The 57671-nt window shown below is 57.1% G+C and carries 50 protein-coding genes and 1 tRNA gene (1 of these 51 running past the window's edge); 29 read left to right on the top strand and 22 right to left on the bottom strand.

The window, feature by feature from the left end; translation table 11 throughout:
- Positions 1-123: 123 nt before the first annotated feature.
- A complete protein-coding gene (locus D5269_RS05270; protein WP_016317362.1) occupies positions 124-2445 on the bottom strand; it encodes an anaerobic ribonucleoside triphosphate reductase in 2322 nt (773 codons plus the stop codon).
- Positions 2446-2714: 269 nt separating this feature from the next.
- Between D5269_RS05270 and D5269_RS05275 the strand changes: the two genes are divergently transcribed.
- On the top strand, positions 2715-3206 hold the full coding sequence (locus D5269_RS05275; protein ID WP_147407921.1) for a hypothetical protein: 492 nt from the start codon (positions 2715-2717) through the stop codon (positions 3204-3206).
- On the opposite strand, the gene D5269_RS05280 is transcribed toward D5269_RS05275, so the two are convergent.
- Positions 3176-4840 (bottom strand): alpha-glucosidase, encoded by a 1665-nt coding sequence (locus D5269_RS05280; RefSeq protein WP_120483986.1) that lies wholly within the window; start codon positions 4838-4840, stop codon positions 3176-3178. The two genes, D5269_RS05275 and D5269_RS05280, sit on opposite strands and share 31 nt — an antisense overlap.
- Before the next feature lie 365 nt (positions 4841-5205).
- Here D5269_RS05280 and D5269_RS05285 point away from each other — a divergent pair, with 365 nt between their 5' ends.
- From D5269_RS05285 to abc-f, 3 genes are all read left to right on the top strand, one after another.
- Entirely contained in the window at positions 5206-6831 is a 1626-nt protein-coding gene (locus D5269_RS05285) for a peptide ABC transporter substrate-binding protein (RefSeq protein ID WP_120483988.1), read from the top strand.
- 982 nt (positions 6832-7813) lie between these two features.
- Positions 7814-8341, top strand: a complete 528-nt coding sequence (locus D5269_RS05290; RefSeq protein ID WP_147407922.1) for a hypothetical protein — start codon at positions 7814-7816, stop codon at positions 8339-8341.
- A gap of 200 nt (positions 8342-8541) precedes the next feature.
- Entirely contained in the window at positions 8542-10095 is a 1554-nt protein-coding gene (gene abc-f, locus D5269_RS05295) for a ribosomal protection-like ABC-F family protein (protein WP_120483990.1), read from the top strand.
- Positions 10096-10174: 79 nt separating this feature from the next.
- Here the strand turns inward: abc-f and D5269_RS05300 are convergent, their stop codons facing one another.
- The 5 genes from D5269_RS05300 to D5269_RS05320 form a co-directional block, all read right to left on the bottom strand.
- A complete protein-coding gene (locus D5269_RS05300; RefSeq protein ID WP_120483991.1) occupies positions 10175-10618 on the bottom strand; it encodes a hypothetical protein in 444 nt (147 codons plus the stop codon).
- 113 nt (positions 10619-10731) lie between these two features.
- Positions 10732-11892, bottom strand: a complete 1161-nt coding sequence (locus D5269_RS05305; protein ID WP_016317355.1) for a hypothetical protein — start codon at positions 11890-11892, stop codon at positions 10732-10734.
- Positions 11893-12083: 191 nt separating this feature from the next.
- Positions 12084-13520: a proline--tRNA ligase gene (proS, locus tag D5269_RS05310; RefSeq protein WP_120484033.1), complete on the bottom strand. Its 1437-nt coding sequence runs from the start codon at positions 13518-13520 to the stop codon at positions 12084-12086.
- A gap of 250 nt (positions 13521-13770) precedes the next feature.
- Positions 13771-14745, bottom strand: coding sequence for a hypothetical protein (locus D5269_RS05315; protein WP_016317353.1), 975 nt, complete (start codon positions 14743-14745; stop codon positions 13771-13773).
- 114 nt (positions 14746-14859) lie between these two features.
- The gene (locus D5269_RS05320) at positions 14860-15408 is read right to left on the bottom strand and encodes a sigma-70 family RNA polymerase sigma factor (RefSeq protein WP_016317352.1); all 549 of its coding nucleotides are present in this window, start codon (positions 15406-15408) and stop codon (positions 14860-14862) included.
- Between the two features lie 456 nt (positions 15409-15864).
- Between D5269_RS05320 and D5269_RS05325 the strand changes: the two genes are divergently transcribed.
- From D5269_RS05325 to D5269_RS05355, 7 genes are all read left to right on the top strand, one after another.
- Positions 15865-16362, top strand: coding sequence for an NAD(P)H-dependent oxidoreductase subunit E (locus D5269_RS05325; RefSeq protein WP_016317351.1), 498 nt, complete (start codon positions 15865-15867; stop codon positions 16360-16362).
- 3 nt (positions 16363-16365) lie between these two features.
- Entirely contained in the window at positions 16366-16938 is a 573-nt protein-coding gene (locus tag D5269_RS05330; protein ID WP_016317350.1) for an ATP-binding protein, read from the top strand.
- Entirely contained in the window at positions 16935-17303 is a 369-nt protein-coding gene (locus tag D5269_RS05335; protein ID WP_016317349.1) for a (2Fe-2S) ferredoxin domain-containing protein, read from the top strand. The genes D5269_RS05330 and D5269_RS05335 overlap by 4 nt, the downstream gene beginning before the upstream one ends.
- An 18-nt stretch (positions 17304-17321) precedes the next feature.
- Positions 17322-19109 (top strand): NADH-quinone oxidoreductase subunit NuoF, encoded by a 1788-nt coding sequence (gene nuoF / locus D5269_RS05340; protein WP_016317348.1) that lies wholly within the window; start codon positions 17322-17324, stop codon positions 19107-19109.
- A gap of 18 nt (positions 19110-19127) precedes the next feature.
- Positions 19128-20870 (top strand): NADH-dependent [FeFe] hydrogenase, group A6, encoded by a 1743-nt coding sequence (locus D5269_RS05345; RefSeq protein ID WP_120483992.1) that lies wholly within the window; start codon positions 19128-19130, stop codon positions 20868-20870.
- A gap of 89 nt (positions 20871-20959) precedes the next feature.
- The gene (locus D5269_RS05350; RefSeq protein ID WP_016317346.1) at positions 20960-21229 is read left to right on the top strand and encodes a late competence development ComFB family protein; all 270 of its coding nucleotides are present in this window, start codon (positions 20960-20962) and stop codon (positions 21227-21229) included.
- A 173-nt stretch (positions 21230-21402) separates the two neighbouring features.
- Positions 21403-21479: transfer RNA gene (locus D5269_RS05355), tRNA-Arg, on the top strand.
- A 92-nt stretch (positions 21480-21571) separates the two neighbouring features.
- Here D5269_RS05355 and D5269_RS05360 read toward each other — a convergent pair.
- The 3 genes from D5269_RS05360 to D5269_RS05370 form a co-directional block, all read right to left on the bottom strand.
- The gene (locus tag D5269_RS05360) at positions 21572-22900 is read right to left on the bottom strand and encodes an MATE family efflux transporter (RefSeq protein ID WP_120483993.1); all 1329 of its coding nucleotides are present in this window, start codon (positions 22898-22900) and stop codon (positions 21572-21574) included.
- Positions 22893-23744 (bottom strand): GNAT family N-acetyltransferase, encoded by an 852-nt coding sequence (locus D5269_RS05365; protein ID WP_166545144.1) that lies wholly within the window; start codon positions 23742-23744, stop codon positions 22893-22895. Before D5269_RS05365 ends, D5269_RS05360 begins: the two co-directional genes overlap by 8 nt.
- Positions 23745-23995: 251 nt before the next feature.
- Positions 23996-24469, bottom strand: coding sequence for a helix-turn-helix domain-containing protein (locus D5269_RS05370; protein WP_016316985.1), 474 nt, complete (start codon positions 24467-24469; stop codon positions 23996-23998).
- Positions 24470-24765: 296 nt separating this feature from the next.
- On the opposite strand from D5269_RS05370, the gene D5269_RS05375 reads away from it, so the two are divergent.
- From D5269_RS05375 to D5269_RS05390, 4 genes are all read left to right on the top strand, one after another.
- Positions 24766-25953: a MalY/PatB family protein gene (locus D5269_RS05375; RefSeq protein WP_016316984.1), complete on the top strand. Its 1188-nt coding sequence runs from the start codon at positions 24766-24768 to the stop codon at positions 25951-25953.
- A gap of 44 nt (positions 25954-25997) precedes the next feature.
- Positions 25998-27695 (top strand): FAD-dependent oxidoreductase, encoded by a 1698-nt coding sequence (locus D5269_RS05380; protein ID WP_120483994.1) that lies wholly within the window; start codon positions 25998-26000, stop codon positions 27693-27695.
- A gap of 229 nt (positions 27696-27924) precedes the next feature.
- A complete protein-coding gene (locus tag D5269_RS05385; protein WP_016316982.1) occupies positions 27925-29331 on the top strand; it encodes a cation:dicarboxylase symporter family transporter in 1407 nt (468 codons plus the stop codon).
- Positions 29332-29742: 411 nt separating this feature from the next.
- Positions 29743-30636 (top strand): LCP family protein, encoded by an 894-nt coding sequence (locus D5269_RS05390; RefSeq protein ID WP_016316981.1) that lies wholly within the window; start codon positions 29743-29745, stop codon positions 30634-30636.
- A gap of 111 nt (positions 30637-30747) precedes the next feature.
- Here the strand turns inward: D5269_RS05390 and D5269_RS05395 are convergent, their stop codons facing one another.
- Entirely contained in the window at positions 30748-31608 is an 861-nt protein-coding gene (locus tag D5269_RS05395) for a MerR family transcriptional regulator (RefSeq protein WP_016316980.1), read from the bottom strand.
- 89 nt (positions 31609-31697) lie between these two features.
- On the opposite strand from D5269_RS05395, the gene D5269_RS05400 reads away from it, so the two are divergent.
- Positions 31698-33047, top strand: a complete 1350-nt coding sequence (locus tag D5269_RS05400) for an MATE family efflux transporter (protein ID WP_120483996.1) — start codon at positions 31698-31700, stop codon at positions 33045-33047.
- 61 nt (positions 33048-33108) lie between these two features.
- Here the strand turns inward: D5269_RS05400 and D5269_RS05405 are convergent, their stop codons facing one another.
- Both D5269_RS05405 and D5269_RS05410 read right to left on the bottom strand, forming a co-directional pair.
- The gene (locus tag D5269_RS05405) at positions 33109-34122 is read right to left on the bottom strand and encodes a C45 family peptidase (RefSeq protein WP_120484034.1); all 1014 of its coding nucleotides are present in this window, start codon (positions 34120-34122) and stop codon (positions 33109-33111) included.
- 79 nt (positions 34123-34201) lie between these two features.
- The gene (locus D5269_RS05410; RefSeq protein WP_120483997.1) at positions 34202-34864 is read right to left on the bottom strand and encodes a hypothetical protein; all 663 of its coding nucleotides are present in this window, start codon (positions 34862-34864) and stop codon (positions 34202-34204) included.
- A gap of 172 nt (positions 34865-35036) precedes the next feature.
- Here D5269_RS05410 and D5269_RS05415 point away from each other — a divergent pair, with 172 nt between their 5' ends.
- Positions 35037-35339 (top strand): hypothetical protein, encoded by a 303-nt coding sequence (locus D5269_RS05415; RefSeq protein WP_016316976.1) that lies wholly within the window; start codon positions 35037-35039, stop codon positions 35337-35339.
- Between the two features lie 128 nt (positions 35340-35467).
- Here the strand turns inward: D5269_RS05415 and D5269_RS05420 are convergent, their stop codons facing one another.
- Complete coding sequence (locus tag D5269_RS05420; RefSeq protein ID WP_016316975.1) at positions 35468-36031, bottom strand: DUF3793 family protein; 564 nt, start codon at positions 36029-36031, stop codon at positions 35468-35470.
- A 339-nt stretch (positions 36032-36370) separates the two neighbouring features.
- Here D5269_RS05420 and D5269_RS05425 point away from each other — a divergent pair, with 339 nt between their 5' ends.
- The 7 genes from D5269_RS05425 (at position 36371) to D5269_RS05455 (ending at position 42020) form a co-directional block, all read left to right on the top strand.
- Positions 36371-36601 carry a FeoA family protein gene (locus D5269_RS05425; protein ID WP_016316974.1) on the top strand — a complete coding sequence of 77 codons (231 nt, stop codon included), beginning with the start codon at positions 36371-36373 and terminating at the stop codon, positions 36599-36601.
- Positions 36602-36605: 4 nt separating this feature from the next.
- The gene (locus tag D5269_RS05430) at positions 36606-36839 is read left to right on the top strand and encodes a ferrous iron transport protein A (RefSeq protein ID WP_016316973.1); all 234 of its coding nucleotides are present in this window, start codon (positions 36606-36608) and stop codon (positions 36837-36839) included.
- A gap of 103 nt (positions 36840-36942) precedes the next feature.
- On the top strand, positions 36943-39114 hold the full coding sequence (gene feoB / locus D5269_RS05435; protein ID WP_120483998.1) for a ferrous iron transport protein B: 2172 nt from the start codon (positions 36943-36945) through the stop codon (positions 39112-39114).
- 34 nt (positions 39115-39148) lie between these two features.
- Positions 39149-39310: a FeoB-associated Cys-rich membrane protein gene (locus tag D5269_RS18870; protein ID WP_022788539.1), complete on the top strand. Its 162-nt coding sequence runs from the start codon at positions 39149-39151 to the stop codon at positions 39308-39310.
- Between the two features lie 148 nt (positions 39311-39458).
- Positions 39459-39620 carry a hypothetical protein gene (locus D5269_RS05445; RefSeq protein WP_158604864.1) on the top strand — a complete coding sequence of 54 codons (162 nt, stop codon included), beginning with the start codon at positions 39459-39461 and terminating at the stop codon, positions 39618-39620.
- The gene (locus D5269_RS05450; protein ID WP_016316970.1) at positions 39584-41083 is read left to right on the top strand and encodes a recombinase family protein; all 1500 of its coding nucleotides are present in this window, start codon (positions 39584-39586) and stop codon (positions 41081-41083) included. The genes D5269_RS05445 and D5269_RS05450 overlap by 37 nt, the downstream gene beginning before the upstream one ends.
- A gap of 214 nt (positions 41084-41297) precedes the next feature.
- Entirely contained in the window at positions 41298-42020 is a 723-nt protein-coding gene (locus D5269_RS05455; RefSeq protein WP_120484000.1) for a hypothetical protein, read from the top strand.
- Between the two features lie 47 nt (positions 42021-42067).
- On the opposite strand, the gene D5269_RS05460 is transcribed toward D5269_RS05455, so the two are convergent.
- The 8 genes from D5269_RS05460 to D5269_RS05495 form a co-directional block, all read right to left on the bottom strand.
- Positions 42068-43408 carry a Na+/H+ antiporter NhaC family protein gene (locus D5269_RS05460; protein ID WP_016316968.1) on the bottom strand — a complete coding sequence of 447 codons (1341 nt, stop codon included), beginning with the start codon at positions 43406-43408 and terminating at the stop codon, positions 42068-42070.
- A 97-nt stretch (positions 43409-43505) separates the two neighbouring features.
- Positions 43506-45452: an NAD(+) synthase gene (locus D5269_RS05465; RefSeq protein WP_120484001.1), complete on the bottom strand. Its 1947-nt coding sequence runs from the start codon at positions 45450-45452 to the stop codon at positions 43506-43508.
- A gap of 36 nt (positions 45453-45488) precedes the next feature.
- On the bottom strand, positions 45489-46082 hold the full coding sequence (locus tag D5269_RS05470) for a flavin reductase family protein (protein ID WP_120484002.1): 594 nt from the start codon (positions 46080-46082) through the stop codon (positions 45489-45491).
- 212 nt (positions 46083-46294) lie between these two features.
- Positions 46295-47254 carry a phosphoglycerate dehydrogenase gene (locus D5269_RS05475; RefSeq protein ID WP_120484003.1) on the bottom strand — a complete coding sequence of 320 codons (960 nt, stop codon included), beginning with the start codon at positions 47252-47254 and terminating at the stop codon, positions 46295-46297.
- The gene (locus tag D5269_RS05480; protein ID WP_016316964.1) at positions 47251-48501 is read right to left on the bottom strand and encodes a glycerate kinase; all 1251 of its coding nucleotides are present in this window, start codon (positions 48499-48501) and stop codon (positions 47251-47253) included. The genes D5269_RS05475 and D5269_RS05480 overlap by 4 nt, the downstream gene beginning before the upstream one ends.
- A 68-nt stretch (positions 48502-48569) precedes the next feature.
- The gene (locus D5269_RS05485; RefSeq protein WP_120484004.1) at positions 48570-49898 is read right to left on the bottom strand and encodes an enolase C-terminal domain-like protein; all 1329 of its coding nucleotides are present in this window, start codon (positions 49896-49898) and stop codon (positions 48570-48572) included.
- 36 nt (positions 49899-49934) lie between these two features.
- Positions 49935-50852 carry a dihydrodipicolinate synthase family protein gene (locus D5269_RS05490; protein WP_120484005.1) on the bottom strand — a complete coding sequence of 306 codons (918 nt, stop codon included), beginning with the start codon at positions 50850-50852 and terminating at the stop codon, positions 49935-49937.
- A gap of 227 nt (positions 50853-51079) precedes the next feature.
- Positions 51080-51934 (bottom strand): hypothetical protein, encoded by an 855-nt coding sequence (locus D5269_RS05495; RefSeq protein ID WP_120484006.1) that lies wholly within the window; start codon positions 51932-51934, stop codon positions 51080-51082.
- A 537-nt stretch (positions 51935-52471) separates the two neighbouring features.
- Here D5269_RS05495 and D5269_RS05500 point away from each other — a divergent pair.
- From D5269_RS05500 to D5269_RS05520, 5 genes are all read left to right on the top strand, one after another.
- Positions 52472-53584 (top strand): tripartite tricarboxylate transporter substrate-binding protein, encoded by a 1113-nt coding sequence (locus tag D5269_RS05500; protein WP_120484007.1) that lies wholly within the window; start codon positions 52472-52474, stop codon positions 53582-53584.
- 168 nt (positions 53585-53752) lie between these two features.
- The gene (locus D5269_RS05505) at positions 53753-54190 is read left to right on the top strand and encodes a tripartite tricarboxylate transporter TctB family protein (RefSeq protein ID WP_016316959.1); all 438 of its coding nucleotides are present in this window, start codon (positions 53753-53755) and stop codon (positions 54188-54190) included.
- An 18-nt stretch (positions 54191-54208) separates the two neighbouring features.
- Complete coding sequence (locus tag D5269_RS05510; RefSeq protein ID WP_120484008.1) at positions 54209-55705, top strand: tripartite tricarboxylate transporter permease; 1497 nt, start codon at positions 54209-54211, stop codon at positions 55703-55705.
- 15 nt (positions 55706-55720) lie between these two features.
- A complete protein-coding gene (gene garD / locus D5269_RS05515; RefSeq protein ID WP_016316957.1) occupies positions 55721-57241 on the top strand; it encodes a galactarate dehydratase in 1521 nt (506 codons plus the stop codon).
- Positions 57242-57307: 66 nt separating this feature from the next.
- On the top strand, positions 57308-57671 hold the beginning of the coding sequence (locus tag D5269_RS05520) for an AEC family transporter (protein ID WP_016316956.1). The gene runs 545 nt beyond the window's last position; 364 of the gene's 909 nt are visible here — the first part of the coding sequence; its start codon is at positions 57308-57310; its stop codon lies off the right edge, out of view.

Below are 57671 nucleotides of genomic sequence, written 5' to 3' on the forward strand. Positions count from 1 at the left end.
AAGGGCGCTTGCGCCCCGGAAGTTTGGTCTGGAATCCAAACTTCCGTTGCCTCACTGCCCCTCGACCCCGCGATTTTTTGAAAAAATCGAGTAAAACTTTAGATTATGAAGCAAATTTTGATTCTATTCAACCACCGAATTCGGCATACGGGCGGCTTCCTCGTTCGGGTCCCCACAGTAGCCGCAGTCCACATTGTCATTCCAGCACCCGAGCGACCGCAGCTTTTCCACACTGATTGCCTCTCCTTCGTGCCGCCCGCACCGCGGGCAGGTTTCGTCGATGATGCCGGTGTATCCGCAGACCGGGTCGCGGTCAACCGGGTGGTTGATCGAGCCATAGCCGATGCCGCACTCCTTCATGTACCGTACAACCTGTTCAAACGCATCGAGGTTTTTCAGCGGGTCGCCGTCCAGCTCGATATACGAGATGTGGCCCGCATTGGTCAGCGCGTGATAGGGCGCCTCCAGACGGATCTTCTCGCTCGCCGAGATGTTGTAATAGACCGGGACATGGAACGAGTTGGTATAGAACTCGTGGTCGGTGACCCCTTCGATCTCTCCATAAAGTTTCCGGTCGATCCGTACGAACCGGCCTGCAAGCCCTTCGGCAGGGGTTGCGAGCAGGGTGTAATTGAAGCCGGTTTCCCGGGTCGCATCGTCCATCCGTTTACGCATATGTCCGATGATATCCAGGCCGAGGTTCTGCGCATATTCGCTCTCTCCGTGGTGCTGGCCGATCAATGCCTTGAGCGTCTCCGCCAGACCAATGAACCCGACCGAGAGGGTGCCATGTTTGAGGACCTCGCCCACTTCGTCATCCGGGCCGAGCTTGTCGGAGTCGATCCAGATGCCCTGCCCCATCAGGAACGGAAAGTTGCGGACCTTCTTTTTGGCCTGGATCTGATACCGTTCCATCAGCTGGTCGATCACAAGGTCGATCTTGCGGTCGAGCTCCTCGAAGAAAAAGTCAATATCCCCCTTGGCACGAATCGCGATCCGCGGCAGGTTGATCGAGGTGAAGCTGAGGTTCCCGCGGCCGTTGACGATCTCGCGCGAACGGTCGTGACAGTTGCCGATTACGCGTGTGCGGCAGCCCATATAGGCGATTTCGGTTTCCGGATGCCCGGGCTTGTAGTACTGGAGGTTATACGGCGCATCCAGGAAGCTGAAGTTCGGGAACAGCCGCTTGGCCGATACCCGGCAGGCGAGCTTAAACAGGTCATAGTTGGGATCGCCCGGGTTGAAGCTGACCCCTTCCTTCACCTTAAAGATGTGGATCGGGAAGATGGCGGTTTCCCCATGCCCCAGGCCGGCGTCGGTCGCCAGGAGGATTGCCTCGGTTGCCATCCGGCCTTCGGGCGAGGTATCGGTCCCATAGTTGAGCGACGAGAACGGCACCTGCGCGCCCGCGCGGGAGTGCATGGTGTTCAGGTTGTGAACCAACGCCTCCATCGCCTGATAGGTTGCCCGTTTGGTTTCTTTATATGCTTCCTCCACCGCGAACGCCTGCGCCCTGATCAGGGTCGATTCCTCTGCCAGCCCGGCCAGTTCCGGCAGCTCGAAGTCGCGGTAGCCGTTGTCGTCTGCCAACACCGGGTAGAGTCCATGCGCCGCGTGGACCTTTTCCCGGATCTCTTTTGTAGTTTCATCCGCATTTTCCAGCCCGACGAACAGCTCGAGCGCTTTGGCCAGATTGCGGGAATAAAGCTTACGGTAGGTTTTTCTGACCCCGTGAGCCATCCCATAGTCGAAATTCGGGATGCTCTGCCCGCCATGCTGGTCGTTCTGGTTCGACTGGATTGCGATGCAGGCGAGCGCGGTATAACTCTGGATGTCATTCGGCTCCCGCAGGAACCCATGTCCTGGACAGAAGCCGCCCCGAAACAACTTTTCAATATCGATCTGGCAGCAGGTGGTTGTGAGGGTGAGGAAATCAAGGTCGTGGATATGGATGTCCCCGTCCAGATGGGCCTTCGAATGGACCGGATTGAGCACAAACATGTGATAGAACTGTTTTGCGCCTTCCGAGCCGTATTTCAGCATGGTGCCCATTGCAGTATCGCCGTCAATGTTGGCGTTCTCCCGTTTAACATCGTTTTCCCCTGCGGACTGATAGGTCAGTTCCTCATAGGTTTTCATCAGGCGGGTGTTCATATCGCGGATGCGGGTGCGCTGCGCCCGGTAGAGGATATATTCCTTCGCGGTGCGGGCATGGCCGGACTCGACCAGCTGGTATTCAACCGCATCCTGCACCTCTTCGACCGTAGGCGGGTTACCGTCCGCGTGCGCCTGTTCCACATGCATTGCCACCAGCTCCGCAAGCTCCCGGGCGGTTTGCCGGTCGTTGCCGCCGAGCGCCTGCGCCGCCTTGAAGATCGCGTCGGTGATTTTATCAATGTCAAACAGCACGCACCGTCCGTCGCGCTTGACAATGGTGTTGATCATCATTCCACTCCTTGTTCAAACTACTACATATATGTATTGAAAAAATACACACTACTAAATATTGTAATTTCGAAATGCTGCCGTAATTTATTTTAGTAGATTCAGATGGTTCTGTCAATGGGTTCAAAACACATTTTTTAGTACAATTTGGCCCAGGAAGACACAATATCTTGTATAAAATCCAAATATCTGACAAAAATATACTAAATAAGTGCAATTTAAGCGAAATTTATTGACGGTTTGTCCAAAATTTTTATGATAATTTTGTAATGATTGAATTGAAAAGGCAACGATCCTCCGTTTTTCACCAGATCAAAGGAACTATTTTCCTGCTCGAAATTCTGCTTGTAAGGGCACAAAAGTGCCAGTGCTGTCCGGGCCGCATATCTAGCCAACCGAAAGAACAAGGCAGCTTTTCTGTGAGAAAAGCTGCCTTATCTGCAAAAGGGTTTCTCAAAAAATTCTTAGAGCCTGTTCTTTATCCAAAAGTTTCGTCCACCTTTTCAAAGGTGGCGGGGTCGAGGGGCGGAGCCCCCGACGCGCTCCGCACTGCGAGCCGCAGCGAAGCGTTTCGAGCGCAACCCGCCGAAGGCGGGCTCTTAGCGCGAGATGAGCGCGGAACGCTTTATCCTGTGAAGCGCTTTTTTCGGGTGAATTGCCGCAAAGCGGCAAGAGGGGGCTTTTTGCAAGTGAAAAAGCCCCCTTGCAGAAAGAAACACCAAACAGGCTTTTACCGTTCACGCAGAATGACCGACTGGTAAGGCGCTAGAATCAGCATTCCATTTTCCATCCGGACCGCATTCTGGGTATGCCAGACAGGTTCCATCTCGGCCTGGGGCAGAGGCTCGGATACCGGCCCACTGCCCAGGTTGAACCAGCAGTACAGACGATCCTCTTCGTTGAGCCGCCGGTAAGCGATGACGGTTTCCCCCGCGTACAGCGGCTCGATGTTCCCATAGATCAGGCAGTCCCGATGCGGGCCGCTCTGCCGGAAAGCGATCATCTTTTTGAAGAAATGCCAGACGCTATTTGGATCATGCTGCTGTGCCTGCACGTTGACCGCCGGATATTCCTCGGTCATGCCGAGCCAGGGTTTGGCCTGGGAGAATCCGCCATACTGCTCCCCGTTCCACGGGAAGGGGGTGCGGGCATTGTCCCGGCTGCGGCGGTTGGCCATCTCGAGTGCCTCGGCCTCCGAAAACCCTTCCTGTATCGAGCGGTTGTACTGGTCGATGGTGCTGAGGTCATCAAACTCACCGATCCCCTGCCGTTCGCAGTTGACCATGCCCAATTCCTGCCCCTGGTAGATGAACGGTGTGCCGCGCAGGAAAAAGTACATTGCAGCCAGCGTTTTGACCGCGTCCGGATTGTGTTGGGCGTCCTTCAGGTATTTGGTGGTCGAACGGGGCTGGTCGTGGTTTTCGAGAAAATTGGCCGCCCAGCCGCATTTTTGCACCGCCATCTGGCAGGTCATGATCTGCCGGTTCAGCTTCGGGATGGTCCAGGGCACCGGGCGGAACCATTCCCCGCCGGAGCCGATGTCCAGGTCCGCATAGCTGAAATCAAAGATCATCGAGAAATGCCCGTCCGGCCCGATGAACGCATCCAGATGGTCGTAGGGGACGCCCGGCGCTTCAGCAACGGTGAAGCACTGGTGGCGGTCAAAGGTGTTTTCCCGCAGCTCGTGCAGAAATGTGTCGATGCCCGGCTGGTTGAGCGCCCCGCAGGAACAGATGGACAGGCCGTCTGCGCCATCCGGCTCTCCGTCATGCCAGGTCAAATCCTTTTTGATATAGGTGATCGCATCGAGGCGGAACCCTGCAATCCCTTTGTCCAGCCACCAGTTGACCATCTCATACAGCTTTTGGCGCAGGGCCGGATTTTCCCAGTTCAAATCCGGCTGCTTTTTTGCGAACACGTGGAAATAATATTCCTCCCGCCCGGGGACTGGCTCCCAGCAGCTGCCGCCAAAACAGGAACGCCAGTTGTTGGGAGGGGTTTTCCCGGGCCGGAAGATATAGTAATCGCGGTAGGGGCTGTCCGGATCGGCCAGGGCTTTTTGGAACCACTCATGTTCATCCGAGGTGTGGTTGATGACCAGATCAATCACGATCCGGATGCCGCGCTGCCTGGCCTGGGCGATCAGCTCATCCAGATCCTCCATACTGCCGAATTCGGGCGCGATCGACTGATAATCCGAAATATCGTAACCATTGTCGTTCATTGGAGAGCGGTAAAACGGGCAGATCCACAGCATGGTCACGCCCAGCTCCTGCAAATAGGGGAGCTTTTGGGTGATGCCCTTGAGGTCGCCGATTCCATCGTTGTTGCTGTCATAGAAGCTTTTGGGGTAGATCTGATAAACGATCTCCTCCTGCCACCATCTTTTTTCCATTTTGATTGCCCCTTTCCAAGAATCTGCTGTGGGGACAGGGTGGTTCATCCTCACAGGCTTCATAAAGAAGGGTTGGATTCTTTGAAGCATTTTGATTATAGCAGAGAATTGCAGAAAGTCCAGCGGGTAACGGGACAAAAATTGGGAAGGTTTGTTTCGCCGGCAGAGAGAACCGGTTCCAAAAGCGGCTGTTCCGCGCCGGTTGGGGTTTTCACAGGGAAACAAGCGGAATTTCCGCCCAGATACAGGGTGGTTACTCCTATTTTTGGACAAGATTTCTTGATAAATTCACATTTATCAGATTGAATCCTCACGCTGATTCTGCTACACTTTAGCTGATTACCTGTTTCAGAAAGAGGCTGCTTATGAAACGCCTGATCCCGCTTCTGCTGGTTTTTTGCCTGCTGGTTTCAGCCTGTGGCGCAAAAGGCAGCATTTTGAAATACGATATTCCGGCCCCGGTCGCCAGCCTGGACCCGCAGTTTGTGACCGACACGACCGCCAGCATGATTGTGTCCAACGTATTTGAAGGGCTGTTCCGGCAGCTCCCGTCGGGCGAGGTGGAGCCGTGTATTGCAGAGGAGTGGACCGTCTCCCCCGATGGGCTGGTCTATACCTTCCGGCTGCGGCAGGGCATCCGCTGGAACCGCTCCCTGTCCGAAACGGGTACGTGGACGACCAACAGCGCCCGCTGGAGCGATCCGGAGGGCACCCCGGTCACAGCGCACGATTTTGTGTTTGCCCTGCGGCGCCTGTTCGACGAAAACCATATGAGTGAACTTGCTGCGCACTTTCTCTGCATCCGCAACGCCCCGCAGATTCTCGCTGGGGAGATGAACAGCCGGATGCTGGGAGTGCGCGCAGACAGCGACTATACCCTTGAAATCACCCTTTCCCAGCCGAACCGGCAGCTCCCGGAACTGCTCGCGTCGAGCGCGGCAATGCCCTGCAACCAGGCGTTCTACGAGAGCACCCGCGGACGGTATGGACTGGATGTGGATACCCTCATGAGCAATGGGCCGTTTTATGTTTCGATCTGGAACAACGATACCGCGATCGCCCTGCGCCGCAGCGAGGTTTACCGGGAGGATCTGCCGGTACGGGCGCTCGGGGTCAACTTTTACTTCCCGAACAGCGAATCGTTCGACCCGCTTGCACGATTTCTGAATGGTGATACCGATGCCTGTGAGATCGACTATGCGCATCTTGCCGAGATGGAAAAAGCGGGCTGTTCGGTGACCTCGTTTGAGGATACCGTCTGGGTGCTGGCGCTCAACCAGGATGAGGTGGGAACCGAAGGATACAGCTTCAGCCGGGCGGTGGCGCACACCGTTGACCGGGACAGGTTCTCTGGCTACCTTACAGAAAATCTCCGGACCACCAGTGTCCTTGTCCCACCGGCGGTTTCGTCGTCCGGGGAGTCATTCCGCGCGTTTGCCGGGGAGCTTTCCCCAACCGTTTACAGTCCGTTTCTGGCCCGGCAGTATTATGCCGAAACGCTCGAGCAGGGGGATGCCCCCAATCTGCGGGAGATATTGGTCTGTGACGAGGGAAATCTTCCGCTTTTGGCGGGGTATGTCCAGCAGGGGCTGCAAAATAACCTTTCGATCTATACCACCCTTGTGCGCCTTCCCCGGAAAGAACTGCTGGAACGGGTTGCCGCGGGGGACTATCAGGCGGCTATCCTGCCGCTCACCGTCTCCTACTCCTCCCCCGAAGCGATATTCTCCTGCTTTCACGCAGAGTCATCACAGAACTTTACTGGTTATGACAGCCAGCCGTTTGAGGCGCTGCTGTCCAGTGCAGCGCTGATCCCAGTGGACCAGCTTTATTCTGTCTATAAGGAGGCGGAGCAGCGCCTGCTTTACGACTGCCCGGTGGTTCCGCTTTTTTTCGAGACCTCCTATTATGCGGTTGCCCCGGGCGTTTCCGGGATTGCGTTCTCCCCGTTTCTTGCGGGGATGCGGTTCCAGGATGCCGTCAAAAAATAACCCGCGGGAAGGTGAGCCTGCTCCGCATTTATTTATGCAAGGGGGCTTTTTCACTTGCAAAAAGCCCCCTCTTGCCGCTTCGCGGCAATTCATCCGAAAAAAGTGCTTCACAGGATAAAGTATTCCGCTCGCTGCGGCGAGCGTCGGGGGCCCTGCCCCTCGACCCCGCGATTTTTTGAAAAAAATCGAGTAAAACTTTCGTTTGGGGGAAAAAGCGGCACCCAGCCTGGAAGGGAGGGGCCTACGGGGAGGGGGCACCGACCCCTCGCCCGTAAGGCAAACTGAGGGGGCGTCGCGGCGTATGCCGCGCTTCGGACCGTAGGTCCGAGAAGTCCCCCGAAGAAGGGCGCTTGCGCCCCGGAAGTTTGGGCTGGAACCCAAACTTCCGTTGCCTCACTGCCCCTTCGACCCCGCGATTTTTTGAAAAAAATCGAGTAAAACTTTCGTTTGGGGGAAAAAGCGGCACCCAGCCTGGAAGGGAGGGGCCTACGGGGAGGGGGCACCGACCCCTCGCCCGTAAGGCAAACTGAGGGGGCGTCGCGGCGTATGCCGCGCTTCGGACCGTAGGTCCGAGAAGTCCCCCGAAGAAGGGCGCTTGCGCCCCGGAAGTTTGGGCTGGAACCCAAACTTTCGTTGCCTCACTGCCCCTCGACCCCGCGATTTTTTGAAAAAAATCGAGTAAAACTTTAGATGCTGAACAGGCGCTAACGCGGCGGGGTGCCGCCGCTCCCGTAAAACCTGAACTGTTTTACAGAATTTTTTCCTTGACAAACCGATTCCCCTGTGCTATAGTCGAAGCGTTTCCGGATCATTGGAATCAAATCAGCAAGGGAACCCGGTGTGGATTGGAATGTTGTCTCTAAAGAGGAATTGGAAAAACAGGATTTGTGCAGCGGCTTTTGCGCTGTCTGCCTGCCTGTGCTTCGGAGGGTGTGCCGGGCGGAGAAGCGCGGATTCCCCTTCGATGCAGTCGGAGGTTTCTGTGGAAGAAAGCAGCCGTGTCGAAAACAGTGTTTCCTCAGGAGAAAACGAAGAAAACCCCAATGGCTGGGAGCAGTATGAAACGTATGTCGCGCAGCTGGGCTGGCTGATGTCCTCCAACGGGTGGGAAACAGCAGAGGACCTTTCTCCCACCGATTATGTGATGTGGTATGGTTACCGCGTGTATGATCTGCCCTCGTCCGCAGAATATCAGATAGAGGGAAGGGATGGCCTCTTTTTTCCGGCGGAAGAACTGGAATCCCAGGTGGCCAGTTATTTTGATGTACCGGCCGCACATCTGCGGTCCGACCCGGTGATTTATCTGGAAGCCGAACAGCTGTATCAGACGCCGGCCGCACTGATGCCGCTGGCTGAATCCAATTTTGAAATCACTGATGTGACAGAGGCGGATTCCATCATACAGATCACGTTCACCCTTGACTTTGTGGAGTTTGACCTCTCCAGAGAGATGACGCTGACCTTGGAAAAGACAGCAGATAGTGTTCACTATTTGTCATATCAATCTTAAGAAAGCACGAGGTATTGCAGTAAGATGCGCAATGAATAACAACCGAAAGCAAAACAGATTTTTAACCGGTAGGCGAATGTTTGCCTGCCAAAGTTTGTTCTGTCCGGTTGGCGCATCCTGCAAACAGACCTGTCTATGTGTTTTCGCATCATACAGGCTTTTTTGCGTGCCCTCCCGGACAGCTCTGGGAGGGATTTTTTATGTATCTTTTACAGGCACAGAATCTGACGAAAACATTTGGTACACGCACACTCTTTCGGGCTGACCAGCTCGAACTGCATGACGGCGACCGGGTCGGCCTGGTGGGGGAGAACGGCGCGGGCAAGTCCACCCTGCTCGACATCCTGCGCGGCGGCCTTCCCTGCGACGAAGGGAACATTGACCGGCGCTGCCCGATCGCGATGATCCGGCAGTCGGGGGATGCGGAGGGCGAACCGGATGGAAGGCTGCTCCGCACCCTGTCTCTGGCGGGCAGCGCCTGCAAGAGCGGCGGCGAACGCACCCGTCGCGCCATTGCCGCGGCATGTTCGCAGGGTGCGCCGCTCCTGTTTGCGGACGAACCAACCACCAATCTTGACCTGGACGGGATTGAGGCGGTCGAGCGGATGCTTCAGGATTATTCGGGCGCGGTGCTGCTGATTTCACATGACCGTCAGCTTTTGGAAACGGTCTGCACCTCGATCTGGGCGATTCAGGATGGGGAAATCCGGGTATTCCCGGGCGGATATGCCGAGTGGATCGCCCAGCGTGACCGGGAGCGGACATTTGCACAGTTTGAGTATGACCGGTATCGGAGTGAAAAACGTCGTTTGGAGGCCGAGACAGCCAATCTGCGCGAACAGGCCCGCGGGATGCGCAAGACTCCAAAACGGATGGGGAACAGCGAAGCGAGGCTGCATAAGTGCCACATCTCGCCTGCACAGATTCAGGTGCAGGCGCGCGCCAAGGCGATTGAGAGCCGGGTCCGGCAGCTGGAGGTGAAAGAGCGCCCGTCCGATCTGCCGCAGATCCGGATGGCGCTCGGAGCAGCTTCCCCGATCACCTCCAGGACGGCCGCCCGGATCGATCATCTGACCGTCCGGTATGGCGCCCGCGCGGTGTTGGAGGATGTGTCGTTTACCCTGCCCACCGGGAAGCGCACCTTCCTGCTGGGCGGGAATGGGGCGGGCAAAACCACGCTCGCCGAACATCTGGTACAGGGTGGGGACTGCGCCAGGCTCGCCAACGGAGTCCAGATCGGTTACTTCTCCCAGAACCACGAGTTACTCGACCCGGTGCGGACGGTATTGGAAAACGTCCGCGCGGTTTCCCGCCTGCCGGAACACGAGGTACGTTCGATCCTCGCCAATCTGTGGATCAATGGGGATGCGGTACAGAAACCTGTGCGGGTACTTTCAGGCGGCGAACGCGCGAAAGTTGCGCTTGCCCGCCTGCTTGCCTCCGACTGTAATCTGCTGGTTCTCGACGAACCGACTAACCATATCGACCTCTATACCGCACAGGCGTTGGAGCCGCTTCTGCTGCGGTGGCAGGGGACGCTGCTGGTCATCTCGCATGACCGACACCTGATTGAACAGGCAGCCGAGCGGCTGCTGTTTGTGGAGAACGGCCGGGTGCGTGCCTTTGAGGGGACTATGGCGGAGTACCGGGAGGAGCAGTCCCGCAGGAATGCACCTTCGGATGACCTTTCCGGCCTGATCGAGCAGATGCGCCGGGCGGAGGAGGCGTTCCGGGCCGGCACAGCGGGGCGTTGAGGACCCTGGTTGCGCGGTTCCCCACCGACCGTTTCCCTGCAAAAACCCGCCGGCGATGGAATCGCCGGCGGGTCCTGTTTCATTCGGAGGGCGGCCCGTCCCGGAGCCGTTCGACTTCATATACCTGTTTTTGCGCGTCAACCGACAGGATGACAATCTCCTGCTCCGTTTCGGAACGCTGGACCGTAAACAGATAAACCGGCTCTTCTAGGGACTGGTACACCATCGGCTCGTATGCTTTGGGTTCCCGGTTCAGCTTTGTCATGCAGTAGAACCCGATGTCCTCCGGCAGTTCCGGGGAGGTTAAGAACCAGGCGGTAAACGCTCCGGGGTCGTATCCATAGTGGGAAAGGATGCCGTTGTTCCTCTGGATCACCTGGTACCGGGATACGATATGCTGCGGCAGACTGTCGCCCGAAACCACATATGCGGCAGAGGCTTCTTTGAAAAACAACAGGTACAGGTTCAAACAGACCGAAACAACAAGGAAAACCGGCAGCCATAGGCGTTTTACATGTTTCATTGGACAGCCCCTCTCTTTTTTCAAAAAATTTTTATCATCGCGTGCGCAAAGAAAAGCCCTCCGGCGATATAATTGCCGGAGGGCCTGTTTTTGCAGATGGTCCTTACAGCGGATCAGTCGTTGAGCACGAATTTCACGCTGCCCTCAACCGTTTCATAACGGGAGCTGGAGGGTTTGAATTTGAAGGTATAGGAACGGCCGCTCCGGATCTCGGTCTTGGAACCGTTGCTCCAGGAAACCGAACCGCGGATCTCGTCGCCCTCGTCGTTGCGGGCGGTGATGCTGTCTTTCAGCTCTCTGGTGTAATCGCTGAGGCGGTCGCCGTCTTCAAAGTACATGGTGCTGTTATAGCTCAGGGTGACATCCTCCGAGTTGCCGTCCACATAGATTTTGATATTGCCGGTAACGGTCGGGAGGTTGCGGTCATCCGGGGTAAAGACGAACGAGTGGGTGCCGCTCTTGTCGAGCGAGTAGCTGGTACGGCTGCTCTTCCAGTCGCAATCGCCCGAGAGATACTCTTTGTTGACCGTGTCGTAAGCCTCTACGTTGTCGTTCAGCTCGTCGATCAGGTCATCCAGCGTATCGTCGTAATCCGCGTTGATCGCTTTGGTGGTCAGGCGGATCCGGCTGTCGGACGAGGTGGAGGTGTTGCTGTTTTTGATATTGATGGTGTTGCCCTTATTGGAAGAGGTGTTGATGGTATTTTTGTTGGTCGATGTGGACGGGGAGGAGACAGTGTTGGTCTTGACCGACTGGCCAGCCGAATTTTTCACAGTCGCCTTGCTGTTGCTGACATTGACCGTTTTGATCGAGGCTTTATCCCCAACCACCACATTGGCGGCTGCGTTGACAGCCAGTGTGGTAACGCTGCCGTTGACATTGACCTTGTTCGGGGCATTGACGGTCATTTTGGTGGCAGTGCCGTTCATTGTGACCGAGATTGCGCTGTCGAGGCTCTTGTCGATGGTCAGCGAATTCATGGAACCGCTGATCGAAAGGGAGGTCTGCTTAGACAGGTTGACCGCCTTGCCGTTGCCGTTTGCGTCAACAAAGCAGACGACAAAATCCTTGTCCGCATCGGTTTTGAGAGAGAAATCTGCTGATTTCAGGTTGAAGCTGCCGACTGCCGCGCCGTTCTGCACGAACTGGACTTTCCCGTTGGCGACATGCATGCTGTAAACGGAAGAGGATGCCGCGCTCGCCATAACGCCGAGGCTCAACACCAGCATCGCCGCAAGCAGCAGGCTCAGGAGTTTTTTGCTGACTGTTTTCATAATTCACCCTTCTTTTTAGAAATTAGCGGCCGTTTTTGGGAGCCGCCGGGAGTGTCGCCCCCATTGCTCCCATCATACAACAGACTCGCTATCCTGTAAACAGGTTTTACTGGGAAAAAGGGACAGTTTCTGTAAAATTTTCTGTTTGGACACAATCTGCACATAATTCAATCAAAATTTGCACACCAGCATCAGTATGCCTTGCCCCAGATGATACTGGTGGCGGCGGGCTTCCCGCAGACCGGGCAGACCGCTCCAAGGTTCTCCTGCTCGAACGGCATACACCGGGAGGTCAGCCCCGCTTCCTCCTTGACTTTCAGCTCGCACGCCTCATCCCCGCACCACATGGTCTTGAAAAAGCCGGTTTTCTCCTGCGCAGCCTGTTTCAGCTCGTCGAACGAGGAGATTGTCCAGGTGCGGGCTTCGCGGTTGGCAAGCGCTTTGGCGTAAAGGCCGTCATGCACCGCCTTGAGCAGCTCGGGGATTTTGGTTTCCAGCTCGTCGAGGGAGACGACCGTCTTTTCGCGGTTGTCCCGGCGGACCAGGACACACTGGCCTGCTTCGATGTCGCGCGGGCCCATCTCGAGCCGGAGCGGGACCCCCTTCATCTCGTACTCGGCGAACTTCCAGCCCGCTGAATTGTCGCTGTCATCGACCTTGACACGGCAGAACTGCCCGATCCGGGCGGCAATTTCACGCGTCTTATCGAGCACGCCCGGCTTATGCTGTGCAATCGGCAGGACTACCACCTGCACCGGTGCGATGGCGGGCGGCAGGACGAGGCCGTTGTCGTCCCCGTGGGTCATGATGATTGCACCGATGATCCGGGTGGACATTCCCCACGAGGTTTGATGCGGATACTGCGGTTTGTTGTCCCGCCCCTGGAAGGTGATGTCGAACGCCCGGGAGAACCCATCGCCGAAATAGTGGGAGGTCCCCGACTGGAGGGCCTTGCCATCGTGCATCATCGCTTCGATGGTATAGGTCGCTTCCGCACCCGCGAACTGTTCCTTTTTGGTTTTGCGCCCCTTGATAACAGGGATCGCCAGTGACTGTTCGCAGAAATCCGCATAGACGTTCAGCATCTGTTCGGTTTCCTGGTACGCCTCCTGTGCGGTTTCGTGCATCGTGTGGCCTTCCTGCCACCAGAATTCACAGGTGCGCAGGAACGGGCGGGTGGTCTTTTCCCACCGCACCACCGAGCACCACTGGTTGTAGAGCTTGGGCAGGTCGCGGTAGGATTTGATGATTTTGGCGTAGTGCTCGCAGAAGAGGGTTTCGGAGGTCGGGCGAACACAGAGGCGCTCGGTGAGCTTCTCCTCGCCGCCATGGGTCACCCATGCGACCTCGGGTGCGAACCCTTCCACGTGGTCTTTTTCCTTTTGCAGCAATCCTTCGGGGATAAAGAGCGGCATCTGGATATTTTCATGCCCCAGGGCCTTGAACCGGCTGTCGAGGTCGTGCTGGATGTTCTCCCAGATCGCGGTGCCATACGGCCGCACGATCATACAGCCCCGGATCGAGGAATAGTCAGCAAGATCGGCCTTGCGTACGATGTCGGTATACCATTTTGCGAAGTCCTCATCCATCGAGGTGATCGCTTCCACCATTTTTTTCTGATCTGCCATAATTTGGTTTCGCTCCTTCATAAAATCGGTGGTGCCAAGCCACTTTCGTTTGATTCCTATATCATACCGAAAATTGCCTGAAAAAGCAAGTGTATGGTATACAGGCAGCGGGGTGAAATGCTTTTCTTTTCCAGCACCCCAATTCGGGGCAGCAGGCTGCCAATCATAATAGATCCGAAGGACAGCGAATCCCCGCCGCATACGGCGGCGGGGATCTGCCTGCTGTGATCGCCCGGGCATCGGGTAGGCGTCAGCCGTAGATCGAAAGGTCTATGGTGTCGAGCGCCTGCCGGATTTCCTGCTCCGAGAACCCGAAGAATCCGATTGTATAGGTGTAGTAGCCGCGCGGGCAGACCGCAAACCGCATAGTATTGCCGCCCTCGCTCTCGGAAGCGGTGGTGAATGTGAAGCCCCTGGCGGACTGGTAGGAGCCTGTGCTGCCCGGATCGACATCCTGGGTCTGGATTTTGGTTTCCCCCTGGGTGGGCACCGAACGTTCAAGCGTAATTTGAACCGCTTTTCCGTTTTCCAAACTGCCGTAAGCGGCCCTCAGATATTTGTCATTGCCGTTGAAGTCGATCCCGGCTGCGGAGCCGGGGCCCATCTTCGAGACGATGTCCGGCTTTGCCAGCCTGAGATTCATTGTCCGTTCCCCGTCCTCCACCGAGCGGAAACTGGTTTCCTCCAATGTCGCGGTCCTCCCGGTAGAGGTGGCTACTTCAACTTCGAAGGAGTATTTTTCCCCATCGGTTCCGCTGCCCTCAGTCTCTTTCACGATAATCGCTCCATCTTTGAAACTAGCTTTATCCGAATCAAAGCTGATTTCGAGCTGGGGGACAGCCTTCTTTCCTTTGAGGGCGTCCGCCACCGAGTCGGCAGCTTCCTTTGCGTCCTGTTCGGTGAGGCCGTCACCCTGAATATGGACAAGCCTCCCGCCGCGTTCAAAGGTAAAGCTGCTCATATTGTTGGCGGCGTAGACGCCGACCGAAAGGCTCGCGGCGACTGCCGCAGCGATCAATGTCATTCTTGTGGTACGGTTCATTTTCATCGGTTCCCGCTCCTTTTCCAGTTGTTTGACCCGGGCGGCGAACAGCCGGCTGTCCTCCGCCGCGGGGATGGTTGGTTCGATCCCGGCGAGCTGGCCGAGCAGTTCCCCGACCGCGTCCATGTCCATCGTGTCGATCGCCTGGTCAAGTTCCCGCTGCAAATCCCGTCTGGTTTCCATGGCGTATCCCTCCTTCTGGCCGCTCAAAAGCGAAGCCGTTTTGCCGGGGTGCAGGGCGGCCGCGCGCATCCGCCCTGCACCCTGATTATCCGCCCAGACCGGGCGATGTAACCTTCAAAACAGAAAATTTTCTTCGGCCACCTGCGCGGCGATCGTCCGGATTTCCCTGCGCAGGCGGACATACCGCATCCGGACAGCGGGTTCTTCCAGCCCGTAGGCGGACGCGATCTCGGCCATCGGCTTGTTTTGCAGGTAGTAGAGCTCGTAAAGGGTGCGCTTGTCCGCACTGAGCCGGGAGAGCACCGCTTCGATATAGGCATTTTCGTCGATGGCCCGGTCGAGCGCCTGCTCGATCGCATCTGTCCCATCTGCCTGTTCGGGCAGTTCCCCATCGGCGGTGAGCGGTTCGTGATCGAGCCGCCGGAACCCTTCCCGCCGGGCTTTGCAGACAAAATGCTTCGCGGTTTGGAAGAGGAATCCCCCTGGGTTCGGATGGGAAAGCAGTTCCAGCCGTTTTTTCCAGGCGATCAGGAACACTTCCTGCACCGCGTCGCGGGCGGACTGCTCGTCCCGCAGGCTGAAATACAGATAGTGCAGTACCTTTTCATACCAGGTTTCACAAAGCTGGTCAAAGAGCCGTTCGGCCCTTCTGTTGTTCCACAAGACAAAACCACCTCCTACCCGGATATTCCCCGGAAACTGCCGGATGTAACAGCGGCCGCAAAAAATTTCCCGGATAAGACGTCGGGCAGGTTCCATATAGGGCTTCGTTCCTGTTCAGCATAACAAAACAAAGGCCGTACCGCAATCTATTTCGCTACAGAACAGCGCCCCCGGAAATGCAGTCCCCAATGGTATGGCGAAGAGGTGTTTTCCTTTGTTGAGAATCTCCCTTAGATTGCAGGGAAAGCTGCTGGCAGATTGCATTTATTTTCCAAACGGAGGAAAATGAAGGGCCATAAACCGCTAAAATCGACAGTCTGGGTAGATTTTTTGCAATTCCCAACAGAAAAACATGGACTTTAAAAGCCGGTTCTGGTATAATTGTTATAATTTAAACGGGGAATGACGAGCGGGCTGTTCCCGCACCGCAGCTCCCTGAAGGAGGTTATCATTGGCATGGCAACTACCAAGGCGGCGATCCCCTTTTCCGGAACTCCTGCGCAGCAGGCACAGTTGGAAAAGGTGATCGAAGCGCATAAGGATCAGAAAGGCGCGCTGATGCCGGTTTTGCAGGGGGCGCAGGAAATTTACGGCTATCTGCCCGTCGAGGTGCAGAAGATGGTTTCCGACGGGCTTGGCATCCCGCTTGAGGAGATCTACGGCGTGGCTACCTTCTATTCTCAGTTCACCCTTGTCCCGAAAGGACAGTATAAGATTTCGGTCTGCCTGGGTACTGCCTGTTACGTCAAAGGCTCGGGCGACATCTTCAACAAGCTTTCCGAAAAGCTCGGCATCGCCAGCGGCGGCTGCACCCCGGATGGGCGGTTCAGCCTCGATGCCTGCCGGTGTATCGGTGCGTGCGGGCTGGCCCCGGTGCTGACCGTCAACGACGAGGTGTATGGGCGGCTGACCGTGGACGACGTGGACGACATCCTCGCAAAATACGGGGCGTAAGGGATGCAGGAGCTGTCGCTGAACATACTGGATGTTGCGCAGAATTCGGTGCGCGCGGGCGCGACGCTGACCGAGATCACAGTTGATGAACAGCCCGCAGACGATCGGCTGACCATCTCGATCCGGGACAATGGCTGCGGGATGGCCCCTGAGCAGGTCAGGCAGGTGACCGACCCGTTTTTTACCACCCGCACCACCCGCAGGGTTGGCCTTGGGGTGCCGCTGCTCAAGATGGCGGCCGAGCTGACCGGCGGCAGCTTGGAGATCACCTCCGAGCCGGGGCGCGGCACCAGCCTGCGCGCGGTGTTCGGGCTGAACCATATCGACCGGATGCCGCTCGGCGACATTGCGGCAACCATCTGTTCACTTGTCCAGTGCAACCCGGACATCGATTTTCTATACACCTTCCGCCATGGGGACGCCTCGTTCTGTGCGGATACCCGGGAGTTCCGCGCGGTGCTCGAGGGCATCCCGCTCTCCACCCCCGAGGTGGTTGCCTATATCGGCGGCTATATCCGGGAAAACACGGCGGAAATCCAAAACCAATCTAGTTCGGATGGAGGAATCGAACCATGAAAAGTCTGGCAGAGCTTCAGGCTCTCAGGGATAAAATGAAAAACAACATGGGCGTGCGCGGGGATGACACCGGGAATATCCGGGTGGTCGTCGGGATGGCGACCTGCGGGATCGCCGCGGGCGCGCGCCCGGTGCTTCAGGCATTTACCGAAGAGGCCGCCGCGCGCGGGCTCACCAATGTGACCATCTCCCAGACCGGCTGTATCGGCATCTGCCAGTATGAGCCGGTTGTCGAGGTAATGGAACCCGGCAGGGAGAAGGTCACCTATATCAGAATGGACCCCGACAAGGCGGAACGTGTGGTTGCGGAGCACCTTGTCGGCGGGAAGGTTGTCGCTGAATACACCATCGGCGCTGCCAAATAAGAAAGGAGGAGAACCGTCATGTATCGTTCCCATGTTCTGGTCTGCGGCGGTACCGGCTGTACCTCTTCCGGGTCTGCCAAGATCATCGAAGCGTTCGAGGACGAGATCCGTCAGGTCGGGCTGGAAAATGAGGTCAAAGTCGTGCGTACCGGCTGCTTCGGGCTTTGTGCGCTCGGCCCGGTCGTCATCATCTACCCCGAAGGCTCGTTCTATTCCCGCGTCAATCCCGACGACGTGAAGGAGATCGTAGACGAGCATCTGCTCAAGGGCCGTATCGTCAAGCGCCTGCTCTACACCGAGACGGTCGAAGAGGACACGGTGAAATCCCTCAACGAAACCGACTTTTACAAAAAACAGATGCGGGTCGCGCTGCGCAACTGCGGCGTCATCAACCCCGAGGACATCAATGAATATATTGCCTATGACGGGTATCAGGCGCTCGGCAAGGTGCTGACCGAGATGACCCCCGACGATGTGATCGACGTCATGAAGCGGTCCGGGCTGCGGGGGCGCGGCGGCGCAGGCTTCCCGACCGGCCTGAAATGGAGCTTTGCAAAGGCGTCGGTTGACGATCAGAAGTATGTCTGCTGTAACGCCGACGAGGGCGACCCGGGCGCGTTCATGGACCGTTCGGTCCTCGAGGGCGACCCTCACGCGGTGCTTGAGGCAATGGCGATTGCCGGTTATGCGATCGGCGCGAACCAGGGCTACATATATGTCCGCGCGGAATACCCGATCGCGGTCAAGCGCCTTGAAATCGCGATCGGGCAGGCGCGTGAGATGGGCCTGCTTGGAAAGGACATCTTCGGCTCCGGCTTCGATTTCGACATCGAGCTGCGGCTCGGCGCGGGCGCGTTTGTCTGCGGCGAGGAGACCGCGCTCATGACCTCGATCGAGGGGCACCGCGGCGAACCCCGCCCGCGCCCGCCGTTCCCGGCGGTCAAAGGGCTGTTCGGCAAACCGTCGGTCCTCAACAATGTCGAAACCTATGCCAATATCCCACAGATTATCCTGAAAGGCCCCGAGTGGTTCTCTTCGATGGGTACCGAAAAATCCAAGGGTACCAAGGTGTTCGCGCTCGGCGGCAAGATCCACAATACCGGCCTGGTCGAGGTCCCGATGGGCACCACCCTGCGGGAGATCGTCGAGGAGATCGGCGGCGGCGTCCCGAACGGCAAAAAGTTCAAAGCCGCGCAGACCGGCGGCCCCTCGGGCGGATGCATCCCCGCTTCTCTGATCGACACCGAGATCGACTATGACAACCTGATCGCGATCGGCTCGATGATGGGCTCGGGCGGGCTGATTGTCATGGACGAGGACAACTGCATGGTGGACATCGCCAAGTTTTTCCTCGAGTTTACCGTTGACGAGAGCTGCGGCAAGTGTACCCCCTGCCGGGTGGGCACCAAGCGGCTTTATGAGATGCTTGACAAGATCACCCAGGGCCGCGGTACCCTCGCGGACCTCGACAAGATGGAGGAGCTCTGCCACTACATCAAGGAAAACGCCCTCTGCGGGCTGGGACAGACCGCCCCGAACCCGGTGCTCTCGACCCTGCGGTATTTCCGCGACGAGTACGAAGCGCATGTCGTGCAGAAGACCTGCCCGGCAGGGGTCTGCAAGAAGCTGGTGAGCTACTCGATCCTCGCGGACAAATGCCGGGGCTGCACCCTCTGCGCCCGCCAGTGCCCGGTCAACGCGATCTCGGGTACGGTCAAGAATCCGCATGTTATTGACAAGGAAAAATGCATCAAGTGCGGCGCCTGCATCGAAAAATGTAAATTCGGCGCGATCATCAAGAAATAAGAAAGGAGCGTGCCAGAAATGGAACTTGTGAATATCAAACTCAACGGTATGCCCTTGTCCGTGCCGAAAAATTACACCATCCTTGAGGCTGCGCGGTCGGCCGGCATCGAGATCCCCACCCTCTGCTATCTCAAGGAGATCAACGAAATCGGCGCCTGCCGGATCTGTGTGGTCGAGGTGAAAGGGGCGAAATCCCTGGTAGCCGCCTGTGTCTACCCGGTCTCCGAGGGGATGGAGGTTGTTACCAACTCCCAGCGGGTGATCGACGCCCGCCGGACGACCCTCGAGCTGATCCTCTCCACCCACAATAAACGCTGCCTCTCCTGCGTGCGTTCCGGCTCGTGCGAGCTTCAGAAGCTCTGCTCCGATTACGGGGTCGAGAACGAGAACCGGTTCCTTGGGGAGAATCCGGTCTATCCGATCGACCATTCGGCAGTGCATATGTACCGTGACAACAGCAAATGCGTGCTCTGCCGCCGCTGTGTCGCCGCCTGTGCCAAATGGCAGGGGATCGGCGTGATCGGCCCCAACGAGCGCGGGTTCTCTACCCATATCGGCTCGGCGTTTGGTGTGGGGCTGGGGGACACCGCCTGCGTTTCCTGCGGGCAGTGCATCGTCGTCTGCCCGACCGGTGCTCTCTCCGAGCACGACCATACCCAGAAGGTTTGGGACGCGATCGCGGACCCGTCCAAATATGTCATCGTACAGCCCGCGCCTTCGATCCGCGCGACCCTCGGCGAGGCGTTCGGGATGCCGGTCGGCACCGATGTGACCGGTAAGCTGGCTGCGGCGCTGCGGCGGCTCGGGTTCGATAAGGTGTTCGACACCGACCTCGCCGCCGATATGACGATTGTGGAGGAAGCGCACGAGTTTGTCGAGCGGGTCACCAAGGGCGGCGTCCTGCCGATGGTCACCTCCTGTTCGCCCGGCTGGGTCAAATTCTGCGAGCATTATTTCCCGGACCAGCTCCCGCACCTCTCGACCTGTAAATCCCCGATGCAGATGTTCGGCGCAACCGCCAAAACCTGGTATGCGCAGAAGCTGGGCCTCGACCCGAAAGACGTCGTGGTGGTCGCTGTTATGCCCTGTACCGCCAAAAAATTCGAGGTTGGGCGGGACGATCAGGATGCAGCGGGCGTCCCGGATGTGGACATCGCCATCACCACCCGCGAGCTTGCGCGGATGATTCACCGCGCGGGTATCAAATTTGAGATGCTGCCCGATGAGGATTTCGACGATCCGATGGGTGAATCCACCGGTGCGGGCGTCATCTTCGGCGCAACCGGCGGCGTAATGGAAGCGGCCCTGCGCACCGCTGCGGAATGGGTAGGCGGAAAACCGCTCGAGGCGGTCGAATTCAAAGAGGTCCGCGGCACACAGGGGATCAAAGAGGCATCCTATCAGGTGGGTGAACTGACTGTCAAGGTTGCGGTCGTGTCGGGGCTTGCCAATGCGCGCGAGGTCATGAATCAGGTGCGTGCGGGTACTGCCGACTACCAGTTCATTGAAATCATGGCCTGCCCGGGCGGGTGCGTCAACGGCGGCGGACAACCGGTCCAGCCTGCCAGCGTGCGCAACTTCGAGGATCTCAAGGGCAAACGTGCGGCGGTCCTTTACAACGCCGATGCCGGCAAGCCGCTGCGCAAGAGCCATGAAAACCCCTCGCTGCTGAAAATCTATGAGGAGTTCTTCGGGGGGTTCGGCTCGCACAAGGCGCATGAGGTCCTGCACACCTCCTATGTGGAAAGGGATCATTTTTAATATCATCGTTGAGGGTCCGCGGCCATGACCCTCTGTTGCAGAGTCGTGACCGCAAGGCTCTACAGTATAGAGAAAGGTGGTCAGTCATCATGAAGAACAGGCTTTACAAAAATGTGATGGAAGATCTGGTGGAATTCCGGTTCGATGAGATTCAATCCACGCTTGACTGCTGTACTTGTGAGCACTGCCGCAATGACATCATCGCTTATGCGCTCAACCTGCTTCCACAGAAGTATGTGGTGAGCGATAAGGGGGCGGTTTATTCCAAGATCACGATGGTGGGTGCGCAGCACAGTTCGGACATTATGGCGGCTCTCACCAAAGGCGCGGAGATCGTGAAAAAATCTCCCAGACATTGACCTCCTGGCCACAGAAGGGAAAAGGCGGCATAGCCAAAGCTATGCCGCCTTAGTCTTTCTAAAACGCTGAGGAACCCATATGGACAGGGGGCCTGCCGGGCTCGTTGTCAGAATGCGGTTGACAAATCCTTTTTGTACCTTTATAATGGTAACAATCTCTTATTTTTGCAAATGTCGCTATAGCTCAGTTGGATAGAGCGACCGCCTCCTAAGCGGTAGGCCGGAGGTTCGAATCCTCTTAGCGACGCCAGAAAACCGTCGAAAGCCCTGTGGAATGAAGGCTTTCGGCGGTTCTTGTTTTCCTGGAAATATCCGCGTGTCTGCACTGTCTGGATGAATGGTTCAGTAGGCATACCGTTTCCGATAATGGGCAAGGAAAATCGCAGAGACAGCCGCCATGATCCCCTCTGCAACGGGGACAGCCAGCCATACCCCCGTTATTCCCCAAATGCGGGGCAGCAGCAGGATGCCGCTTGTCAGCAGGCCAAACGTCCGCAGGAATGAAAGGACAGCAGATAGTTTTCCGTTTGACAGGGCTGTGAACATCGCAGATGTAAAGCTGTTCAAACCGCAGAACAGGAAGCTGTATGAAAAAATAGCAAATCCGTCTGCGGCAATGCGGTAGACTTCCGATGTTTCCTCCGCAAACAGGCGCACGATACGGGAGCCGCCAAATATAGACCCTAAAAATAGTACCACTGATGCCGCCGCGATAAACCGCATACTGATGGAGAACACCTTTTTCTGCTGCACGTCATTTTTATTTCCATAGTGAAACCCGATGATGGGCGCCACCCCGATCGAAAAGCCGATATACAGCGTGTTCAGCAGAAATTGGGAGTAGATGATAATGGTGATCGCAGCAACACCATCTTCCCCCAACAGGTGCATCATTGTGCGGTTGAACAGAAACGTTGTGACGGCTGCTGCAAGCTGGCTTACCATTTCGGAGGAGCCGTTAAAACAGCTCTCCCATATTACGGCCCCTTTCCATTTTGTCTTTGTAAAAGACAGGGTCCCTTTGCTCCGGGCAAAATAGACCAGCCCGACAGCTGTGGGGATCAGATAGCCGAAGCCCGTCCCCAAAGCGGCGCCCCGGATGCCCAGGCCGCAGGGGACAATGAAAATGTAATCCAAAATGAGGTTCGCTGTGCCTGCCAGAACGGACAGACCGAAGCCGAGGCCCGGTTTTCCGGCTGTTGCAAACAGGTTTGAGAAGAGCGTTTGCAGTACATTTGCCGGAATGAATAGAAGCAGTGTCATAAGGTAGCCTTTGCAATAGGGAAAGAGCAGGCCGCTGGCTCCGAGCGCGTAAATGATTTTGTCGATCCAGATGATCCCACCCAGAAGAATCAGAAATCCGGCCACAGCCCCTGTGATCACCAACAGGGTAAAATCCTCCTTTGCTTCCCGCTGTCTGCCAGCTCCCATTTTTCGGGAAATGATGGCATTTCCGCCTGTTGCAATCATCGTTCCCAGACCAACTGTGCTATTGATGATAGGGCACACAATGTTGATGGCGGAAAGCGCATCGGTATTCACAAACTGCGCTACAAAAATTGTGTCCACGATGGTATACAGTCCCATGAAAATCATCATGGTGATGGTGGGAAACGCAAAGCGCAGGAGTGAACCTGCGCTCCATTCCTGGTCTAAAATATTATCATCCATTGCTGTTTTCCTCCTGTTTTGGCGGCAGAATCAACCGCTGGGTGGGGTAGCCAAACTCAGTGAGAAGCTCCGATTCGGCAAATCCAAGCCGCTTGTATTCCTCGCGCTGTCCGGTGTCGGCCTTATCCCCCTCTCGAAAGGTTGTGATGCTGATTTCACGGCCTGCAAACGGATGGCAGACCATAAAGTAGAGGAGCGATTTTGCCACTCCGTAATGCCGGTATTGCGGATGCACAGCCAGAAAATCGATACTCCCGGCCTGGCAGGAAAATGCGGCGGCCCCAATGATGGTAGGGCCGTCCCGCATCACAAGGGCCTGGGACCGCTGAATATACCGTTTGGCCTGCTCCAGATGGGAGGCTGCATCAAGATGGGGAAAACCGCCAATCACAAGCGGGACAAAGTTCATCCAGGCGGGAATGTCCGCCGGTGCAGCATAAGAGATTTTTTGCGGCATCCCACCGGGTACAGATGGATTTTTGTTTAATAGAAATTCCAGCTGAAGAGGGTAAAAGGCCCCGTTTTGCCTATACTCCAACGGCGTCTGTTTATACATGGCTTTGAAGATGGAAGTAAACGCCTGTTGGCTTTCGTAGCCAGCAGCCAGTGCAATTTCGATGATTTGCTTTTTCGAAAATACCAGCAGTTTTGCCGCCTCGGTTAGTTGTCTGCGCTGGATGTAGTCGTGAGGTGTTATCCCAACTGTGCCTGTAAACATCCGGTGCAGATGGTACTTGGAATAGCAAACCGCATTTGCAACCGTATCTAAATCCAGTTTTTCATAGAGATGCGCTTCAATATAGGAAATGGCCGCTGCGATGTTCTCAACCTGATGGTTGCCCATGGGTTCCCTCCTTTCCCACTGATTGTACCAAAACAGTCAAATCCGTTTTTCATCATTCTTGCGGTTTTTCCGCACATAACAGTTCGCCTCGGGCAGTTCATGCTTTCCGGGCTCAAGGCAGTTTAAACGCCCCTGAAAAGCGTTGTGTAAGCCTTAACCCACATAAAAAAGCGCACCCCTCCAAACGTTGGGTACGCTTTTTCCCACTGGCTACATTCCCATGCCCTGTGCCGGCACAGGATACCGCGCCATCACTCAGCTTTCAGAAGTTTGATGTATTGCTCGATGATCCGGTAAAAAGCCTCCAGATCCGCCTCGCTGCACTGTTCCACCAGAAGTGCGGTTGTCTGGGTGATGTCTGCAACATCGTAGGCCTTATGGATGCTGGAAAGCCGCTTTCCCTTTTCGGTCACATACAGGCAGGCGGTTTTCTTGTCATACTCTGTATAGCGCTTTTCCACATATCCAGCTTCCATCAGCTTTTTCACCGTCTGGGAGATAGCGCTTTTGCTTTTATGCCAGATTTTGGATAGCTGGGTCACCGTGATACCCGGGCTGTCGTCAATATAGGTAAGGGTGTGTATCTCCATCATATTGCAGTTTTCAGCCTCGTAGGTATGCTGGGCATAGATGTAATTGTGATACAGAATGACAAATTCATACAGCATATTCGCTTTGCGGGTCTCTTTTTGGTAAACTTGGTCTATATCTGAAAACTGGCCCATATAGGCATTTCCTCCCTGAGCTTTTGTATGGTTCCATCATATCATATCTGATTTTCCATTGCAAGATGAGCGGGGAAGCCCGTTTCATATTTGGGAATAGTTAAATCGCAAAACAATTTCACCAAAAAGAAATATTTATTCTTGTGAAAATCACCTAATTATTAAGAAAATGAGAATACATTATTACGGAAATTACAAATTTCATTGACAAGAAACGTAACGCGTGCTACAATATTGTTTACGAGATAAACTATACCAGAGGTTCTGGTAAATACAAATGAAAGGGGTTACTCAAAATGGATTTCGAGAAGTTCTGTAAGGAAAACTGCGTGGAACGGAGAGGAACCGGTACCCTGAAATGGGATTCGCTTCAGGATATCTTCGGGGATGCTGACCTGCTTGCATTGTGGGTTGCAGATATGGAGATTCAGTCCCCTCCGTCGGTGCGCGAGGCCCTTGCAAAACGCGTAGAGCATGGCGTTTTTGGCTACGGCAGGGTAGAGGACCATTATTATGAGGCGTTTTTTGCATGGCAGAAAAAGCGCCATGGGATTGAGCTGGCCAAAAATAACGTTCGGTTCGCCACCGGCGTGGTAGGCTCCCTGTACACAGCGGTAAGGGCCTACACCCAGGAAAAAGCCTCGGTTGTCATCTGCCCGCCCGTATACTATCCGTTCTATGACGCGATCCTGAATACTGGCAGAAACCTCGTCACATGTGAACTGGACAACCAGGACGGTCACTATGTCCTGGATCTGGAAAAATTCGAAAAAGCGGTCACCGAGAACCAGGTGGAAATGTTCATCCTCTGCTCGCCCCATAACCCGGTATGCCGCGTATGGACCGAGGAAGAGCTGGACGGCGTGCTGGATATCTGCAAGCGGCACAATGTGCTGGTATTGGCCGATGAGATCCATCAGGATTTCGCTTATGATACCAACCCGTTCGTCTCCACCGCGCTGGTGAAGGGCGGCAAGTATAAGGACATCCTGATCATCCTCAATGCTGCATCCAAGACCTTTAACCTGGCTGGCCTGATCCATTCTCATGTCATCATTTACGATGAGAAGCTGATGGAGAAGTACGACGCTTACATAAAGAGCATAGGCTCGGCAGAGGCAAATCTTATGGGTCTCACCGCAGTGGAAGCCGCATACCGTGGCGGCGAGGAGTGGTTTGACAATGTGAAAGCCCTGATCCGCCATAACTACGACTATATGAAACAGGAGTTTGCGAAAGAGCTCCCGAAGATCGTGGTGACCCCTCTTGAGGGAACCTACCTTTCGTGGATCGACCTGCGCGGCTACATCCCCGGCAAAGAGGTCGAGGAGTTCATCCAGAAAAAATGCCGCCTTGCCTGCGATGTAGGAGAGTGGTTCAGCTTCACCGGTCACGGATTCATCCGGATCAATCTGGCTACGGATACCAAGAATATCCGCACAGCAGTGGAGCGCATTATCACCAACATCAAAGAGCGGCAGTAAACAGGCCCCTGTGATACAGCTGTAGTTGTAAAGGAAGTGAATATATGGGAAAACGAGTGCTTGTGGTAGGAGGCGTTGCCGGCGGAGCTTCCGCAGCGGCCCGGATCAGACGTTTGGACGCGGATGCCTCCATCAGCATTTTCGAGCGAGGGGAGCATGTATCTTTTTCCAACTGCTCTCTTCCATATTATCTGAGCCGGACCGTTGAAAACAGCGATTCCCTCGTGATGATGACCCCGGAGAGCTTTAAAGCCTCCTATGATATTGATGTACGGGTCAACCATGAGGTGTGCGGCATTGACCGAGCCCGCAAAACGATTCAGGTAAAGGACAGTGCCGCTGGTCAGGAATACGAGGAGGCTTATGATGAACTGGTGCTCTCACCCGGCTCCAGCCCTATCCGCCCCAAAGCGATTGAGGGGGTTTCCCTTCCGCATGTATTCACGGTGCGCAATGTAAACGATATTGTAAAGCTGGACCAGTATGTCAACCGGGAGAACATCCAGGATGTAGTAGTGGTTGGCGGAGGCTTCATCGGGCTTGAGGTCGCGGAAAACCTGAAGGAGGCCGGAAAACGGGTCTCTGTGGTGGAAGCTGCCAACCAGGTCATGGCGCCCTTTGACTATGACATGAGCCAGATCCTCCAGAAAGAGCTTTGCGACCAGGGCGTGGAACTGTTTGTCGGGGACGGCGTAAAGTCGATTACAGAGGATAAGGTGCTCCTCAGCTCCGGCAGAGAGCTGTCCGCGCAGGCGGTGGTACTCGCCATCGGTGTTGTACCCGAGACCGCCCTTGCAAAAGCGGCGGGACTGGAACTGGGGGAAACAGGCGCCATCAAGGTCACGCCGGATTTCCGCACCAGCGATCCGCATATCTACGCAGTAGGGGATGCCATCGAGGTGTACCAGCGCCTGACCCACAAGTCAGCGAAACTGCCGCTTGCGGGGCCTGCCCTGCGTCAGGCGAGGACAGCGGCCGACGCCATCTATGGGATGCGCGGGACTAACAAAGGTGTGATCGGCTCCTGTGCGGTGAGAGTGTTCAATCTCAACGCAGCCGCTACAGGGCTGAATGAGAAAACCGCAAAGGCCAACCAGATTCCCTGCGACTCGGTCTATACTATGGCCATGGATAAGGTAGGGCTTATGCCCGGCAGCTCCCCTGTTCATTTCAAGCTCGTGTTCGAACTGCCTACCGGAAGGATTCTCGGTGCACAGGCGGTCGGAAAAGGGAATGTGGATAAGCGGATCGATGTCATCGCAACGCTGATTGCCATGAACGGTACACTGGAAGACCTGAAAGAGCTGGAGCTCTGCTATTCGCCTGTATTCGGTACAGCGAGGGATGTGGTCAACCTGGCTGCACTGGTAGGGCTGAACGTCCTCCATGGCGTTTTCCGGCAGGTCCATGTGAGCGAGGTCCGCGATCTGGTGGAAAACCATGCCTGCATCATTGATGTGCGGACACCCGGGGAATTTGAGGCGGGCCATCTGATTGGCGCGGTCAATATCCCTCTGGGCGAGCTGCGGCAGCGGGTTTCGGAAATCCCCAAAGACCGCCCTGTGTATCTGCACTGCCGGACCAGCCAGAGAAGCTATAATGCGATCATGGCGCTGAAAGGCCGCGGATTTGAGAACCTTTTCAATATCTCGGGATCGTTTTTGGGCATCAGCTATTATGAATACTTCACCGATAAGATGACCGGGCGCGACAAGATATTGACAGCATACAATTTCCTGTAATCCCGTCAAAACCACGAAAAACAAGCACTTGTTTTCCGCGGTGGGCGCTTTTGCCCGCCAGCACGCAAAGTGTGCTGGATGCCCCTGTCAATCGAAAGCAAGGCTGCTTAAAGCATCCTCCTGCGGCGGGACCGCCGCAGGCCCGAAAAGGATCCGGAAGATTCTTTTCAGGTGCTTGGATTAGAAGCCACATATCGAAATCGAAAAGAAAGAAGAAGGAGTTTGAGGTATGGAAGGCGTATTTTTTCAAAGTTTCCTAAAGATCAGCGATATAAAGACGATTGTCTTTCTGGCGATTCTGGTTGCCCTGTTCTTCCTGATCCACATTTTGTACCATAAGAAGCACATGGATTTCGCGGTTGTCGTCATGATCGGCACCGGTCTCGGACTTGTACTGGGCCTGGCGATTCAGTTCGTGGCCGGCTTCCCGGATGCCCCGATGGAGGTTGCATTCGTCTCCGAGACCACCACATGGTATGCAATGGTGGGCAACGGTTATATCAATCTCATTAAGATGATCGTTGTACCGCTGGTCATGGTCTCCATCATGCAGGTTATCATCAACATGGAGCAGGGCAAGACCATGGGCCTGCTGGTGAAAAAGACCATCATCGTCACCATGGGGATGGTCGCGATCTCTGCGGTTACCGGAATCGTGATCGGTCTGCTTTTCGGTGTTGGCAAAGGCGGCACCGTGGTTGCGGAAGGCGCTGCGACTGCAAAAGAGATCACCCCGGTGGCAACCACCATCAGAAACCTGGTCCCTGGCAACATTGTAGAGGCAATGGTAAACAGCAACATCATCGGTCTGGTTATCTTCTCTGCGTTCTTCGGCCTGGCAGTTTGGTGGATCAACTACGAGAGCGAAGAGGCTGCAAAGCCGCTGTATGACGCAATCAACGCATCCCATAAAGCCATGATCAATATGGCTCTGCTGATCCTCGATTATATGCCTTGGGCGGTAATGGCTCTGCTGGCGAACACCATCGCACAGAGAGGCCTGTCCTCCATCCTTGAGGTGGGTAAGTTCATCGTCGCGCTTTATCTGGCGGCCGTCATCCAGTTCATTATCCAGCTTGTCCTCCTGATGGTCCACGGCCTGAACCCGGTGACCTATATGAAGAAGTCCTATGCGACGATGCTGATGGCGTTTACTTCGCGCTCGAGCGTTGGCTGTCTCCCCATGACCATCGAGACGCTGACCAAAAAGCTGGGCGTCAACCAGGGTACTGCGAGCTTCGTAGCCGGTTTCGGCACCACTGCTGGTATGCAGGGCTGCGCGGGTATCTTCCCCTCCCTGCTGATCATCTATGTTTGCAACGTGACCGGAACTCCGATTGACATCACCATGATCGTAATGACCATCTTCGTTGTTACCATTGGTTCGCTTGGTATCGCGGGTATCCCCGGAACCGCAACCATGGCAGCATCCGTTGGTCTGTCCGGTGTCGGCATGGGCGCGCAGTTCGCGATGGTAAGCCCCATCCTGGCGATCGACCCCATCATCGACATGCCCAGAACCATGCTCAACGTAACCGGCTCCCTCACCAATGCCCTTGTTGTAGATAAACACATGGGAACGCTGGACGAGTCTGCTTACAATGACATGAGCTTGGCTCTGCAGGGAAAGAAATAACAACAGAAAGTGATGCTTTCACACGCTGAGGCGCCTTAGGGCGCCTCAGTTTTTGGTTTTTGGGGAAAGGAAGCCGCGTGCCCGCTGGGGAGAGGGCGGTTTTTCATGCGGGGAGGGCGGAGATGGCGCCGGTTTCTAACGCTTTCGGGAGCATACGCGTATTTTTTCCGTTTCCTGTATAAACCATCCATTGTCCGGTCAAAGATAGAACCAGCAATATGGAATAGAGGCCACCTGAAGGGGATCAGGACAATTCTTTTCAGACCTGCGGCGAAACCGCCGCAGGCGGCGTTTGAAAAGCGTATCGGGGCATCCAGCGTGCTTTGCTTACCGGTGGCTTTTATCCACGGCTTCAATGCAGGTGGTTGCTTTGAAGTGTTTTGACTGTATGATATGGCCGGAGGGGATCAGATGGAATACAATCCAAGAGAGCGCTGGCGCAGTTTTCTGCTGGCATTCGCGCTGACGCTGCTGCTGCTCGCGCTGATTATGGTGGGGACGGTGATGGCGGTCCAACCGTCGATGCCAAACACGCTCCAGAAGGATTCCGCGGATGGCCAGCAGCTCTCCTACCGCCCCAATGATTCGGATTCGCTCACTGCCGTGGTGATCGGGATGCGGGGCAGTGAACCGGTTGATTTTGTGCTGGTACGGTTTAATCCGCAGTATGGGCAGGTACCGCTTACCATGCTCCCGCCGCAGACACTGGTTCCTCTGGACGGAAAAAACCTGACCCTTGTGCAGGCATTTGAAACCGGAGGCAGCAGAGCGGTCAAGGCCGCGCTCTCTGAGCGGCTGGGAGTGATGGTCGACCGGTATGCGCGGGTCGACGGGGATGCGTTCCAGCGGATTGTTGAAAAGACCGGGTCGGTCGAATTTGAGCTGCCCGAGGATATCTCCTACCGGCGGGACGGTTACTCGATCAACCTTGCGGCAGGCAGCCGGCGTCTGGATGCCCGGGATATGTTCGATCTGTTTGCTTACCCTGCCTTCCGGCGGGATCAGGAGGCCCGATGCGGCCTGCTCGGCAGGATGCTTGCCGCATGGATCAACCAGAATCTTGATGCGGCGGGGGAAGAGCGGTCGTCCAGCCTGTTCAAGCTGACGGTCAACCTTGTGGATACCGACATTTCCTATGCCGATTACGAGCCGCGCCGCCGCGCTGCCAACTTCCTTTCCCAGCTGGACGCGCAGGTTGCGGGGAGCCTGCCGGTTTCCGGGACCTGGCTGGGGGACGGAGCATCATTCGAGCTTTCGGAATCCTACGTCAATCTGGTGCGCCAGTATTTTCAGGCGATTGGTTAACATTAACATTTCCTCAAAATTGGAAGCCGGTCCTCACGGGCTGGCTTCGTCGTTTTGATGGGGACGTTTCCTGCGGGGCCTCCGCCCCGGATGCCTCACAGGGAGCAGCCGTTACAACGTTTGTCTGCGCTCCAGGGGCATATTTGCAGCCTGCGGCTGGCCGACCGGTATCTCGATCTGCACAATATAGTCCTCGATCCGGTCGGTCACGGTTTCGTTGATCCCCATTTCGTAGGAATAACCGGTTAACGACAGCCCCCGCTTCTCCGCATATGCCAGAATTTCCAGATATCGGGCGGGCAGATGTGACCAGTCCCCCTTGAAAAACGCTCTCAAATACGGTCCGGCGGGCTGGATGTGCAGGCCGGCTTTTTGGATGGGGAACGGAATCTCGATAAACAGCTTGGAGTAATCCTCGAAATTGCCGTTGTGCAGGCTGGCGACCGGGATCATCGTCCCGTAGGAAGCGTCGTGCAGGCGGCGGAGCTGATATTTTCTGGTTTCAGCCGTAATCAGTTCCACCTCTTTTTCGAAGGTGATCTCCGGATTGATGTCGACGGTGGCCAGGCAGCGTTCCTCTTTTTCGACAACGCAGATTTCCGACAGGTCGATGTGCAGCAGTGTCCGCATATTTTCCCGGTGGTTGGACAGGGTTTTCCGGACCGCTTTCAGATGGGTGATGCGGCGGTCCAGCTCCGCGAGCCGTTCTCCCAAAAGGCGCTCCAGATTGGCAGCAGAACGCTCCTTCATGAACGACTGGATCTCGCTGATGGGAAGGTCCAGTTCGCGCAGCAGCAGGATGGTTTCCAACAGAGAGCTTTGATGGTAGTTATAATAGCGGTACCCATTTTCCGGGTTGACCGCCGCAGGCCGGAACAGGCCGATCTCATCATACCACATCAGGGTTTTTTTGTTGATCCCATGCAGGGCCGCAAACTGGCCGATGGTAAGCAGTCTGCTTTTTTCATTCATTTTTCAATTCCCCCCTTGACCGTACAGTTGCTGTATCGTTTATGATAAGACATATCACGGGGGAAATCAAGCTGAAAGGGGAAACATCCATGAAAAATCAAAACGGATACCATCGGCCTGTCACACTGGGAAACATCCTGCGGTTTGCGGTTCCAACCATCTCGATGACGGTATTTATGTCCTTTTATACGATGGTTGACGGGCTGTTCGTATCCAACCTGATCGGTACGGACGCGCTGTCGGCCATCAACCTCACCGCACCGGTGATACAGTTTGTGACCGCTATTTCGACCATGCTCGCCACAGGGGGCAGCGCGGTAATTATGAAGAAGATGGGCGAACGGCAGGCACAGGAGGCGAGGGAGGACTTTACCTTCCTGATCCTGGTGAACGTTGTGGTGGGGGCGGCCATGTACCTGCTCGGCTCCCTGTCGGTAGGGCCTCTTTTTGCCGGCGTCAACCTGTCTGCGGCGATCAAGGGCTACTGTGTGGAATACCTGAACCGATATCTGCTGTTTATCGTCCCCATCCTGTTGATGAATCAATTCACCCTCTACATGATTGCAAGCGAAAAGGCGACGCTTTCCCTGGTCTGCTCGGTGACCGGCGGCGTGCTGAACATGGTATTGGACTATCTTTTCCTTGCGGTTTTCGAGATGGGGATCGGTGGTGCAGCGATCGCAACCGGGCTGGGCTATTCGGTGACTGCGGTAGTCGGGCTATTTGTGTTTGCACAGAAAAAGAGCCTCCTGCATTTTCAGAAACCGGTTCTCCGGTGGAGGGTTCTGGCGAGTGCCGCTTCGAATGGATGCTCTGAAATGGCGACTGCGCTTGTAACCGGGATCGTCACCCTGATGTTCAACTGGACCATGCTGAACTATGTGGGGGAAGACGGGGTCGCGGCTGTCACCATTATCATGTATGTCCTGATGTTCGCAAGTTCGCTGTATACGGGTTACTCCTACGGGGTCGCCCCGCTCATCAGCTTTTATTACGGGGAGAAAAATGATGAAAAGCTGAAAAAACTGCTCAGGATCAGTTTCGAGGTGATTGCGGCGATCTCGGTTGTGACGGTGGTTTCCTCTCTGGCGCTCACCAAACCGCTGGTTTCGGTTTTCGCCCGGCCAGACAACCCGGTTTACGATCTCGCGGTCACCGGGAACCGGCTCTGTACACTGGCTCTGTTTTTCATTGGATTCAACATCTTTGCCAGCGGGGCGTTCACAGCGCTGTCCAATGGGGTGGTTTCGGCGGTCCTTGCGTTTTCCAGATCGTTTGTGTTCATGCTGATTGCTATGCTCCTGCTCCCGGTGGTTTTCGGTGTAACCGGAATCTGGCTGGCGACCCCAGTGGCGGAATTGATGGCATTTATCCTGTCTGCGTTCATGTTCTTCAGGTACAAAAACCGGTATTTAGAACCGGCTCCTGAAGCTGCCTGAAGGGATCAGAAAAGGCATACGCGGCGAAAGCTGCGTATGCCTTGTTTATCAAACGGACGGTTCACCACATGGGATGCAGACGCCGTTCCTCCCGGTAGGGGGTGCGGGAGGGATTCCCCTCCGCCAACCAGCACCTGCGGCCGGTCAGGTCATAAACCGCGGACCAGACGGTATCCGCGCCATTTTCCCGGTCGTACTGGCAGAGGAATCCCTGTCCGCCCGACAGCAGATCGAACGCAAATGCCAGAGGATTGTCCGGACGCCTGGAAAATGCCTGTTCGAGCGTCTGGTAACGGTCGAGGCTGAACAGGTCCTCCTGGCTGTTCGGTGCGGGCGGCCGGCCATGACGCATCCGAGGGGAGACGAATCCGTTGGCTGCAAAGACAGCGCCCTCTGCCGGGCCTGGACGGCGTACCTCCAGCCGGTCGCAGTCACATTCCACAACTGCGATTCTCCCGCTGGCATCGGCAAGGGTGATCGTCTGCGCAGAGGCGATCGGCAGCCGTTCAAGTGCGGCGATTGCCTGGTCGGTGGAGCCGCAGGTTTCAAGCAGGCATCTCACCAACATCCCGGCATTCAGGCCCGGCCTGCGTCTGTCCGAATAGACATAGGTCAGCCCCGCCGTCAGGCCGCAGGCGTTCAGACCATCCTCCAGCTCGCTCCAGGCGGTCGTGTTCCCGATAAAAGGATAAGCCCCGTCCAGCGCATAATAAGCGCTGTCGCAGACCGGCTCGATCCAGGTGAAAAAGTCGCTGTTGCGCCCCAAAATGGTGCTCCCATTCTGGGAAAAGGCGAAGCAGGAACAATGGGCATCCGGGGTAAATGCGTACATCGAGAGGAGGAACGCCGCCATCCGATCGAACGGGACCTTCTGTCCGGCGGCAATCCCCCGTATTTCCGAAAGCACCTGCGGAAAATGCCGTTCATAGAGGGGCAGGCAGGCGCGGGAAAAATCCAGCCGCTCCGCCTGATTGGGCGGCAGTTTTGTGAGCAGGCAGACCCCCGCCTGCCGGGCCTGCGCCCCATACTGAAATCCTGCTTCATAATGACTGCCCTGCCAGTTGGAATGTATCATCTTCACACGCTCCCAAATAGAATTTTGGGAATCGACGTCAATCCCTTGCACTGGAAGATAGCAGAATAAAAAATTGCTGTCAAGAGGGAGATTTCTGTTTCCGGCACACATTCTGCGGAAATCGCTCGGACGCCGGGTCTTCCTGAAACTGCACAATCACCTGTTCCAGCCGGGATTCCGCGCAATACAGCCCCCGAACACAGTAAAAATCCTCCGCCCCCTCATTTTTCACCGGGTAGAGCAGTTCCTTGCTGCTCCCGCCCCGGCCAAACAGAACATCTATAACGAGACGGTAGAGAACCCAGTCTTTGGTTGCACCGTCCCGCAGGTTGGCGACCGGCTCCCCCAGCTCCAGCAGGGAGCGGTCGGTCCGGTAATCGTCCCCGGTCGCTTTCCGGAGTTCCAGTTCGAGGTCGTAGTACCGCACCCCGTCGTATTCGATATAGGTCACATGGCTTTGCCCGGCTCCGAAATTGTAACGATAGGCGGATTGATGCGTTTCGATGTAACCATCCTGATTGACAGTACGGATCATTCCGAGCACAAAGGCCGGTATAAGGCAGACCACAGCCCCCAGCGCGATCACACCCCCAGCCAGGACTGCAACCGGCTTTATCATGGGCCGGTTGGCTGCGGACGCCCGCAGCCTGCTGGCCAGCAGCACGAACGTCCCCGCCCCGATGAGAGCAATTCCTGCCAGGAACAGCAGGAGCAAAAAAAGAAGCCCTGCAACGGGTGCCATTCCGATCCCCCCCCCCATTTATCCTAAGATGGCGCTGATATCGTATCCATCTTAACTATATCACAAACACGGCCCTTCCTCAACACAAAAACCTCTTTCAAGCGGATGTTTCACCAAAAGCGACCGGAAGGAATACGATAAGGTAACAAGCAAAAACGGGAGGATTCTTGATATGGAGAACAACAGAAAACCCTTGCATTTTTTTCTGGGAGCAAATACGCCGCAGGGATTTGTTTCCCGGTTTGACCAGCTCGCCAACCCGGCTGAGGGATGGCGGGAATTTGTGCTGAAAGGCGGCCCGGGCACCGGGAAATCCTCGCTGATGCGCAAGGTCGCCGAGCATACTGCCGGCCGGTGCGGGCAGATCGAGCTGATCCATTGCTCCTCAGACGTGGATTCCCTCGACGGCGTTATCCTGCCCGAAATCAAAACTTCGATTGCAGATGGTACGTCACCCCACGTAAGCGCCATGTAAACCCACACTTCCTGCTCCGCGCAGGGCAGAAGCGGTGCGGTTTGCTGCGTTCTTGCAGAATAAACAGTTTCTTCCGCATCTTCTGGGAGGGGGAACCATTGAGTAAGGCATTCGAGGTGGGAACGGCTCTAAGACGGGCAGAACATCTGGATGATGGAGTCCCCGTTGGATACCCTTCGGCAAAGGGCGCTGCGGCAGCGCCGGTACCGGTCAAACAGTGCAAGCGCGCGGTCGACATCCGAGTAGACCTTCCAACAGCCGGTGTATTTACAGTTTTTCCCGCCGTATTTGAGGAAGCCGTAGACATCCTCGGCCGGATACCCCAGAAACAGCCCGATCTCATGTGGGAATCCGTCCCGCTCCCGCAGGCGTGCGGCGAGGGTATCAAGCAGCAGTTCCGCAGGCATCCCCACAGGGTATCCCGCCGCCTGAAGCATTGCTTGTGCCCGGGGGGCGGAGAGCGCCCGCTCCAGACACGCTTCCCGGTAGACAAGCAGGAGCCTGCTGCCCCCACATGCGCAGAGGATGCGGAACCGGAGCCCGCGCGGGTTGAGGACGCGGTTATAGCGCTCGATCTGTGCCGGAAGGTTCGGGTATCTGGTTTGATCGCAGGAAACCAGGCTTGCAGATTTGATTCCTGCCAGCGCTGGAGCACAATGGTAAGCCAGAAGATAGTCAAGCGGTGTTTGCAAAACAGGTCGCCTCCCCAATGGTTAGTTATCGCTAACTAAAAATATATTAGCATAGGCTAACTGAGCTGTCAACCATTTTTTGCGATTTTTTATGGGAATCATCAGTAAAAGGTTGCAAATTTGTCCAAATTTCATAAAAATTATCCGGTTATCACGCATGTTCCTGTCGAATACAAAAAAGTTTTCCCCACAGGCAGCATTTTTATCAAACCCACTTGACAAACTTAGTTAGCAGCGGTAAACTATAGCCAGCTGATTTGGTTAGCGATGCCTAACCTTTGAATTTCAAACTTGGAAGGCGGTTTGGCCGCCTTTCAATCCGAAAGGGTGGTAGCGATTATGCCGTTAACAATGGCACAGTCCGGAACGAGCAATACCGTATGCGGGATTCACGGAAAGGACGAAACCCGCCGTTTTCTGGAAAGCCTTGGCTTTGTGGAGGGCGGATTGGTTACGGTCATTTCCGAGCTGGGCGGGAACCTGATTGTCAATGTCAAGGATACCCGCGTCGCCTTGAGCAAAAGCATGGCAAACCGGATTATGGTCCAATCATTTTTTCAGGAGGGATAGACAGATGAAAACACTCAGACAGGCCCAATGCGGTGAGACGGTCACTGTGACCAGGCTGAATGGGGAAGGGGCACTCAAGCGCCGGATTATGGATATGGGCATCACCAAAGGCACACCGGTTTATATCCGCAAGGTTGCACCGCTGGGGGACCCGGTTGAGGTTACCGTCCGGGGGTATGAGCTTTCGCTGCGCCGCAAGGATGCGGAAACGATTATAGTGGAATCCGCGGCGCTCTAGGGGCAGGCCCCGGATGCGGGATCTATCCTGAAATACGCAGATTTCCCGACTTCAAAGGCCGGAAATGGCCAGCGGGCAGCCCCCGCAGAGGAGGTACTTACAAATGTCAATCAAAATCGCGCTTGCAGGCAATCCCAACTGCGGCAAAACAACCATGTTCAACGATCTGACAGGCTCCAGCCAGTTTGTGGGAAACTGGCCGGGAGTCACCGTCGAAAAAAAGGAAGGGCGGCTCAAAGGGCACAGGGATGTGATCATCACCGACCTGCCGGGCATCTACTCGCTCTCTCCCTATACCCTGGAGGAGGTTGTGACCCGGAACTATCTTATCCAGGAAAAGCCGGATGTGATCCTGAATCTGGTGGATGGATCGAACATTGAGCGCAACCTTTACCTGACCACCCAGCTCACCGAAATGGGGATTCCGGTGGTGATCGCGCTGAACATGATGGATATTGTGCGCAAAAACGGCGACCGGATCGACACCCAAAAGCTCTCGGAGATGCTGGGCTGCGAGGTGGTCGAGACCTCGGCGATCAAGGGGGAAGGCTCCCTGCAGGCGGCAGAACGTGCGGTACAGATTGCGCAGGCAAACGGCGGAACCAGTCCACAGCACACCTTTGGGAAGCAGGTCGAACAGGCCCTCTCTGAGATCACCGGGATCATAGCGGGGGCAGTCCCCGCGGAGGCTGCCCGGTGGTATGCGGTCAAGCTGTTTGAACGGGACAGCAAGGTTCTGGAAGGCTTCCGGTTCAATACCGATGTACAGGACCGCCTGGAAGCAGCTATCAGCGGATGTGAGCAGGCATTGGATGATGATGGGGAAAGCATCATCACCAACGAGCGGTATACCTACATCGGCGGGCTGGTCAACGCCTGTGTCAAAAAGAACCGCACCGGCATGACCACCTCGGACAGGATCGACCGGATTGTGACCAACCGGGTTCTTGCACTTCCGATCTTCGCAGCGGTGATGTTTCTGGTCTACTACCTCTCGATCACGACCATTGGCGGCATCCTCACCGATTTCACCAACGACACCATCTTTGGGGAGTGGGTGTCCCCGTCTGTGGAAGCCGCTCTGGTCAGCGCGGGGGCGAATGAGGTCCTGACCGGCCTGGTGGTGGATGGGATCATCGGCGGAGTTGGTGCGGTGCTGGGATTCGTCCCGCAGATGCTGGTCCTGTTCCTGATGCTCTGCGCACTGGAGGACTGCGGCTATATGGCGCGTATCGCATTTATCATGGACCGAATCTTCCGCCGGTTCGGCCTCTCGGGTAAATCGTTCATCCCGATGCTGATCGGCGCGGGCTGCGGCGTGCCGGGCATCATGGCGTCGCGCACGATCGAGCAGGACCGCGACCGGAAAATGACCATCATGACCACCACCTTTGTCCCCTGCGGTGCAAAGATGCCGATTGTCGCACTGATCGCGGGCGCGCTGTTTGGCGGTGCATGGTGGGTCGCCCCTTCCGCTTATTTCATCGGCGTTGCCGCGATTGTGCTTTCGGGCATCATCCTGAAAAAGACCCGGATGTTCGCCGGGGACCCTGCCCCGTTTGTCATGGAGCTTCCGCAGTACCATATGCCAACCGCTGTCAATATCCTGCGCGGTACTTGGGAGCGCGGCTGGTCGTTCATAAAAAAGGCGGGAACCGTGATCCTTCTTGCGAGCATTTTCGTCTGGTTCACCTCCAGTTTCGGATTTGCCGATGGGTTCGGGCTGGTTGAGGAGATCGACAGTTCCATCCTCGCGTCGATCGGGTCGGTGTTTTCGGTATTCTTTGCGCCGCTCGGCTTTGGCAGCTGGCAGGCATCGGTTGCAACAGTCCTTGGCCTGGTTGCCAAGGAGGAGGTTGTTGGAGCGCTCGGCACCATCTATGCGGTTTCGGGAGAAGCGATCGAGCTGGTTGAAGAGGGGGCTTTCGGTGAGCTGGGCGCGATTGCACAGCATTTTACCGCCCTTTCCGCCTATTCGTTCCTGATGTTTAACCTGCTCTGCGCCCCCTGTTTTGCCGCGATCGGCGCGATCAAACGGGAGATGAACAATGCCCGCTGGACCTGGTTCGCGATCGGGTATCAGACCGTCTTTGCCTATACGATGGCGTTTATGCTCTACCAGTTCGGGCTGGTCTTTACCGGAAACGGCTTTGGCATCGGCTCGGGCGCTGCGCTGGCAATCCTCGCAGGCTACCTCTGGCTGCTTTTCCGCAGGGGGGCCGCAGAAGGATCCCATGCGCGGGGCCACAACCGTCTGGCGGTTGAAAATCAGTAGAAGGCTGAAAAAGAGTCCAAGGAGGTTGAGAAAGGTGATCGACTGGATCATCGGTGGGGTGATCGCACTGGCTGCCGTTCTTGCCGGACGCCACGTCTGGAAGAAATTTAAGAGCGGAGGCTGCGCGGGCGGTTGTGCGGGATGCAGCGGCTGCTGCCATCCGGCATCCCACGATCAAAAGAGCCAAAACACTTAAAAATAGGCAGCTGCTTTCAGGCGGCAGGCAAAAGACCGCCCGCCTGATGCGCTGAATGGCAACGCATACCCCCTGCCCGTATTTTTTCGGACGGGGGGTTCATATTGTACAGGCATCCCTCCATACCCTGTTGCGGAGGGATTTTTCGATGAAAAAAACTGTGTTTCAGGTGCAGGAGGTGTTTGCAAACACCCGGGAATCCGACCGAAAACAGGCATTGAACAGGCTGCTCAACCAGTTACGCACCCCTGTTCCGCCAAAGGAGGATGTGAGATGCTCCAGCCGCGCGCCGCGCTCTACTGCCGTTTAAGCAAAGAGGACGCTGAAAAGCAGCAGGAATCCGAAAGCATCCAGAACCAGAAAGCCCTGCTTCTTGATTATGCCGCGCAGCAGGGATGGCAGGTCTGCGCGGTTTTTTCGGACGAGGATTATTCGGGCGCCGACCGCCGCCGCCCGGGTTTCAACGCAATGCTCCATGCGGCGGAGGCGGGGCGGTTTGAAATCCTGCTCTGCAAAACCCAGTCCAGATTTGCGCGCGATCTCGAGCTGGTCGAGCGGTATATACATGGGCTGTTCCCGCTCTGGGGGATACGGTTTGTCGCGGTGGTGGACAACGAGGACACCGCCCGCAAGGGCAACAAAAAAGCCCGTCAGATCAGCGGGCTGGTGAACGAGTGGTATCTTGAGGACCTGTCGGAAAATGTCCGGGCGGTGCTCGACCTCAAACGGCGCAGCGGGCAGTATATCGGCAGTTTCGCCCCCTACGGCTACCGCAAGGACCCAAGCGACCACAACCGCCTGCTGGTTGACCCGGTGGCCGCCCGAACGGTGCAGGAAATCTTCCGGCTGTTCCTGTCGGGGGACGGAAAGCAGCGGATCGCCCAGAAGCTGAATGCCGCCGGGGTCCTCTGCCCCTCCCGTTACCGTCTGGCGCAGGAGCATCCCGGGCAGGACAGCTCCGAAACGATGTGGAGTGCAACTGCGGTTGGCAGGATTCTGAAAAGCGCGGTTTATGCGGGTGATCTGGTGCAGGGGACCCGACGCAAGCCAAGCTATAAGTCCGACCGGCTGGTTCCGGTCCCAGCCGGACAATGGATTGTTTGTCCGGGCACACACCAGCCGATCGTCTCGAAGGAAACGTTCCAGGCGGTGCAGGATCTGCTGGAGGCCCGCACCCGTTCGACGGGAAGAGGGGAACCGCATCCACTGGCGGGCAGGGTGCGCTGTCTCGACTGCGGAGGGCCGCTGGTCAAGTCATCCGCCGGCTCCGGCAGCTCCAGACGGGACTACCTCCACTGCAAACGCCACATACAGGAGAAAACCGCCTGTTCCCGGCATTCGGTCCGTCTTGACCTGCTGGAACAGGAGATCGCGGGACGGATTCACGCCCGGCTCACCCAGTATCTTTCAGCAGCGGAGATAGCGGACCTCTGCCAAAGCGCGCCAGGACCGCTTCCTGCGTCCGGGCTGCCCCGGCTGTACGCCGCCCTCACTCGTTGTGAACGTGCACTGCATACCCTTTATTTTGACCGCGCAGACGGTATTATAGACCGCGAGCAGTTCGGCCTGCTGAACCGTTCCTGTCTTGCCGAGCGGGAGCAGCTGATCCGAAAGATCGCTGCACTTGCGCCGTCCGAATGCTGCCTATCCCGGCCCACACCAGACGCATTTCCGCTCCGGCCATTCGTTTGGACATTGATCGAGTGGGTTGGGGTTGGGGAACGGGACCCTGTAACCGGAGAGCAGCGGGTTGAAATCCATTGGAATTTTTAGAACGGTGCGATTTTGGATGCCGCCCATCCGCAGCAGGTGCTCTGGCCAGCTCACCATGAGACAGGCTTTCAGTGTGAGAGCAGGCAGAGGATTTTAGCGGGAACGCACGCTTACCCATGTAATCGAGCCTAAATATCCTGGAGCATTCGAGCAGATTGTCGATCTTTCCTCCTGCTGGGACGAACACAGGCTCTATGAGAACCGGCTGGAGCTCATGACCCTTTCGGCAAGAATCAGCCGCTGCCATGAGCACTGCTGCCGGTTCCTTGGAGCCGCCGGGAGCCTACTCGGAGATACATACCGGATCGCGCTTGATGCGACCTCTGCGACCAAGGTGGTCAAAGCGGCCGGACGGATCGCGCAGAACGAATTCCGGCACGCCCCCGGCGGACGGGGAAAGGAGTCAGTGCGGTTCCTCTCTGCGGTGACCAACAAGGGGATCACCCTTTTCAGCGAAACGGCGGACGCGCTCTGCGACCGGATTTACCTTGTGGAGGACGCCTACGGCGCATCCTCACGGCTGTTGCTTAACGCCCTGCGCGCACAGGCGCTCGAATCCGGATTCGACCTTTACACCTGCTACTGTCCGCTTGCCCCATTTGAGAAGCTTGAGCATCTGTTCCTTCCGGAACTGCGGCTGGGCTTTATGACCAAAAGTGAGCATCTCGACCCGCAGATCGAGCCGTATAAGATCATCCGCGCCCGCCGGTTTACCGATGCAGGCGCACTCAAAAAATCCCGGAAGCGGATCGCATTCAACAAAAAAGCGGCTGCACAGATGCTTGATTCGGCAGCGCGCTTGCTCGCGGAGGCGAAATCCCTCCACGACCGGCTCGAGGCTTACTACATCGACGCGATGGACTTCAAAAAGGTGGATGCGGTTTGCAGTGCAACCCTGCAAAAGTACGAACACATCCTCACCAGCTACGGACTATGACCCAAAACAGCCCCATCCATTTGGACGGGGCTGTTTCACAGCGGAAATCAATGCGGCCTGACAGCACGAAGGGCCTGTTTCCTCCGGTAGCTTTGCGCAAACAGGCCCCATAGCGGGATCAGATAGAGATAACAGGAAGTCAGCAGGCTGCCGATGGGCGCGGAGGCCGAAGCGAGCGGGACTGTCCCAGCGATCGACCATGGGATAAGCGGCGCAATGACTACGACAGTATCCTCCAGCGCGATTGCGAAGGTGGGACCATCATCCTCCGGGAAACCGCAGGTCTGGTGCACCAGCATAATTGCCGCTGTCTGGCTGCAAATGATGACGTTTGCGGCGATCGAAGCCCAGAATACCACCGTATAGAGCGAATACCTCCGACGCAGAACACCAATTTTTCCCTTCAAACCGTCCAGCAGCCCCGTTTCCCGAAAAATCCCCGCATAGGAGGAAGAGATGGTCACGATCGCCGCAACATTGACCATCGAGAGGATGCCCCCGCCGTCCATCAGCGCCGCAACCTGCGGGTCGGACGAATGGTAGCCTGCCACCAGAAGCCGGAGAACCGAAAGGGCGTCCATCTTTTGATAGAACAGACAGATAAACAATGCCGCGCCGATGCTTGAGAGCATGGTCAGCCTGATGTTGAGATGGAGCACGGAAAGGACGAGGATCAGCAGCGCTGGCAGAAGGGTCAGCAGGCCGAGGCGGAACGCCGGAGAGAGCGTCTGCTGGACCTGTGCCGAGCTGCCGCTTCCGGAAGGCGCGGAGGAAACCCCAACCGCGGCATAAATCGCACAGCTCATCAGAAACGGGAGTGCCGCGGTGCGCGTCATCCCGCGGATGTTCTGAAAGATGTTCGTTCCGGTCAGCTCCGAGATCAGCAGGGCGCTGGTCGAAATCGGGGAGCAGCGGTCACCGAAGTAGGCCCCGGAAAGGACCGCTCCGCCTGCCCAGACCGGGTCCACCCCCATGGTACGCGCCATAGTCATACAGATGACGCCCATTGTCGCGGCTGTCCCAAAGGCCGTCCCTGTCAGGAACGAAACCAGACAGTTGAGCAGGAACGACATCAGCAGGAAGACCGAAGGACGTATGTAGTCTGCCGCGTGACAGACGATCGTCGGGATGGTGCCTGCGGCCCGCCACAGGGCGGTTAGCATCCCGATCAGCACAAAGGTCATCAGCACGTTTTTTGCGGTGCGGATCCCTGCGGCCGACATCTTGAGGATCGCCGGAACCGAATATTGACGCAGCCGCGCATAGACCGAAAAGATCAGATACCCCACAATCAGCGCGTACAAAATCGGGAGTTTTGCCGCCACGCATCCGATCAGGGTCAATGTGAACAGGGATAGAAAAACAGACTCGAGCATCTCTATCGCCATTTCCTTTCCTTACACAAAGTGTTGTCTGCGTTTTTTCGCCTTGCAGGACGAAAAAATCCCCCGCCTATCCAGCATCCCCGCTTATGAGCGCGGGTTCTTATGTGTCCAGATGCTCCAGCTCTTCCAGCCAGAGCGCGGGAACCGCATCGCTGGGCATCCGCCAGTCGCCGCGCGGCGAGAGGGAGACCGACCCCACCTTTGGCCCGTCGGGCAGGCAGGAACGTTTGAACTGCTGGGCAAAGAACCTGCGGTAAAAGTTTTTGAGCCAGTGGAGGATGGTTTCCCGACTATACGTTCCGGAAAAAGCGTGCTCGGACAGACGGAACACCTTAGCGGGGGAAAAGCCCCAGCGGATCGCGTAATAGAGGAAAAAGTCGTGCAGCTCGTACGGGCCGACAAGGTCCTCGGTCTTTTGCTGGATTTCCCCCTCTTTGGGCGGCAGAAGCTCAGGAGAAACCGGGGTGGCGAGGATGTCGAGCAGAACGCCGCGCAGGGTTTCATCGCCGCACCGCTCCGCTTCGTATGCCACCAGATGCCGCACCAGCGTCTTGGGCACCGCCCCGTTGACTCCGTACATTGACATATGGTCCCCGTTATAGGTCGCCCAGCCGAGCGCAAGTTCCGAAAGGTCCCCTGTGCCGATCACCATACCGTTGGTGCGGTTGGCCATGTCCATCAGGATCTGGGTGCGCTCCCGCGCCTGTGCGTTCTCAAAGGTCACATCCTGTCTGGCGGGATCGTGCCCGATGTCTGCGAAATGCAGGTCGACAGACGCTTTGATGTCAATCTGATGGAGCGTGACCCCCAGCCGCTCACAGAGCTGTTCCGCATTGCCCTTGGTGCGGGCGGTGGTGCCGAAACAGGGCATTGTGACCGCGACCACATCGGTATGTGGGCGGCCCAGCAGGTCGAGCGCGCGTACCGCGACCAACAGGGCGAGAGCGGAGTCCAGCCCCCCTGAAATGCCGACCACAGCGGTCTGTGCATGGGAATGTGCCAGCCGTTTTTTCAGCCCGTGGGACTGTATCTGCAAAATCTCCTCGCAGCAGCGTTCGCGCGCCGCCGGGTCGGACGGTATGAACGGTTTATCCGGGATGCTGCGGGTCAGCCGGGTTTCTGTGGCTGGGAGCGAAAAGGAGGTGTGCAGGATGCCTTCGTCCTGATGCGCCGGGAAGGTGGTCATCCGGCGGCGCTCCCACGCGAGCTTCTGGACATCTATTTCGCTGACCGTCAGGCCGGTGCTGAACCGCCGGCTCTCGGTCAGGATCACACCGTTTTCCGCGATCAGGTTATGCCCGGAAAAGACCACATCGGTGGTCGATTCCCCCTCGCCCGCATCGGCGTAGAGATAGCCGCAGACCAGACGAGCCGCATGTCCGGCAACCAGACTGCGGCGGTAATCCGCCTTTCCGACCGTCTCGTCGCTTGCCGAAAGGTTGACGATCACCGTTGCACCCGCTTTCGCGAGCCGCACCGACGGAGGTTCGGCCGACCAGAGGTCCTCACAGATCTCCACACCAAACCGGAACGCGGGCATGGTTTCGCAGGTAAACACCTGCTGCGCCGAAAAGGGGACACAGTCCTCCTCCTGCGGCAGGCCATCGGATATGGTGATATAGTCATGCAGCCTGCCCCAGCTGGAAGCGGATGCAAACCAGCGCTGTTCGTAAAACTCGCCGTAGTTGGGCAGGTGGGTTTTGGGGACGACCCCGAGGATCAGTCCATTGTGGACCACTGCCGCACAGTTATAGAGTTTGCCCCCTGCGGAAAGCGGCAGGCCCGCGACTGTCACCGTTGCGGGATACGCCCTGCTCGCCTCCCGGAGTGCGAGCAGGGCCTTTTTCGCGCCTTCCAGCAGGGCCGGCTGGAAAAAGAGGTCGCCGCAGGTGTACCCGGTCAGCCCCAGCTCGGGAAGCGCCAGCAGGTGCACCCCCTGTTCCGCCGCCTGCCTGAGCAGCGCAATCGAAGCCTGCGCGTTATAGGCACAGTCAGCGACCCGGATTTCCGGGGTCCCTGCCGCCACTTTTATGAATCCGTCTTTCATTGTAACCTGTCCTTTCCCTCCATTAAACTGATGGTTTTATCTGGCCCGCCTGCCGGCCTGTTTCCGGGGCGGCTTTTTCCGGACCGAGAATCCAAACGTCCCCAGCCGCTCCCCCAGGGCGAAGTATTCCCCATGCGCGTAGGCTGCCAGCCCCGCCCTGGAGAGGTGGAGTTTCCCCTCGCGGTCGACCAGCTGCTCGTCCACATCCACCGCGACGATCTCCGACAGGAACATCTCGTGGCTCCCGAGCGGGAGGATCTGTTTTACCCGGCATTCGAGCGAAAGCGGGCTTTGCTCGATCAGCGGTGCGGAAACCTCCGATGCGGGAACAGGGGTCAGGCCGCAGTGGGCGAACTTGTCTAGTTCACGTCCCGACCGCACCCCGCAGAAGTCCGCAGCGCGCACCAGCCCAACGGTGGTCAGGTTGATGACAAATTCACCCGATTCCCGGATCAGGCCATAGGAGTACCGCTCGGGGCGTACCGAAATATAGGTCATTGCAGGGCGGGTGTTGACGATTCCCGTCCATGCGATGGTCAGCAGATTGGGCGCTTCCACTGTCCCGCAGCTCACCAATGCGGGAGGGGACGGCGCGAGCAGTGCGCCCGGTTTCCAGACCAGCTTTGCCATTGAAACTCTCCCTTTTGTCATTAGAATGTTTGGGCCTTTTTGCCGTATTTCGATTATAGTATACCACGGGCGCCCCCAAACTACAACGCCTTGTGTCCGGACGGTTAAAAACGGCGGGGTGAGGAGCCGCGCGGCAAAAGCTGTGCCGGGTCTGGCATACAGCAACAGAACCTGACCGCCGAAACAGGCGATCAGGTTCTGGAAAATACGGTTTACACCAGACGGTTCTTTTCGGACAGATGCCCGGCCAGGAAATCGAGCAGGTTCTGTGCGGCAACCTCGTTTAACCGGGTAAACGCTTCGTTGGTAAACGAAGCGGTATGCGGTGTCAGCACCGCGTTCGGGCAGCCGGCCAACGGCGAATCGGTGCAGGGCTCGCTGTCGTAGGCATCCACGCCGGCGCCCGCCAGATGCCCGCTCTCCAATGCGGCGCGCAGGGCTTTTGCATCCATCACAGGCCCGCGGGCGGTATTGATGAACACACTGCCCGGCTTCATCTGTGCGAACCGCTCCGCGTTGAACATCCGGCGGGTCTCATCGGTCAGCGGCATATTGGCTGAGACATAGTCACTCTCTGCCAAAAGCTGGTCCAGCGGGGCATAGTGCACCCGATACTGCTCCTCCCACTCGGGACGCGGATGGCGGCAGTAGTAGAGGACCCGCATCCCAAACGGAACCGCACGCAGTGCGACTTCTTTTCCGATCCCGCCGAAACCGACCAGCCCCAGTGTTTTTCCGCTGGTGCCGGACGTATAGTTCCGCTGCCATATCCCCTGCTGCATCTGGGCATTCTGTTCGTGGACGCGGCGTGCAAAATAGAGGACATAGGCCATTACCAGCTCGGCGCAAGCCCCCTCGATTGCCCCCAGTGCGCGGCACACGGTAACCCCGTGATCCCGGCAGGCGTCCAGATCGACCGAATCATAGCCGATCGAACGGCGGGAGATCAGTTTCAGGTTGGGCAGGCGCTCAATCAGCGCGCGCGGATACGGTTCCAGCCCCGAGATGGCAAGGTCGGCGTCTTTCAGGACGTCATACATCGTTTCGACGCTGGTGCTCGTGCTGAATCCCTCGGTGCTGTGGTCCTCGATCGCAAGGCCGGAGCCATTGAGCAGGGAAAGCGGGCGCGGGTCCCCGGTGGAGAAATCCCGGGCGGTAATCACGAGTTTCATGCGCCAGCCCCCTGACCGTTGAGCAGCGCGACCGCAACATCGTTGACATTGGTGCCGGTCGGGCCGGTCATAATCAATCCATCCACCGCTTTCAGGGCGTGGTAAGCGTCGTTCTCGCGCAGGACGCCGAATACGTCGATCCCTTTGGCGCGCAGTGCAGCCCCGGTTTCACCGTCCACATAACCGCCCGCCGCGTCGGTGGGGCCGTCGGTCCCGTCGCTGCCCACCGAAAAGACAGCCGCACCCGTCAGGCCCGCGATGCCCGGTGCAGCCGCGAGTGCCAGCTCCTGATTGCGTCCGCCCAGGCCCTTTCCGGTCAGGTGCACCACCGTTTCACCGCCCGCGATCCACGCCATGCGGCGACCGTCGTCCGCGTGGGTGCGCAGGATATTGGCGAGGAAGCCGCCGGCCTCCCGGGCCTCACAGCTCAGGCGGTCGGTCAGCAGGACCGGCTCATACCCAAGCGCGCGGCACTCCGCTGCCGCCGCGGAACAAAGCTCCCGCACGCTGCCGGTGATCTGGGTGGTTACGTTGTCCAGCGCTTTCGGGGTCTCCTGCCGCAGAAGCTCCATCGCCTTTTCCGAGAAATTGAGGTGGTATTTTTCCACGATCGCAACCGCCTGCTCACAGGTGGAAGCGTCCGGGCAGGCGGGGCCGCTGGCGATCATGTCGAGCGGGTCGCCCAGGATATCGCTCAGGACGATGCTGAACACCTGTGCCGGTGCGCAAAGCTCGGCAAACCGTCCGCCCTTGACCCGGCTGAGCCGTTTACGGATGGTGTTCATCTCAACGATGTCCGCCCCACAGGCGAGCAGCTGGCGGGTGATGTCCTGCAACTCCTCACCCGAAACGAGCGGCTGTTCAAACAGCGCGCTGCCGCCGCCCGAAAGCAGGAAGAGAACCGTGTCCTCGGGTTTCAGGCCCCTGACCAGCTCAAGCGCGTGGCCGGTGGCGGAAAAGCTGCCCTCATCCGGCACCGGATGTCCGCCCTCGTAGCAGTCGACACCGGGGATCTGCCCCATCACATGGTCATATTTGGTGACTACCACACCGCCGTCCACCTGGCCGAGCGCCTGCACTGCGGCATTGGCCATCTGCCAGGCGGCTTTCCCGGCAGCGACCAGCAGGGTTTTACCGCCCCGCGGCTGGTAGGACTTCAATGCGCGCTGCACCGCGGAATCGGGCAGGACGGCTTTCAGGCTGGCGGAGATGATCTTGTCCGCATCGTTGCGCAATGGTTGGTTCATCAGCTTTTCCTCCTGTAAAACCGGCAGGCAGGGAGGAATCCCCGGCCTGCCGGTCGTTGTTATTTGTATTAGCGTACCATGCAGGGGCGCTTGTTGTCAAACTTCCAGCCCGGGATCAGGTACTGCATCCCGATCGCGTCATCACGTGCACCGAGGCAGTTGTCCAGATAGAGCTTGTTCGCTTTCATCACCTGCTCGCGGTCGACCTCAATGCCAAGGCCGCCCTTCTTCGGCAGGTCGATGCATCCATCCACAATCTGCATCGGCTCTTTGGTCAGCCGCTCGCGGCCTTCCTGCCAGATCCAGTGGGTGTCGATGCCGTTCATCTTGCCCGGGATCGCGGCCGCGCACTGGACCACCATTGCCAGCGAGATGTCAAAGTGGTTGTTCGAATGGCAGCCCCACATCATGCCGAAATCGTTGCAGAGCTGGCCCACCCGGACCGAGCCGTTCATCGTCCAGAAATGCGGGTCCGCCAGCGGGATGTCCACGCTGTTGAGCGCGATGCAGTGGCACATCTGGCGCCAGTCGGTGTTGATCATGTTGGTGGCGGTGGGCATACCGCTCGCCTTCTTGAATTCGGCCATGACTTCACGTCCGGAGAACCCGTTCTCCGCACCGCAGGGGTCCTCGCAGTAGGCGAGGACTTCTTTCAGCTGCGGGGCGATCTCGAGCGCTTCCGCAAGGCTCCAGCAGCCGTTCGGATCGAGGTCGACACGCGCCTCGGGGAACGCCGCCTTGATCGCCTGGACCGCTTTCAGTTCCTCCTTGGGCGCGAGGACGCCGCCCTTGAGCTTGAAGTCCACAAATCCGTATTTCTCGTGGGTTGCCTTTGCGAGCGCAACGATCGCTTCGGGGGTCATTGCCTCCTCATGGCGCAGGCGGTACCAGTCGCATTCGGCGTCCGGCTCCTCCTCGTAGGGAAGATCGGTCTTCTTGCGGTCGCCCACATAGAAGAGGTAGGACAGGAACTGCACCCGATCCCGCTGGATGCCGTCACCCATCAGTGCGGCTGCCGGGACGTCGAGGAATTTGCCCAGCAGGTCGAGCAGAGGCGCTTCGATCGCGGTGACCACATGTACGCCGGTGCGCAGGTCGAAGGTTTGCAGGCCGCGCACATCGTCCTTGATGTTTGCATCCAGCCATGCGCGTACTTTGTTCAGCGTCTGCTTATAGTCGGCGATGCTGGTGCCGATCACGAGGTCTTTCACCGCTTCAAGCGCGTTGGTGATCTTCTGGCCGCCCGGCACCTCGCCCACGCCCTCGACCCCGTTGGAGTCGGTGAGGATCACGATGTTGCGGGTAAAATAGGGGGCATGCGCGCCCGAAAGGTTCAGTTCCATGCAGTCATGGCCTGCGACCGGATAAACTTCCATTTTGGCAACGGTTGGGATCATAAGGTCATTTCTCCTTTTCAAAAAAGATGCACGATTTCAGATCAGATTCATGTCAACAAGCACCTGACGCAGCTTTTCCTTCTCGTCGGGGCGCAGCTCGGCGATCGGCTCGAGGCATTTTCCGACCGGGATCCCCTGCAGGACAAGCCCCTCTTTGATTACCTCGGGGAAGGTACCCATGCCGCAGGCGATGCGCAGCGGAGCGAGGCGGTACTGGGCTTCCAGAGCGCCCTTCCAGTCCCCGTCCATAAACTTGTCATAGATATCGGCAACCACACGGGGCGCCACATTTGCGCAGGATGCCACCGCGCCCGAGCAGCCATAGTGCAGCGCGGCATAGATGAGGGTATCGCGGCCCATCATGACGTTGAAATGGTCGCGCTCTTCCATCGTCAGGCGCAGATATTCACCGGTATTGGTCATGTCGCCGGTGGAATCCTTCACGCCGATGATGTTGCCGCAGTCCTTCGCCAGACGCGCAGCAGTCGCGGGGGTGATGGTTACATTGGTTTTGGGCAGGTTGTTATACATAATGACCGGCATGGTGGTGCTGTCGGCAATCGTCTTATAGTAGGCATACAGCTCATCCTGAGTCTGGCTGACGAACATCGGCGTCAGAACGCTGACGGCATCATATCCACCGACCCCTTCCACCAGCTTGATCAGCCGCACAACCTCGCGGGTGGTGATATGGCTGCATCCTGCAATCAGCTGGATGGGTTTGCCGTACCGGTTGGTTTTGCCGGCCACAGCATCGCGCACTGTTTCGAGCGCCTTGACGTATTCCTCATCCGAGACAGCATAAAATTCCCCGGTGGTGCCAAAGGGGAACAGGCCATGGACACCGTTGTCAACCAGATGGACAGCCATCTTGGCAAGCGCGGGATAATCAATGCGTCCGTTTTCATCAAACGGGGTGATGATAGGCGGGATAATGCCATAAGGTTTGTACATGATAGGATGCCCTCCTTAATGATGGCCGCAGACAGAAGCGGCCTTCGCGGTTTTCAGCATCGGCCTGACAGTGCCGGCTCAGGATTTGTGTCGAATCCGTCTTTTAGTGTAAAGATTTCGTGCGCCGGATACAATAGGCAAAACCACGAAACGCGCAGCAGTTCCCTGTCCAATCTGTTGAAATTTCAAAATTAGAAACAATATTTTTCATTTCTGAAAAATTTATCTCACTTTTTTGCCGTCAGTGACTGCGCACATCGCAGGATATAGTCCAATTCGGGCAAGGGGTCGAATTGCAGAAGCGCGGCGGTAGGCGCGCTTTTCATCGAGACCGGGCGCGCCAGGAACCGGTCCCGCAGAAAGACGGTCAGCGTGTCCCCCTGCAATGAGAACGCCGCTTTGCCGGGCGTATAACCCGCCAGCTCGCCCGCTTTGCGGAGCAGCTTCCCGGGAGGCTCCCCTGCCGCACGATAGAACACCCATCGGTCGTCCAGCGTCCCGGCAGGCTCAAGGGATGACTGGGCGGCATAAAAATCCTGCCGGATCGGGGTGGGGATCGCGTCGGGGTCGAGCAGCCGCCAGTCCGCGCCGGTATCGGCGGGAAGCTGAAGCCGGACCCATACGCCGCAGGTGAAGTGCACCCGTTTGCGGCCGTTTTTCACCAAATGGAATGTCTGCCCGAAGGTGGCGTCGCAGACCGACACCGGCATCCCGCCGAGCGTCCCGGTGATCCCCTGCGCCAACAGGCAGCAGCCCTCTGTTTCGTCGAACGGCATCAGTTGTGCGGCGCGCACCGCGCGCGGGGTGACCGTCCCCCCGCCCCGCTCCTCCGGCGGTTCCGCGCCCAGCTTCTGGCAGACGGTGGATTCCAGATTGGCGCGGATCAGCTCGCGCAGATACTGCTTCTGGCGGCGGCGCAGATAGAAAAGCTGGTAGGCGACCGCCGTTCCCAGCAGCAGGAGGGTGAGCGTCCGGTTGAAAAAGGCGCAGATTGCCGCAGCGCCCAGAAGCGGCAGAAAGGCCAGTACACACATCCGATAGCGGCGGTACTGCCGGCAGAGTTCCTGGAGCGTTTTTTCCATAGTGGTATGTTCCTTTCCTTATTAAGGACCCGTATTCGCGACCATTCGGCACGATCTGAGAGGGCCTTTTTCCGGCCTGCTGTGCCGAAAAATCCTGTAATACACAAAGGATTGTCTGCATTTTTTCGCCTTGCAGGGCAGCAAAATCCCTCGCACATCCAGCATCCCCTGATTACAAATACAGGCTCTAATAATAAACAGTTTGAGCCTAAGATTACAGAATCAGGTCTGCATTTGTAAACTGGTAAAGTGCATAAGAATGCATTTTTATTTTTGTCAAAATCTAAAACTGGAAACCCATCTATCCATATCTCAAGTAAAATAGGGATAAAAACGAAATATAAATTTCACAAAAAATCAAGGAAGATTTCAATTTGTGAAAAATTGGAGAGGATGAAAAATTTGGAGCCTTGTTTTTTCTTTTTTGTCAATAGAAACTTTACAAAAAGTTTGTTATTCTTTAATCACAGCGGTCGGGCAGTGTCGATTCCTACCGTATGGATCAAACACTTTATGAAAAGAAGAAGGAGAAACTTTATGAAACTGAAAAAATTTGTCTCTCTGCTGCTTTCCGGCGCGATGGCGCTCTCTATGGCGGCCTGCACAGTAGGCGGCGGCTCCAACAGCACAGCACCCGCTGCTTCGGGCGGCGATTCCAGCGCCCCTGCGGCAGCGGCTCCGGCTGGCGCGGGTGCGAGCAGCCTGAAAGGGCAGAACGTCCGCGTGGTTATCGGCTCCACCTCCACCTCCGGCGACTCCTACATGATCGCCGACCTGGTCACCCGTTACCTTTCGGCTGAGATGGGCTTCAACGGCAAGGTCGACGCGATTGGAAACGCGGCCGCGCTTGACGAGATTGCCAACGCCAAGGGAGACGGAAAAACAGTCATGATGTTCCACGACATGACCTTCCTGAGCGTCCTGTTCGGCTCGGTTTCCGAGGACTACGCGCTCGAGACAATGACTGTCGGCCCGCGCATTGGGCAGAACCCGGGCGGCTGCTTCGGCGCTGCGGCGGAATCCCCCTACGCCAAGCTGAGCGAGGTCACCCAGTACCTGATCGACAACCCGGATAAGACCGTTTCGTTCAATATTGAGTCGGGCGCAACCTCCCACCTCTGCTTCGCGGCCTACTATCTCTATGTGCAGGAAACCCATGGTGACGAGGTTGCCGGACGGATCAAAGCGATCGTTGGCGGCACCACCGCTGAGAAGCTCCAGCGCCTGTGGGACCGCAATGCGGATGTCATCTATGGCGATACCTCCGCGTTTGCCCAGTACACCGAGGACGGCGTACAGGATCAGCTCAAGATGACCATGTTCGGTTCGTGCGGCACTGTCAACGGTGTTGAGATCGATTCGATGGCGGATGATGGCGTCACCTTCAACGGCGCTCCGTTCGACTTTGCGAAGGACTTCGCAATGTACTTCCCGAAGGATATGGACGCTTCGGTTCTGGCCGAGTATGAAGCGGCGATGAAGAAGGTCACCGAGGATCCCCAGTTCCAGGCGGATATGGCGAAACTCTTCTACAACACCCTGAGCGCTGACGAGGTTGGCGTGGAGGCTTCCCAGAAGTTCATCTACGACAAACGCGAGATGTGCTCCGAGCTGATCGAGCGCAGCCCCAGCCTTGACTCCCTGACCTGATTATTCCGGATTCCCGGCGCGGGCGTGCAGTTCTGCGCGCCCGCACTTTCTAGGCCCTGTTTGGAAACTGTTCTGTAATCTTAAAGATTTACTCGGTTTTTTGAAAAAATCGCGGGGTCAGGGGGCAGGGCCCCCGCCGCTAGAATCCATCGCCAAAGGAGTGTTTTCATGATTCAGGTAGTGTACTCAACCGAACACTGGATCGTCCCGATCATCACGATGGGGGTCCTTGTGGTTCTGCTTGCCGCCATTATCCTCACCGAGGGCCGCGCCCGCGTGCAGGAGGGCAAGCCGTTCTTCCAGAAGCCCGGCAGGTTCTTTCTCGAGAACTATGACAAGATGAAGCTGTGGGGCACGCTGCTCCTGTTTGCAGGCTACATCTTTGCGCTGGACGTCATCGGCTTTACGGTGACCAGTCTGATCTTTGTTTTCCTCTTCAATGTGCTTTACACCGGCACCAGCAAAAAGGCGCTGATCGGCAGCGCGGTCATTGCGGTGGTTGCCTCGCTGCTCATCAGCGTGATGTTCGGCATCGTGTTCAATATCACACTTCCAAGCGGGATGTGCTCGATCACCTTTGCCGACTTCGGCTTTACGATTTATTAAGAAGGGCTGGTGAACTGAATGTTGCCTTTTACCATTGGCATTTCGCAGATTCTGGTCGCCGCGATGGGCGTCGTTGTCGGCATCATATTCGGCGCGATCCCCGGCATGACCGCCACCATGGCGGTTGCAGTGTTCCTGCCGCTGACCTATGCCTATGACCTCGAAACCGCTCTTTACCTGCTGCTTGGCCTCTATGTCGGCGGTATCTCGGGCGGTCTGATTCCCGCAATCCTCATCAACATCCCCGGCACGCCGTCCTCGATCACCACCACCTTCGACGGCTACCCGATGGCCAAACGCGGCGCAGGCGAGCGCGCCCTCAAGGTTGGTATCGTCTCCAGCTTTGTCGGCGGCATCATCTCCCTGATCGCGCTGGCCCTTTTCACCCCGCTGCTTTCCGCCGCGGCGCTGAAATTCTCCTCAGTTGAAAAATTCCTCATCATCCTCTTTGCACTCACCGTTATTGCGGCGCTCTCCAAAGGGCAGATGCTGCGCGGCATCTTTGCGGGCTTCTTCGGTGTTCTCATCAGCCTGATGGGGATGTTCAGCGTCAACAACGCTTACCGGATGGTCCCCGACTTCATGCGGAGCAAGATGCAGGACGGGTTCCAGCTGCTCCCGGTCCTGATCGGCCTGTTCGCGATCTCCCAGATCTTCGAAGAGGCGGAAGAGGGGATGCGGTTTAAGGTCGAGAAGATGGATAACGGCACCTCTTCGACCGAGAAGTTCTCGTTCGCCGACTTCAAGGGGCAGGGGGTCAACCTGATCCGTTCCTCGCTGATCGGCACCTTTATGGGCGTTCTGCCGGGCGTCGGCGGTTCGGCTGCTTCGATCCTCGCCTATGCACAGGCCAAAAACTTCTCCAAGCATCCGGAACTGCTCGGCACCGGTGCCGCGGAAGGTCTGGTTGCTTCCGAGGCCTCCAACAACGGCCTGACCGGCGGTGCGCTGATCCCGCTGCTCTCGCTGGGCATCCCGGGCGACTCGACCACTGCGGTCCTCATCTCGGCGTTCATGCTTCAGGGTATCCAGGTTGGCCCGCTCTTCATCACCCAGAACCCCAATACCTGGAATACCATCCTTGTGGCGCTGCTGCTCTGCAATATCATCATGTTTGTCTGCATGTTCTACCCGATCAAGTGGATCAGCAAGATCATCTATATCCCGCGCCAGCGGCTCTATCCGGTTATCATCATGATCTGCATTGTCGGTGCTTATGCCACCAAGAATGGCCGTATCTTCGATGTCTGGGCGCTGCTCATTTTCGGTATTGTCGGATACATCTTCGGCAAGATCAAGATTCCCGCGTCCTGCTTCCTGATTGGATTCATCCTCGGCAAAGACCTCGAAAACTATTTCATCCAGTCGATCAGCGCGTCGGGCGGTAGCCTGATGGTCTTTTTCAGCCGCCCGATCGGCTGGTTCATCTGGCTGCTGATTGTCGCATCGGTCGCCTACGCGCTGTGGGACAATGCCAAAGACAAAAAGAAAAAAGCCGCCGAAGCGGCGCAGTAAACGGGGGGTTCGATTATGAGTGCTCCGCTTGTCATTAAAGTGACTGACAAAGACAATGTCGCGATTGCCGTTCAGGATATCGCGGCTGATACCCTGGTCCTGCCGGGCCTGACCGCCCGTGAGCCGATCCCGCAGGCGCATAAAATCGCCCTGACAGATATTCCAAAGGGTGGAGAGATCATCCGCTATGGGGTGGTTTTGGGATATGCAAAGGATGCAATCCCAATGGGGAGCTGGATCAATGAGCATATGCTCGACCTGCCCGAAAGCCCCGCGCTGGACAACATGCCATTCGGCACAAATCTTGTCCCGGTCGAGGACCTGCCCGACCCGCCGCGTAAAACCTGGATGGGCTACCGCAACAAAACCGGCCCTGCCGGCACCCGTAACCTGTTGGGTATCGTGACCACTGTGCAGTGTGCGGCAGGCGTGGTGCGGGTAGCGGTCGAGCGGATCAAGAAGGAACTGCTTCCCAAATACCCCCATGTGGATGGGGTGGTTGCGATCAACCATCCCTACGGCTGCGGCGTTGCGATCAACGCGCCGATGGCGGTTATCCCGATCCGCGCGATCACCAATGTGATCCGCCATCCGAATTTCGGCGGCGAGATCATGGTGGTGGGGCTGGGATGCGAAAAGCTGACCTACGACCGGGTACTCCCGCCCGAGGACATCACCCCCGAAAACTGCCTGACCCTACAGGACTGGAAGGGCCATGATGCCATGATGCAGGCGATCCTGGACATGGCGGAAACCAAGCTGAAAAAGCTCGATCAGCGGCGGCGCGAGGAGCTGCCCCTGTCCGAGCTGCTCATTGGGATGCAGTGCGGCGGCAGCGATGCGTTCAGCGGCCTGACTGCCAACCCGAGCGCGGGTTACGCGGCCGACCTGCTGGTCAAGGGCGGCGGTACGGTGATGTTCAGTGAGGTCACCGAGGTGCGTGACGGCGTACATATGCTCGCCGCGCGCTGCCCGGACGCACATACCCGCGACCGTCTGGCCGAAGAGATGAAATGGTATGACGACTATCTCGACGCGGGCGGCGTGGACCGCGACGCCAACCCCACCCCCGGCAACAAGAAGGGCGGCCTGGCGAACATTGTCGAGAAGGCCATGGGCTCGATCGCCAAGAGCGGCACCAGCCCGATCGTCGAGGTGCTTTCCCCCGCCGAAAAGCCCACAAAGCATGGCCTGATCTACGCCGCCACCCCGGCGAGCGATATTGTCTGCGGGCCGAGCCAGGTGGCGAGCGGGATTGGGCTCCAGGTCTTTATGACCGGGCGCGGCACCCCGTATGGCCTGGATGTGGCTCCGGTCATCAAGGTATGCAGCCGTAACGAGATGAAGGACCACTGGTTCGATCTGATCGATGTTTCAGCAGGGCCGGTTGCTACCGGCGAAGCGACCATCGCCGAGGTCGGCACCGAGATCTTCAACCTGATTCTGGATGTCGCAAGCGGTGTCAAGGAGCCTTACTCGGATCAGTACGGCTTCCACAACGATATGTGCATCTTTAACCCTGCGCCGATCACCTGACGTAACACAGCCCCGTCCAGCTCTGCGCAGGGCGGGGCATTTTTTCCGGAAAGGTCGTCGAATCGTTTGGAACAGTTTTTCCGCATGGCCGAAATCCAGTCGGTGCTCTTCCTCTATATGCTCATCGGCTGGATCTGCCGCAAAACCGATCTGGTCAAGGCAGCCGCCCAGCCCAGCTTCACCAACTTCCTGCTTTATGTCTCGATCCCCTGCATGGTGTTCCAGTCGTTTGACATGGAATTCACCATGGAGACGCTCTACCGGGGCGCTTCGGTGCTCACGATTGCCACGATTTCCGCACTGGTCTCACTCGTGTTCGGCAGGTATGCCTACAACTGGTGCAACCCAAGGGAAAAATGCATCATGAAATATGGCACCCTTGTCAGCAATTCGGGTTTCGCGGGCTTGCCGGTCATACAGGATGCCTATG

The sequence above is a fragment of the Anaerotruncus sp. 1XD42-93 genome (genome assembly GCF_009917605.1).
GTDB lineage: Bacteria > Bacillota > Clostridia > Oscillospirales > Ruminococcaceae > Anaerotruncus.

Coding starts and splice junctions, on each gene's coding strand:
- D5269_RS05465 (WP_120484001.1), bottom strand. CDS start 45,452: ATGAAAGACGGATTCATAAAAGTGGCGGCAGGGACCCCGGAAATCCGG.
- D5269_RS05485 (WP_120484004.1), bottom strand. CDS start 49,898: ATGATCCCAACCGTTGCCAAAATGGAAGTTTATCCGGTCGCAGGCCAT.
- D5269_RS05490 (WP_120484005.1), bottom strand. CDS start 50,852: ATGTACAAACCTTATGGCATTATCCCGCCTATCATCACCCCGTTTGAT.
- D5269_RS05400 (WP_120483996.1), top strand. CDS start 31,698: ATGAAAAATCAAAACGGATACCATCGGCCTGTCACACTGGGAAACATC.
- D5269_RS05430 (WP_016316973.1), top strand. CDS start 36,606: ATGAAAACACTCAGACAGGCCCAATGCGGTGAGACGGTCACTGTGACC.
- D5269_RS05275 (WP_147407921.1), top strand. CDS start 2,715: ATGATTGAATTGAAAAGGCAACGATCCTCCGTTTTTCACCAGATCAAA.
- D5269_RS05510 (WP_120484008.1), top strand. CDS start 54,209: ATGTTGCCTTTTACCATTGGCATTTCGCAGATTCTGGTCGCCGCGATG.
- D5269_RS05280 (WP_120483986.1), bottom strand. CDS start 4,840: ATGGAAAAAAGATGGTGGCAGGAGGAGATCGTTTATCAGATCTACCCC.
- D5269_RS05285 (WP_120483988.1), top strand. CDS start 5,206: ATGAAACGCCTGATCCCGCTTCTGCTGGTTTTTTGCCTGCTGGTTTCA.
- D5269_RS05325 (WP_016317351.1), top strand. CDS start 15,865: ATGGCAACTACCAAGGCGGCGATCCCCTTTTCCGGAACTCCTGCGCAG.
- D5269_RS05270 (WP_016317362.1), bottom strand. CDS start 2,445: ATGATCAACACCATTGTCAAGCGCGACGGACGGTGCGTGCTGTTTGAC.
- D5269_RS05330 (WP_016317350.1), top strand. CDS start 16,366: ATGCAGGAGCTGTCGCTGAACATACTGGATGTTGCGCAGAATTCGGTG.
- D5269_RS05450 (WP_016316970.1), top strand. CDS start 39,584: ATGCTCCAGCCGCGCGCCGCGCTCTACTGCCGTTTAAGCAAAGAGGAC.
- D5269_RS05445 (WP_158604864.1), top strand. CDS start 39,459: ATGAAAAAAACTGTGTTTCAGGTGCAGGAGGTGTTTGCAAACACCCGG.
- D5269_RS05370 (WP_016316985.1), bottom strand. CDS start 24,469: ATGGGCCAGTTTTCAGATATAGACCAAGTTTACCAAAAAGAGACCCGC.
- D5269_RS05410 (WP_120483997.1), bottom strand. CDS start 34,864: ATGGCACCCGTTGCAGGGCTTCTTTTTTTGCTCCTGCTGTTCCTGGCA.
- D5269_RS05470 (WP_120484002.1), bottom strand. CDS start 46,082: ATGGCAAAGCTGGTCTGGAAACCGGGCGCACTGCTCGCGCCGTCCCCT.
- D5269_RS05365 (WP_166545144.1), bottom strand. CDS start 23,744: ATGGGCAACCATCAGGTTGAGAACATCGCAGCGGCCATTTCCTATATT.
- D5269_RS05460 (WP_016316968.1), bottom strand. CDS start 43,408: ATGGCGATAGAGATGCTCGAGTCTGTTTTTCTATCCCTGTTCACATTG.
- D5269_RS05350 (WP_016317346.1), top strand. CDS start 20,960: ATGAAGAACAGGCTTTACAAAAATGTGATGGAAGATCTGGTGGAATTC.
- D5269_RS05455 (WP_120484000.1), top strand. CDS start 41,298: ATGACCCTTTCGGCAAGAATCAGCCGCTGCCATGAGCACTGCTGCCGG.
- proS (WP_120484033.1), bottom strand. CDS start 13,520: ATGGCAGATCAGAAAAAAATGGTGGAAGCGATCACCTCGATGGATGAG.
- D5269_RS05380 (WP_120483994.1), top strand. CDS start 25,998: ATGGGAAAACGAGTGCTTGTGGTAGGAGGCGTTGCCGGCGGAGCTTCC.
- D5269_RS05360 (WP_120483993.1), bottom strand. CDS start 22,900: ATGGATGATAATATTTTAGACCAGGAATGGAGCGCAGGTTCACTCCTG.
- D5269_RS05500 (WP_120484007.1), top strand. CDS start 52,472: ATGAAACTGAAAAAATTTGTCTCTCTGCTGCTTTCCGGCGCGATGGCG.
- abc-f (WP_120483990.1), top strand. CDS start 8,542: ATGTATCTTTTACAGGCACAGAATCTGACGAAAACATTTGGTACACGC.
- D5269_RS05475 (WP_120484003.1), bottom strand. CDS start 47,254: ATGAAACTCGTGATTACCGCCCGGGATTTCTCCACCGGGGACCCGCGC.
- D5269_RS05335 (WP_016317349.1), top strand. CDS start 16,935: ATGAAAAGTCTGGCAGAGCTTCAGGCTCTCAGGGATAAAATGAAAAAC.
- D5269_RS05395 (WP_016316980.1), bottom strand. CDS start 31,608: ATGAATGAAAAAAGCAGACTGCTTACCATCGGCCAGTTTGCGGCCCTG.
- D5269_RS05480 (WP_016316964.1), bottom strand. CDS start 48,501: ATGAACCAACCATTGCGCAACGATGCGGACAAGATCATCTCCGCCAGC.
- D5269_RS05415 (WP_016316976.1), top strand. CDS start 35,037: ATGGAGAACAACAGAAAACCCTTGCATTTTTTTCTGGGAGCAAATACG.
- D5269_RS05425 (WP_016316974.1), top strand. CDS start 36,371: ATGCCGTTAACAATGGCACAGTCCGGAACGAGCAATACCGTATGCGGG.
- garD (WP_016316957.1), top strand. CDS start 55,721: ATGAGTGCTCCGCTTGTCATTAAAGTGACTGACAAAGACAATGTCGCG.
- D5269_RS05315 (WP_016317353.1), bottom strand. CDS start 14,745: ATGGAAACCAGACGGGATTTGCAGCGGGAACTTGACCAGGCGATCGAC.
- feoB (WP_120483998.1), top strand. CDS start 36,943: ATGTCAATCAAAATCGCGCTTGCAGGCAATCCCAACTGCGGCAAAACA.
- D5269_RS05375 (WP_016316984.1), top strand. CDS start 24,766: ATGGATTTCGAGAAGTTCTGTAAGGAAAACTGCGTGGAACGGAGAGGA.
- D5269_RS05495 (WP_120484006.1), bottom strand. CDS start 51,934: ATGGAAAAAACGCTCCAGGAACTCTGCCGGCAGTACCGCCGCTATCGG.
- nuoF (WP_016317348.1), top strand. CDS start 17,322: ATGTATCGTTCCCATGTTCTGGTCTGCGGCGGTACCGGCTGTACCTCT.
- D5269_RS05305 (WP_016317355.1), bottom strand. CDS start 11,892: ATGAAAACAGTCAGCAAAAAACTCCTGAGCCTGCTGCTTGCGGCGATG.
- D5269_RS05300 (WP_120483991.1), bottom strand. CDS start 10,618: ATGAAACATGTAAAACGCCTATGGCTGCCGGTTTTCCTTGTTGTTTCG.
- D5269_RS05405 (WP_120484034.1), bottom strand. CDS start 34,122: ATGATACATTCCAACTGGCAGGGCAGTCATTATGAAGCAGGATTTCAG.
- D5269_RS05345 (WP_120483992.1), top strand. CDS start 19,128: ATGGAACTTGTGAATATCAAACTCAACGGTATGCCCTTGTCCGTGCCG.
- D5269_RS05385 (WP_016316982.1), top strand. CDS start 27,925: ATGGAAGGCGTATTTTTTCAAAGTTTCCTAAAGATCAGCGATATAAAG.
- D5269_RS05505 (WP_016316959.1), top strand. CDS start 53,753: ATGATTCAGGTAGTGTACTCAACCGAACACTGGATCGTCCCGATCATC.
- D5269_RS05390 (WP_016316981.1), top strand. CDS start 29,743: ATGGAATACAATCCAAGAGAGCGCTGGCGCAGTTTTCTGCTGGCATTC.